This window comes from Micromonospora sp. DT53 (genome assembly GCF_049841535.1).
GTDB lineage: Bacteria > Actinomycetota > Actinomycetes > Mycobacteriales > Micromonosporaceae > Micromonospora.
The window spans coordinates 249,521-303,922 of sequence record NZ_JBNCKM010000001.1 but is presented as its reverse complement, the minus strand read 5'-3'; the positions used below and the strand labels follow the sequence as shown (position 1 = coordinate 303,922).

The 54,402-nt window shown below is 70.5% G+C and carries 57 protein-coding genes, 1 tRNA gene and 1 other RNA gene (2 of these 59 only partly in view); 21 read left to right on the top strand and 38 right to left on the bottom strand.

What is annotated here, in order from left to right; all coding sequences use genetic code 11:
- The 3 genes in view from ACLQ3B_RS01575 to ACLQ3B_RS01565 are tightly spaced (at most 59 nt apart) and all read left to right on the top strand, a layout consistent with a single transcriptional unit that may run on beyond the window.
- On the top strand, nucleotides 1-783 hold the 3' portion of the coding sequence (locus ACLQ3B_RS01575) for an expansin EXLX1 family cellulose-binding protein (protein WP_425776677.1). 147 nt of this gene lie to the left of the window's left edge; only the last 783 of its 930 coding nucleotides appear in the window; its start codon lies off the left edge, out of view; it ends in the stop codon at nucleotides 781-783.
- A 59-nt stretch (nucleotides 784-842) separates the two neighbouring features.
- Entirely contained in the window at nucleotides 843-1,361 is a 519-nt protein-coding gene (locus tag ACLQ3B_RS01570; protein ID WP_425776675.1) for a hypothetical protein, read from the top strand.
- A gap of 10 nt (nucleotides 1,362-1,371) precedes the next feature.
- Nucleotides 1,372-1,563: a hypothetical protein gene (locus tag ACLQ3B_RS01565; RefSeq protein ID WP_425776673.1), complete on the top strand. Its 192-nt coding sequence runs from the start codon at nucleotides 1,372-1,374 to the stop codon at nucleotides 1,561-1,563.
- Between the two features lie 25 nt (nucleotides 1,564-1,588).
- On the opposite strand, the gene ACLQ3B_RS01560 is transcribed toward ACLQ3B_RS01565, so the two are convergent.
- Nucleotides 1,589-1,960 carry a hypothetical protein gene (locus ACLQ3B_RS01560; protein ID WP_425776671.1) on the bottom strand — a complete coding sequence of 124 codons (372 nt, stop codon included), beginning with the start codon at nucleotides 1,958-1,960 and terminating at the stop codon, nucleotides 1,589-1,591.
- Nucleotides 1,961-2,140: 180 nt separating this feature from the next.
- Here ACLQ3B_RS01560 and ACLQ3B_RS01555 point away from each other — a divergent pair, with 180 nt between their 5' ends.
- From ACLQ3B_RS01555 to ACLQ3B_RS01545, 3 genes are all read left to right on the top strand, one after another.
- Nucleotides 2,141-2,524 carry a hypothetical protein gene (locus ACLQ3B_RS01555; RefSeq protein WP_425776669.1) on the top strand — a complete coding sequence of 128 codons (384 nt, stop codon included), beginning with the start codon at nucleotides 2,141-2,143 and terminating at the stop codon, nucleotides 2,522-2,524.
- A gap of 295 nt (nucleotides 2,525-2,819) precedes the next feature.
- Nucleotides 2,820-3,473 carry a hypothetical protein gene (locus ACLQ3B_RS01550; RefSeq protein ID WP_425776667.1) on the top strand — a complete coding sequence of 218 codons (654 nt, stop codon included), beginning with the start codon at nucleotides 2,820-2,822 and terminating at the stop codon, nucleotides 3,471-3,473.
- Between the two features lie 164 nt (nucleotides 3,474-3,637).
- The gene (locus tag ACLQ3B_RS01545; protein WP_425776665.1) at nucleotides 3,638-6,433 is read left to right on the top strand and encodes a TIM-barrel domain-containing protein; all 2,796 of its coding nucleotides are present in this window, start codon (nucleotides 3,638-3,640) and stop codon (nucleotides 6,431-6,433) included.
- A 61-nt stretch (nucleotides 6,434-6,494) separates the two neighbouring features.
- Here ACLQ3B_RS01545 and ACLQ3B_RS01540 read toward each other — a convergent pair whose 3' ends face one another.
- Together ACLQ3B_RS01540 and ACLQ3B_RS01535 are read right to left on the bottom strand one after the other, a co-directional pair.
- Nucleotides 6,495-6,758, bottom strand: a complete 264-nt coding sequence (locus ACLQ3B_RS01540; protein ID WP_425776663.1) for a hypothetical protein — start codon at nucleotides 6,756-6,758, stop codon at nucleotides 6,495-6,497.
- Nucleotides 6,755-7,021 (bottom strand): hypothetical protein, encoded by a 267-nt coding sequence (locus ACLQ3B_RS01535; RefSeq protein ID WP_425777998.1) that lies wholly within the window; start codon nucleotides 7,019-7,021, stop codon nucleotides 6,755-6,757. The genes ACLQ3B_RS01540 and ACLQ3B_RS01535 overlap by 4 nt, the downstream gene beginning before the upstream one ends.
- A 275-nt stretch (nucleotides 7,022-7,296) precedes the next feature.
- On the opposite strand from ACLQ3B_RS01535, the gene ACLQ3B_RS01530 reads away from it, so the two are divergent.
- The 4 genes from ACLQ3B_RS01530 to ACLQ3B_RS01515 all read left to right on the top strand — a co-directional run bounded on the left by ACLQ3B_RS01530 (nucleotide 7,297) and on the right by ACLQ3B_RS01515 (nucleotide 9,288).
- The gene (locus tag ACLQ3B_RS01530; RefSeq protein WP_425776661.1) at nucleotides 7,297-8,103 is read left to right on the top strand and encodes a helix-turn-helix domain-containing protein; all 807 of its coding nucleotides are present in this window, start codon (nucleotides 7,297-7,299) and stop codon (nucleotides 8,101-8,103) included.
- The gene (locus ACLQ3B_RS01525) at nucleotides 8,090-8,281 is read left to right on the top strand and encodes a DUF397 domain-containing protein (RefSeq protein WP_425776659.1); all 192 of its coding nucleotides are present in this window, start codon (nucleotides 8,090-8,092) and stop codon (nucleotides 8,279-8,281) included. The genes ACLQ3B_RS01530 and ACLQ3B_RS01525 overlap by 14 nt, the downstream gene beginning before the upstream one ends.
- 118 nt (nucleotides 8,282-8,399) lie before the next feature.
- Nucleotides 8,400-8,591, top strand: a complete 192-nt coding sequence (locus tag ACLQ3B_RS01520; RefSeq protein ID WP_425776657.1) for a DUF397 domain-containing protein — start codon at nucleotides 8,400-8,402, stop codon at nucleotides 8,589-8,591.
- A 475-nt stretch (nucleotides 8,592-9,066) separates the two neighbouring features.
- A complete protein-coding gene (locus ACLQ3B_RS01515) occupies nucleotides 9,067-9,288 on the top strand; it encodes a hypothetical protein (RefSeq protein WP_425776655.1) in 222 nt (73 codons plus the stop codon).
- A gap of 136 nt (nucleotides 9,289-9,424) precedes the next feature.
- On the opposite strand, the gene ACLQ3B_RS01510 is transcribed toward ACLQ3B_RS01515, so the two are convergent.
- The 4 genes from ACLQ3B_RS01510 to rnpB all read right to left on the bottom strand — a co-directional run bounded on the left by ACLQ3B_RS01510 (nucleotide 9,425) and on the right by rnpB (nucleotide 11,729).
- Complete coding sequence (locus ACLQ3B_RS01510; RefSeq protein ID WP_425776653.1) at nucleotides 9,425-10,006, bottom strand: AAA family ATPase; 582 nt, start codon at nucleotides 10,004-10,006, stop codon at nucleotides 9,425-9,427.
- Between the two features lie 264 nt (nucleotides 10,007-10,270).
- Nucleotides 10,271-10,687 (bottom strand): hypothetical protein, encoded by a 417-nt coding sequence (locus ACLQ3B_RS01505; protein WP_425776651.1) that lies wholly within the window; start codon nucleotides 10,685-10,687, stop codon nucleotides 10,271-10,273.
- A gap of 77 nt (nucleotides 10,688-10,764) precedes the next feature.
- Nucleotides 10,765-10,974: a hypothetical protein gene (locus tag ACLQ3B_RS01500; protein ID WP_425776649.1), complete on the bottom strand. Its 210-nt coding sequence runs from the start codon at nucleotides 10,972-10,974 to the stop codon at nucleotides 10,765-10,767.
- 339 nt (nucleotides 10,975-11,313) lie between these two features.
- An RNA gene (rnpB, locus tag ACLQ3B_RS01495) (RNase P RNA component class A) lies at nucleotides 11,314-11,729 on the bottom strand.
- A gap of 127 nt (nucleotides 11,730-11,856) precedes the next feature.
- On the opposite strand from rnpB, the gene ACLQ3B_RS01490 reads away from it, so the two are divergent.
- A complete protein-coding gene (locus ACLQ3B_RS01490) occupies nucleotides 11,857-12,618 on the top strand; it encodes a sulfite exporter TauE/SafE family protein (RefSeq protein ID WP_425776648.1) in 762 nt (253 codons plus the stop codon).
- A 111-nt stretch (nucleotides 12,619-12,729) separates the two neighbouring features.
- On the opposite strand, the gene ACLQ3B_RS01485 is transcribed toward ACLQ3B_RS01490, so the two are convergent.
- Entirely contained in the window at nucleotides 12,730-13,962 is a 1,233-nt protein-coding gene (locus ACLQ3B_RS01485) for an MFS transporter (RefSeq protein WP_425776647.1), read from the bottom strand.
- A gap of 54 nt (nucleotides 13,963-14,016) precedes the next feature.
- Here ACLQ3B_RS01485 and ACLQ3B_RS01480 point away from each other — a divergent pair, with 54 nt between their 5' ends.
- Entirely contained in the window at nucleotides 14,017-14,478 is a 462-nt protein-coding gene (locus ACLQ3B_RS01480; protein ID WP_425776645.1) for a MarR family winged helix-turn-helix transcriptional regulator, read from the top strand.
- Between the two features lie 312 nt (nucleotides 14,479-14,790).
- Here the strand turns inward: ACLQ3B_RS01480 and mctP are convergent, their stop codons facing one another.
- The 7 genes from mctP to ACLQ3B_RS01445 form a co-directional block, all read right to left on the bottom strand.
- Nucleotides 14,791-16,443 (bottom strand): monocarboxylate uptake permease MctP, encoded by a 1,653-nt coding sequence (mctP, locus tag ACLQ3B_RS01475; protein ID WP_425776643.1) that lies wholly within the window; start codon nucleotides 16,441-16,443, stop codon nucleotides 14,791-14,793.
- Nucleotides 16,443-16,685: a DUF3311 domain-containing protein gene (locus ACLQ3B_RS01470; protein WP_124822819.1), complete on the bottom strand. Its 243-nt coding sequence runs from the start codon at nucleotides 16,683-16,685 to the stop codon at nucleotides 16,443-16,445. The genes mctP and ACLQ3B_RS01470 overlap by 1 nt, the downstream gene beginning before the upstream one ends.
- Nucleotides 16,686-16,847: 162 nt before the next feature.
- A complete protein-coding gene (locus tag ACLQ3B_RS01465) occupies nucleotides 16,848-18,053 on the bottom strand; it encodes a bifunctional RNase H/acid phosphatase (protein WP_425776641.1) in 1,206 nt (401 codons plus the stop codon).
- 3 nt (nucleotides 18,054-18,056) lie between these two features.
- Nucleotides 18,057-18,794, bottom strand: a complete 738-nt coding sequence (locus ACLQ3B_RS01460) for a zinc ribbon domain-containing protein (protein ID WP_425776639.1) — start codon at nucleotides 18,792-18,794, stop codon at nucleotides 18,057-18,059.
- Nucleotides 18,784-19,620: a Nif3-like dinuclear metal center hexameric protein gene (locus ACLQ3B_RS01455; RefSeq protein WP_425777996.1), complete on the bottom strand. Its 837-nt coding sequence runs from the start codon at nucleotides 19,618-19,620 to the stop codon at nucleotides 18,784-18,786. The genes ACLQ3B_RS01460 and ACLQ3B_RS01455 overlap by 11 nt, the downstream gene beginning before the upstream one ends.
- A gap of 118 nt (nucleotides 19,621-19,738) precedes the next feature.
- On the bottom strand, nucleotides 19,739-20,311 hold the full coding sequence (locus tag ACLQ3B_RS01450; protein WP_425776637.1) for a flavoprotein: 573 nt from the start codon (nucleotides 20,309-20,311) through the stop codon (nucleotides 19,739-19,741).
- Between the two features lie 16 nt (nucleotides 20,312-20,327).
- Nucleotides 20,328-21,557 carry a helix-turn-helix domain-containing protein gene (locus tag ACLQ3B_RS01445; protein ID WP_196925247.1) on the bottom strand — a complete coding sequence of 410 codons (1,230 nt, stop codon included), beginning with the start codon at nucleotides 21,555-21,557 and terminating at the stop codon, nucleotides 20,328-20,330.
- 248 nt (nucleotides 21,558-21,805) lie between these two features.
- On the opposite strand from ACLQ3B_RS01445, the gene ACLQ3B_RS01440 reads away from it, so the two are divergent.
- Nucleotides 21,806-22,477, top strand: a complete 672-nt coding sequence (locus tag ACLQ3B_RS01440; protein ID WP_425776635.1) for a bifunctional DNA primase/polymerase — start codon at nucleotides 21,806-21,808, stop codon at nucleotides 22,475-22,477.
- Between the two features lie 251 nt (nucleotides 22,478-22,728).
- Here the strand turns inward: ACLQ3B_RS01440 and ACLQ3B_RS01435 are convergent, their stop codons facing one another.
- The 5 genes from ACLQ3B_RS01435 to ACLQ3B_RS01415 are packed head-to-tail and all read right to left on the bottom strand — an operon-like array spanning nucleotide 22,729 to nucleotide 28,998.
- Nucleotides 22,729-23,451 (bottom strand): FAD:protein FMN transferase, encoded by a 723-nt coding sequence (locus ACLQ3B_RS01435; RefSeq protein ID WP_425777995.1) that lies wholly within the window; start codon nucleotides 23,449-23,451, stop codon nucleotides 22,729-22,731.
- A 49-nt stretch (nucleotides 23,452-23,500) separates the two neighbouring features.
- A complete protein-coding gene (locus ACLQ3B_RS01430) occupies nucleotides 23,501-24,079 on the bottom strand; it encodes an FMN-binding protein (RefSeq protein WP_425776633.1) in 579 nt (192 codons plus the stop codon).
- A gap of 13 nt (nucleotides 24,080-24,092) precedes the next feature.
- Entirely contained in the window at nucleotides 24,093-25,511 is a 1,419-nt protein-coding gene (locus tag ACLQ3B_RS01425) for a ferredoxin reductase family protein (protein ID WP_425776631.1), read from the bottom strand.
- Nucleotides 25,508-26,890: a DUF1501 domain-containing protein gene (locus ACLQ3B_RS01420; RefSeq protein ID WP_425776629.1), complete on the bottom strand. Its 1,383-nt coding sequence runs from the start codon at nucleotides 26,888-26,890 to the stop codon at nucleotides 25,508-25,510. The genes ACLQ3B_RS01425 and ACLQ3B_RS01420 overlap by 4 nt, the downstream gene beginning before the upstream one ends.
- 8 nt (nucleotides 26,891-26,898) lie before the next feature.
- On the bottom strand, nucleotides 26,899-28,998 hold the full coding sequence (locus ACLQ3B_RS01415) for a DUF1800 domain-containing protein (protein ID WP_425776628.1): 2,100 nt from the start codon (nucleotides 28,996-28,998) through the stop codon (nucleotides 26,899-26,901).
- Between the two features lie 431 nt (nucleotides 28,999-29,429).
- Between ACLQ3B_RS01415 and ACLQ3B_RS01410 the strand changes: the two genes are divergently transcribed.
- Nucleotides 29,430-29,687, top strand: a complete 258-nt coding sequence (locus tag ACLQ3B_RS01410) for a DUF3040 domain-containing protein (RefSeq protein ID WP_091409372.1) — start codon at nucleotides 29,430-29,432, stop codon at nucleotides 29,685-29,687.
- A gap of 4 nt (nucleotides 29,688-29,691) precedes the next feature.
- Here the strand turns inward: ACLQ3B_RS01410 and ACLQ3B_RS01405 are convergent, their stop codons facing one another.
- The 3 genes from ACLQ3B_RS01405 to ACLQ3B_RS01395 form a co-directional block, all read right to left on the bottom strand.
- Entirely contained in the window at nucleotides 29,692-30,594 is a 903-nt protein-coding gene (locus ACLQ3B_RS01405; RefSeq protein ID WP_425776626.1) for an SWIM zinc finger family protein, read from the bottom strand.
- Nucleotides 30,591-33,767, bottom strand: coding sequence for an SNF2-related protein (locus tag ACLQ3B_RS01400; protein WP_425776624.1), 3,177 nt, complete (start codon nucleotides 33,765-33,767; stop codon nucleotides 30,591-30,593). Before ACLQ3B_RS01400 ends, ACLQ3B_RS01405 begins: the two co-directional genes overlap by 4 nt.
- Nucleotides 33,768-33,929: 162 nt before the next feature.
- Entirely contained in the window at nucleotides 33,930-34,448 is a 519-nt protein-coding gene (locus tag ACLQ3B_RS01395) for a DinB family protein (protein WP_425776622.1), read from the bottom strand.
- An 82-nt stretch (nucleotides 34,449-34,530) separates the two neighbouring features.
- Here ACLQ3B_RS01395 and ACLQ3B_RS01390 point away from each other — a divergent pair, with 82 nt between their 5' ends.
- Nucleotides 34,531-34,737, top strand: a complete 207-nt coding sequence (locus ACLQ3B_RS01390) for a hypothetical protein (RefSeq protein WP_425776620.1) — start codon at nucleotides 34,531-34,533, stop codon at nucleotides 34,735-34,737.
- 8 nt (nucleotides 34,738-34,745) lie between these two features.
- Here ACLQ3B_RS01390 and ACLQ3B_RS01385 read toward each other — a convergent pair whose 3' ends face one another.
- The 3 genes from ACLQ3B_RS01385 to ACLQ3B_RS01375 all read right to left on the bottom strand — a co-directional run bounded on the left by ACLQ3B_RS01385 (nucleotide 34,746) and on the right by ACLQ3B_RS01375 (nucleotide 37,186).
- Nucleotides 34,746-35,888: a polysaccharide pyruvyl transferase family protein gene (locus tag ACLQ3B_RS01385; protein WP_238671475.1), complete on the bottom strand. Its 1,143-nt coding sequence runs from the start codon at nucleotides 35,886-35,888 to the stop codon at nucleotides 34,746-34,748.
- A 92-nt stretch (nucleotides 35,889-35,980) separates the two neighbouring features.
- Complete coding sequence (locus tag ACLQ3B_RS01380; RefSeq protein ID WP_425776618.1) at nucleotides 35,981-36,460, bottom strand: GNAT family N-acetyltransferase; 480 nt, start codon at nucleotides 36,458-36,460, stop codon at nucleotides 35,981-35,983.
- 96 nt (nucleotides 36,461-36,556) lie between these two features.
- A complete protein-coding gene (locus tag ACLQ3B_RS01375) occupies nucleotides 36,557-37,186 on the bottom strand; it encodes an HAD-IA family hydrolase (RefSeq protein WP_425776616.1) in 630 nt (209 codons plus the stop codon).
- Nucleotides 37,187-37,473: 287 nt separating this feature from the next.
- On the opposite strand from ACLQ3B_RS01375, the gene ACLQ3B_RS01370 reads away from it, so the two are divergent.
- Nucleotides 37,474-38,217, top strand: coding sequence for an SDR family NAD(P)-dependent oxidoreductase (locus ACLQ3B_RS01370; protein ID WP_425776615.1), 744 nt, complete (start codon nucleotides 37,474-37,476; stop codon nucleotides 38,215-38,217).
- Nucleotides 38,218-38,273: 56 nt separating this feature from the next.
- Here ACLQ3B_RS01370 and ACLQ3B_RS01365 read toward each other — a convergent pair whose 3' ends face one another.
- Together ACLQ3B_RS01365 and ACLQ3B_RS01360 are read right to left on the bottom strand one after the other, a co-directional pair.
- Nucleotides 38,274-38,477 carry a heavy-metal-associated domain-containing protein gene (locus ACLQ3B_RS01365; RefSeq protein WP_124822868.1) on the bottom strand — a complete coding sequence of 68 codons (204 nt, stop codon included), beginning with the start codon at nucleotides 38,475-38,477 and terminating at the stop codon, nucleotides 38,274-38,276.
- Entirely contained in the window at nucleotides 38,474-38,941 is a 468-nt protein-coding gene (locus tag ACLQ3B_RS01360) for a nuclear transport factor 2 family protein (RefSeq protein ID WP_425777994.1), read from the bottom strand. Before ACLQ3B_RS01360 ends, ACLQ3B_RS01365 begins: the two co-directional genes overlap by 4 nt.
- A gap of 84 nt (nucleotides 38,942-39,025) precedes the next feature.
- Here ACLQ3B_RS01360 and ACLQ3B_RS01355 point away from each other — a divergent pair, with 84 nt between their 5' ends.
- Entirely contained in the window at nucleotides 39,026-39,610 is a 585-nt protein-coding gene (locus tag ACLQ3B_RS01355; protein ID WP_425776612.1) for a TetR/AcrR family transcriptional regulator, read from the top strand.
- Nucleotides 39,611-39,714: 104 nt separating this feature from the next.
- Here ACLQ3B_RS01355 and ACLQ3B_RS01350 read toward each other — a convergent pair whose 3' ends face one another.
- The 7 genes from ACLQ3B_RS01350 to ACLQ3B_RS01320 all read right to left on the bottom strand — a co-directional run bounded on the left by ACLQ3B_RS01350 (nucleotide 39,715) and on the right by ACLQ3B_RS01320 (nucleotide 45,874).
- The gene (locus tag ACLQ3B_RS01350) at nucleotides 39,715-40,860 is read right to left on the bottom strand and encodes a hypothetical protein (RefSeq protein WP_425776611.1); all 1,146 of its coding nucleotides are present in this window, start codon (nucleotides 40,858-40,860) and stop codon (nucleotides 39,715-39,717) included.
- A complete protein-coding gene (locus tag ACLQ3B_RS01345; protein WP_425776609.1) occupies nucleotides 40,857-41,429 on the bottom strand; it encodes an RNA polymerase sigma factor in 573 nt (190 codons plus the stop codon). The genes ACLQ3B_RS01350 and ACLQ3B_RS01345 overlap by 4 nt, the downstream gene beginning before the upstream one ends.
- Nucleotides 41,430-41,607: 178 nt before the next feature.
- Nucleotides 41,608-41,679: transfer RNA gene (locus ACLQ3B_RS01340), tRNA-Val, on the bottom strand.
- A 76-nt stretch (nucleotides 41,680-41,755) separates the two neighbouring features.
- Entirely contained in the window at nucleotides 41,756-42,220 is a 465-nt protein-coding gene (locus ACLQ3B_RS01335) for a peroxiredoxin (RefSeq protein ID WP_425776607.1), read from the bottom strand.
- An 89-nt stretch (nucleotides 42,221-42,309) separates the two neighbouring features.
- Nucleotides 42,310-42,747 (bottom strand): DUF3052 domain-containing protein, encoded by a 438-nt coding sequence (locus ACLQ3B_RS01330; RefSeq protein ID WP_030330240.1) that lies wholly within the window; start codon nucleotides 42,745-42,747, stop codon nucleotides 42,310-42,312.
- Nucleotides 42,748-42,859: 112 nt separating this feature from the next.
- On the bottom strand, nucleotides 42,860-45,343 hold the full coding sequence (locus tag ACLQ3B_RS01325; protein WP_425776605.1) for a thiamine pyrophosphate-dependent enzyme: 2,484 nt from the start codon (nucleotides 45,341-45,343) through the stop codon (nucleotides 42,860-42,862).
- Nucleotides 45,344-45,394: 51 nt separating this feature from the next.
- Nucleotides 45,395-45,874 carry a MarR family winged helix-turn-helix transcriptional regulator gene (locus tag ACLQ3B_RS01320; protein WP_425776603.1) on the bottom strand — a complete coding sequence of 160 codons (480 nt, stop codon included), beginning with the start codon at nucleotides 45,872-45,874 and terminating at the stop codon, nucleotides 45,395-45,397.
- 204 nt (nucleotides 45,875-46,078) lie between these two features.
- Here ACLQ3B_RS01320 and ACLQ3B_RS01315 point away from each other — a divergent pair, with 204 nt between their 5' ends.
- Nucleotides 46,079-47,728, top strand: a complete 1,650-nt coding sequence (locus ACLQ3B_RS01315; RefSeq protein ID WP_425776601.1) for an alkaline phosphatase D family protein — start codon at nucleotides 46,079-46,081, stop codon at nucleotides 47,726-47,728.
- 122 nt (nucleotides 47,729-47,850) lie between these two features.
- Here the strand turns inward: ACLQ3B_RS01315 and ACLQ3B_RS01310 are convergent, their stop codons facing one another.
- Both ACLQ3B_RS01310 and ACLQ3B_RS01305 read right to left on the bottom strand, forming a co-directional pair.
- Entirely contained in the window at nucleotides 47,851-48,255 is a 405-nt protein-coding gene (locus tag ACLQ3B_RS01310) for a YjbQ family protein (RefSeq protein WP_425776599.1), read from the bottom strand.
- Between the two features lie 26 nt (nucleotides 48,256-48,281).
- The gene (locus ACLQ3B_RS01305) at nucleotides 48,282-48,755 is read right to left on the bottom strand and encodes a hypothetical protein (RefSeq protein ID WP_425776598.1); all 474 of its coding nucleotides are present in this window, start codon (nucleotides 48,753-48,755) and stop codon (nucleotides 48,282-48,284) included.
- Nucleotides 48,756-48,933: 178 nt separating this feature from the next.
- Between ACLQ3B_RS01305 and aceE the strand changes: the two genes are divergently transcribed.
- Entirely contained in the window at nucleotides 48,934-51,672 is a 2,739-nt protein-coding gene (aceE, locus tag ACLQ3B_RS01300; protein WP_425776596.1) for a pyruvate dehydrogenase (acetyl-transferring), homodimeric type, read from the top strand.
- 263 nt (nucleotides 51,673-51,935) lie between these two features.
- Here aceE and ACLQ3B_RS01295 read toward each other — a convergent pair whose 3' ends face one another.
- Nucleotides 51,936-52,382 carry an SRPBCC family protein gene (locus ACLQ3B_RS01295; protein ID WP_363616103.1) on the bottom strand — a complete coding sequence of 149 codons (447 nt, stop codon included), beginning with the start codon at nucleotides 52,380-52,382 and terminating at the stop codon, nucleotides 51,936-51,938.
- Nucleotides 52,383-52,570: 188 nt separating this feature from the next.
- On the opposite strand from ACLQ3B_RS01295, the gene ACLQ3B_RS01290 reads away from it, so the two are divergent.
- Together ACLQ3B_RS01290 and ACLQ3B_RS01285 are read left to right on the top strand one after the other, a co-directional pair.
- Nucleotides 52,571-53,920, top strand: coding sequence for a GH1 family beta-glucosidase (locus ACLQ3B_RS01290; RefSeq protein ID WP_425776594.1), 1,350 nt, complete (start codon nucleotides 52,571-52,573; stop codon nucleotides 53,918-53,920).
- Nucleotides 53,917-54,402: the 5' end (the start) of an MFS transporter gene (locus tag ACLQ3B_RS01285; RefSeq protein WP_425776592.1), read on the top strand. 792 nt of this gene lie beyond the right edge of the window; the window shows 486 of its 1,278 coding nt (coding positions 1-486); the start codon lies at nucleotides 53,917-53,919; its stop codon lies beyond the right edge, outside the window. Before ACLQ3B_RS01290 ends, ACLQ3B_RS01285 begins: the two co-directional genes overlap by 4 nt.

Sequence of the window (54,402 nt, the reverse complement as noted above, 5' to 3'; positions counted from 1 at the left end):
GGCGGCGCCACCCCCGCCTGCGCCGCGCCGCCCGCGGGCAACGCCGTCCACAAGGGAAAGGCCAGCTTCTACGACGCGGGCCGCTCCGGCGGCAACTGCTCCTTCCCGGGCCCTCCGGCGGATCGGCTCTACGTGGCCCTCGGCTCCTCCCAGTACGCCGGATCGGCGGCCTGCGGCAGCTACCTGGAGGTGAGCGGCCCGAAGGGCAAGGTCCGGGTCATGGTGATGGACCAGTGCGGCGGCTGCGGAACCAGCAAGATCGACCTTTCCACCGAGGCGTTCACCAAGATCGCCGACCGGTCGCAGGGCATCGCCCCCGTGACGTACCGGGCGGTGGTGAACCCGCCGCTCGACGGAGGGCTCACCTTCCGGATGAAGGGCGGCGCCTCGAAGTACTGGTTCGCGGTGCAGGTCGGCAACCACGGCAACCCGCTCCGCTCGGTCGAGGCGAAGGGCCCGGGCGGCGGCTTCCGCAAGGCCGCCCGGCAGAGCGACAACCACTGGACCATCGAGGGCGGGATCGGCCCCGGGCCATACAGCATCAGGGTCACCGACGTGTACGGACGCCAGGCGACCGCCACTGGCATTCGCATGGTCACCAAGCAGGTGCAACGCAGCACGGCCACCCTCGCCAGCGCCTCCCCCACGCCCAGCAGTTCACCCGCGGCCCCGCCGAGCCCCACTGTCGCGCCTTCACCGACCCCTGCGGAGTCGGTCGCACCGACGGCGACTGTCGAAGCGCTGGCCGGGGCGGCCGCTCCCCTGGACCGCCCCCGCTGCTGACCGAGCCGCAGCGACGGCAGGCGGTGACCGGAGGCGGCGACCCTGGGCACAATGCCCGAGTGGAGGGCTGGATCGAAGAGCTGTGGCTGGTCGCGATCGTCGAGGAGGTGCCCGACGACGAGGTAAGACGATGGTGGAACGGCAAGGAGACGGAGTTCTTGGACCGCCTTGCGGAGTCGGCGCCCGGATTTCGTCTGGGGACGATCCTGACCACGGTCGACGAACCGCAACTCGGCAGCCCCACCCGCCGGGTCTTCGACCTGATGTTCCTGCGCGGCACCTGCCCGGAGGACTTTCATGCCGACCCCTCAGCGCCCTACGTCTTGCCGCTGCTCGACGCCGACCTTCACTCGGCGCTGCCTGCGGCGTTCTTACCGCAGCCTGGTGACCATCCGCTGACGGAGGCCGCCCCGATCGGCGGGCTGATCGAATTTCTCGACCGGCACAAGGGCGCGCGGTTGACGACGCATTCGCCGACGGAAGCAGCACGCGTGTCAGTCAGTGCCAAACTGCTGGCCGCCTGCGACTCCTCAGGGTGCGCCAACGACGGCCGTAGCGGCACCGCCTCCGTTAACTAGGGTCATGGGCATGAGCGACCCGATCGAGCTGCTACTCGACCCCGCAACGGCCGAGGATCTTCGCGATGCGCTGTACAACTTGGGCGAGCACCAAGCCGCAGGCAGGCCGATCCCGTACATGGGCACAGAGACCAGCGAACGGCTCGGCGCGCTCCTGCGGGACCTGGATATCCGATTGGGCGGCACAGGCAGGTTCGCTTAGCCCGAGTACCCGCAACATGGTGCGGTCAGTGCCCGTCACGCTGGGCTGCCAGGGCGACGGCCAACGTGGCGTCCACGACGGTGAGTGACGCCATCGCAATCGCTCCCGCTCGTGCGCGACGGTTGCCGTCCGCGCGGCTGGCCTCCGCTGCGTAGCAGCCGGTCAGCACGAGATTCAACGCCGCCCGCGCCGCCACCCATGGCCAACGGGGACGCCCGACCAGGACGCCAGAACCGACGACGAGATCCGTCATCCCGACCGCTCGGGCCAGCGCGGGCCGGTCACCCAGCCCGAGAGCTACCGCGCTGCGTCGCGGCATGACCGTCAACACCACGCCGAAGCCGAGCGTCACAAGACCGACCGCGTCCGCCAACCTGTCCGTGCGCCGTCGAGTCATGCGGCAGATCATCGCAGGCGGATCGACCGAGGAGGATGGCGTGGAGAGCGAATCTGGGTTGCGGCAGGACAGGTAGCGGCCGAGCATCCTCGTGTGGATGCTGTGGTGCAGTGGGTTCGCACGTCATGGACCAAGCGTTCGCGCGGTGGAGCCGAGGCAAGCCGGCGTAACGCCGTACCGGTGTCCTTCGTCCTGCCGGCGCGGGCCGCGCCGCTCACCCACGAGGTGGACATGGCGGAGGCCGATGGGTTCGAGCCTCGCGAGGGCCTGCAACGCGTGTCGTACCGGAGCGAGGTGCGTCTCCGGCCGGTGGACGGCCAACTCCGGGTTGAGCTGGTCGCGTCGGCCCGGGGTAGGCCACGCCGTCACCGCCGGCCGCCCGCAGTGCGGCTCGCCTACGGCGAATGGCTGCGCTGGCAGATCAACTACCGCTTCACCCGGACGACCGATGGGGCCTGGCTGTACCGCTTGGACACCCTCAACCTGGCACACGGCACAGTTCCGGCCGACACCTTCCTCGGCGAACCGCCTCGATTCATCGACGAGCGCGCGCTTATCTGGTAACCCATCAGTGGCACCACCACATCCGCAGGAGTACGGTCCGGTGACGGCGCCAGCGTCTCAATGTTGCCAGTTCGCGCACCTACTACTAGTCGCAGGCGGCACGCCGTTCCTGGTGCACAACTGCCCCGGAGGTCAACGACTTGAGTGGCTACTTCCGGCCCACCGGCGGACTTTCAGAGCTCGGCATGGGGGCGTTCCGTGAAGCAGGCACTGACGCGTTCCTGAGCTCTTGGCGGGACGGCGACTGGCTGAGGCAGTTGGGTCCCGACCAATGACCGTGCCAACATTCGGCGAGGTGCACCGGATCGACTCGGCCGCGGAGATGCGGGATCTGATCCGGCGGGGCGACCTTCCCGACGACCCGCATTGGTGGTCAACGGTAATCTCGGTCGGTCAGTCCGCGCTGGTGGGCGCGGAATCGGGGCGGGTGGACGCAGACGAGTGGGCGTCTGTGCTGGTGGAGTCCCTGGACGTCGCCGCTGTGCGGGCGCTCGGAGTGGGCGAGACCGTCTTTCGGCGGATGATTGCCTGCATCGCGGCAATGCACTACTTCGGCGAGTGCGCCGGGGACCCGGTGCGCGACCCGGAGCTGGTGTTCCGCCACTTCACCGCATCTCTCGGCGGCTCGCCGGAGGTTTATTTCCAGCGTTACCGCGATACCTTCGCCAGCGCACTGAGGGAGAACAAGCGGGTGCGGGCCGGCGAGGGCGGCGACCTGCGGGCGGTATCCGCCGCGCGGAGCTGGCTGGACGGCACCCGGGGGGCGCTGACTCAGATGTGCCGGGAACTGGCGTCGCGCCTCGCCGAGGAGCCGCGAGCGGGAGGGCTGGAGCGGACCGGGGAGGAGCGAGGCGTCAGCCTCCGGGACGAAGCCGCCCTGTGGTGTGCGCTGCTGCCGCAGATCGAGGGCGTTCGCAGCGCCGCAAGAGTTCCGCAGGGAACCGAGTAGGGCGTTCCCGCTTCATGCTCCCGTGAGGTTCTGCCTTCGGGACCTGGGTGATAACCGCGGCGAAAGAGAGAAGGGACACCCTCCGAGGCCCGTTGACATGCGTTTCCGGTGAGTGACAGCGTTGTCATCGACTCATTTCCTCCATATGAGACGAGGAGCGCATCTTGCTCTATCGGAACTCACAGCGCCGCCGCGCGACAGCGGCCGCCGCGACCGGCATCCTCATCACGGGGCTGGCACTCGCCCCGTCCGCGCCGGCCCAGGCCAGCCACCACCGGGCGCAAGACGGAGCCGTACGGTCGGGCGACGCACGGTTCGAGGTGCTGTCCCCGACCCTGATCCGCACCGAGTACCAGAAGGACGGCAGGTTCACCGACGCCGCCACGTTCAACGCCATCGGGCGCGATGATTTCCCCCGTACGCGTTTCACCAAGCACGTCGAGCACGGCTGGCTCACCATCGACACCGGCGAGATGACGTTGCGTTATCGGGTCGGCTCGGGCGCGTTCACCGCCGACAACCTCACCGTGCAGCTCAAGGCCGGCAAGCAGACCGTGCAGGGCCAACCGTGGGCCGGTCACACCGCCCCGGCCTGCGCGTTCGGCGCGCTCTGCGAGGCCGAGTCGCTGCAGCTGAACGGTCCCGGCGTGGCCACCGACCACCAGGGATTCACCGGACGCGGGTTCGCGGCCGGTTTCTCCGCGTCCGGCGACTCGGTCAGGTTCGCGCTCGACGCGCCAAACGGCGGAACGAAACAGCTCACCGTCCGCTACGCCAACAGCACCGGCGGCGACGGTCAGAACGTGGACCGCACTCTGACCGTTCAGGTCGACGGGGATGCCGGCCACACGCTGACGCTGCCGCCGACCGCGAACTGGGACACCTGGAGGCTGGCCAACGTGCCGGTCGACCTCGCCGCCGGCCGACACGAGATCAGCGTCGTACGGGGTCCCAACGACTCCGGCAACGTGAACGTCGACAGTCTCGCGGTGGTCAACCCGGGTGCCGAGTTCCCGGCCCCGGCCACACCCCAGCCGCAGCCGATACGGTTCGGCACGCTGGGAGAGGCCGAGACCGGCGCGCTGACCGGCGGCGCGAGGCCCGCGAACGACCACAACGGCGCTTCCGGTACGGGATTCCTGGCCGGCCTGGAGAGCACCACCTCGGCCGACGCGCTCACCGTGACCGATGTTCCGTCGGCAGGTGACTACCGGGTGCAGATCCGCTACGCCAACGGTCAGGCCGGTGCCCAGCCGAGCCAGACGCGCACCATGTCGGTCACGGCCGGAACCGCGCCACCTGTCACGGCGACCCTCCCGCCGACCAGCGGGTGGGACTACTGGAACACCGTCTCCGTCCCGGTCCACCTCAACCGCGGCACCAACACCGTGACGCTGGGCTGCCCCACGGACGCCAGCTGCAACGTCAACGTCGACACGGTCGCCGTCACGAGCAAGGGCTCCCCGCTGCTCGCCCCGCACGCGCCGCTCGGCGGCTACCGCCGGGGCCTGGACGGCGTGACAGGTTCCGCGCTCACCGCCCCGGGCCTGCTCTACCAGGACGGTTGGTACCTGCTCGACGACTCGGCCTCGGCCCTGAGCACCACCAAGCCCCGGCCCGCCGCCGAGCAGGACGGCTACGTCTTCGCGTACGGGCAGGACTTCACCCGTGCCCTGAAGGACCTGTCGACCCTGACCGGGCCCACGAAGCTGCTGCCCAAGTGGGCGTACGGGGTGTGGTACTCCGAGTACTACGACCGCACCGCCACCGAGTTCCAGAACCTGGTGACCCGGGCCAAGACCGAGGGTGTGCCACTGGACGTGCTCGTCCTCGACACCGACGTCAAGGCGCCGGACAAGTGGAACGGCTGGAGCATCGACCCCACCCGGATCCCCGACCCGAAGGCGTTCTTCGACTGGGCCAAGAAGCAGGGCCTGCACACCGGCCTCAACATCCACCCGAGCATCCTCGGCTCGGACCCGAAGTTCGCGCAGGCGCAGGCCACCGCGAAGGGCAAGCTCCAGCGCGTCGGCTGCAACGGCGGCGCCGACTGCTACGCGTTCGACTTCGGCGACCCGGACCAGCTCAAGGCGTACATGCAGCTCCACGACGGGATGATCCCGAAGGGCAGCAAGGGCCCGGACCTCTGGTGGCTGGACTGGTGCTGCGACAACACCAAGTCCTCCCTCGCCGGGGTGACCGCTGACGCGTGGATCAACAAGCAGTACGCCGACAAGACCGGCTTCGCCTTCTCCCGGGCGTACGGCTCGTTGCAGGCCGGCGGCTACAGCAGCCCGACCCCGGTGTCGACCGGCCCGTGGGCCGACAAGCGCACCACCCTGCACTTCACCGGCGACACCACCTCCGACTGGTCGACTCTGCAGATGGAGGTCGGCTACACGCCCGGCGAGTCGGCCGCGACCGGGCTGGCCGCGGTCAGCCACGACATCGGCGGGCACACCGGCGGCCTCCAAGAGCCGGGCACCGAACCAGGCAGCACCAAGCTGCCCGACGACCTCTACGCCCGGTGGGTGCAGTTCGGCACGTTCCAACCGATCGACCGGCTGCACTCCAACCACAGCGACCGGCTGCCCTGGCAGTACGGCCCGGCGGCGAACGCGTCGGCCAAGAAGTTCCTGAACCTGCGGGAGAAGCTGCTGCCGTACACCTACGCCGCCGCCAAGGAGGCCACCCGCACGGGTACGCCGATCGTCCGCTCGATGTACCTGGCGTACCCAAATGAGCAGGCCGCCTACGCCACCGCCGGTTCCCAGTACCTCTACGGCCCGGACTACCTGGTGGCACCCGTGACGACGCCAGGCAACACCGCCACCGCCTCGGTGTGGTTCCCGCCGGGCAACAGCTGGACCGACATCTTCACCGGGAAGACGTACCGGGGCGGCACCACGCAGAACATCACCACCACGCTGGACACCATGCCGGTGTTCAAGAAGCACTGACGGTCCAGGGTTCTGGACACCGGCCGGGTGGGGCAACCCACCCGGCCGGTTCGTCTACCGGCTATCGGTTTGACCGGCGGGCCAGGGACAACCAGCCGAGGAACCTGGCGTGCATGGCGGCCAGGTCTGGGCGCAGCCCCAGGCCGTACACGTCGTCGATCGCCTCCTGCATCGACGCGGCCAGGTAGAACGCCAGCGCGATCGAATGACCGTAGAACTCGGTTATGAGGGCGAGCTGCGCCGGGCCGCACGGCCAGGGCGCGGCACAGTTTCGGCACAGCCACGCCGGGCGCATCGGCAGGTGCGGGCGAGGGCGGGCGATCATCCGACCCGCACCGGACGCCGCCGGCGTTTGGCTTTGCTGGTCGGTTTGACGGGCAGGGCTTCCAACCGCACGCCCGCACGCATCACGAACAACTCGCGCCGCGCCACCGCGTCGCCCGCCGCGTTCAGCTGGTAACCCTCAATCCAGACCCACCCGTCGTACGTGTGCCGCTCGGGCAACTCGCGGATGACGCGCACGAAGATCGGGCGCAGGAACTGCACGCTCGCCGCGGTGGTCAAGAGGATCACGTCACCGGCCTTCATCTTCCCGATCGTCTCGGGCTTGTCGTCGGGCACGGTCTCCCCCTTGGGGCCGTTGGGAAGGGGCCACTCCCGTGAGTGCTCGCCCGCCGGGAGCGGCCCCGCTACGAACGCGACCGTCGGATCTCGTGGGCCTGCCAGCCGCGCCGCCTGGTGACACTCTGCTGTGGAGACCATTACGCTCGGAAGGTGTTCCAGGTGTCGGGGCCGGAGCTGGCAGAACAGGCTCCAGACGTGGGACACCTCGGGTAGTCGATCTCCGATTTGAGGAGCCTTGAATGGCTGACGTGCCGAGCCCTCTCGCGGACTTCATCGTGAGCGAGATCCGCCGCGCTCGTGGAGCGTCCGGGATGACGCAAGAGTCGTTCGGTCGGGCAGCCGGCTTCAGCGCCTCACACGTCAGCGCCGTAGAGAGTGGCACCCGAGCGCTGACTATGGACTTCATCCGGGGAGCGGACCGCGCCTTCAACAACGACGGGTTGTTCGGACGCCTGGTGGTGAAACTCGGCGCACCGTCGTGGTTCCTGCCGTGGCTGGATGCCGAGCGCGGCGCCCGGCAGCTTCGTCTCTTCGAGCCACTACTGATCCCGGGCCTACTCCAGACCGAGAACTACGCCCGCGTCGTGATGCGCTTGAACGACCTCATGTCCGCCACCGAGGTCGACCAGCAGGTTAGCGCCCGCATGAGCCGACACAAGATCCTCACCGGTGACAGTCCGCCGCAGGTGGTGGCCGTGCTGGATGAATCCACGCTCCGCCGCGCGGGCGACGAATACGCCGGCATCATGGCCGAGCAGGTCGCCCACCTCATCACCGTCGCCGAGTTGCCCCACGTGCACGTCCACGTGATCCCGGCGGGTGCCGGCCTCCACATCGGGTTGTCCGGGCCGTTCGCGCTGGCGCGGGCCGGTGACGGGGCCTGGGTCGGGCACCTCGAAAATCAGCTGGGCGGGATCGTGGTCGACAACGAAGATGGGCTACATACTCTTCAAACGAGGTGGGAGAACGTGAGGAACGAAGCACTCCCGCGCCGACAGTCCAACGAGCTGATGAAGGAAGTGCACAGCCATCATGGACCTCACTAACGCCACCTGGCGCAAGTCCCGGCGCAGCGGATCGTCCGGAGGCAACTGCGTCGAGGTAGCTGACAACCTGCCCGGCGTCGTCGGCGTCCGGGACAGCAAGGACCCTGCCGGCCCGGCCCTGACCTTCGGTCCCGCAGCTTGGCGGTCGTTCGTCGCTCAGGTCGCCGCGCGGCGGTGACCGACGCCAGTCGGGCGGAAGCCATGGGGCGGCCCGAAGCGCCGAATTCGCCAGCCTCCGGAACGAGGCTCTACCTCGCCGGCAGTCCATCGACCTGCCAAGGAAGTTGAGAGCCATCATGGACCTCAGTAACGCCCGGTGGCGCAAGTCCACCCGCAGCGGCGCGAGCGGCGGCAACTGCGTCGAGGTGGCGAGCAACATGCCCAATATCGTGGCCGTGCGTGATTCGAAGAATGCTGACGGACCTACATTGACCTTCACCCCAGCAGCCTGGGCGGTGTTCCTTGCCCGGGTTTCCGAGCGGCTGTAACCCGACGCCCAGCCACCTGAAAGCGCCCGTCCCCGACGCCGGGGCCTGTCCAGCCTGATGTTGTGGCACCCCGGATCACCTTGCCCCTGTCCGGGAAGCCTGGAAGGTCTACGGCTGCCCGACGAGGAGATCCGCCCCAACTCCCGCCACCAACCGACCTCGTCTCCCCGTTGGGGTTAGCGGACACGATGCACGTCGAGGGGCAGCACTCCTGGCCAACGCGATTTACCTCCGCAGGATGAACTCGTCAGCACCTTGGTGGGGCATTCCTCTCGTCTCTGGCTTTTTCGCTTTCTTCGGAGTGCTGCTAGCGCAAACCGTGACACTTTACATAGAGCGAAAGAAGAGATCGAGAGAGAATGAGCGCCGGTGGGATGCTGAGCGACGGACCACATATGCCGCGTTCCTCCGTGCAGTCTGGGCCGAACAGATGCGGCACGGAGGTCGGCCAGGGTCGACCATCGATCCGGTACTAATGCACGCCTACTATGAACTCGTTATTTTGGCCAGCCAGAAAGTTGGGATTGCCGCTATGGAAATCCTCAATGCGATAGTTCCTGACAGGGATCCGGAAACGCCTTCCAACAAGACCCGCCAAGACCTCGCAGTTGCTACGACATCGTTCCTCTTCGCAGTCCGCAAGGAACTGGACATGCCATCGAGCGAGGCCCAGGCACGCATGTTCCCCAAGGGCTAGCGACTAGCTCTGCTTCTGTCTGCCTGCAAGGGAATGGTTCGCTCGTCAGGATTTCGAATGCCGGTCGGAGAATTCAATACTCTGTAGGCCATGAGTGCGCTTGGAGGCGCGCAGCTCCGTCGATGTCGGGGTTCTGTCAGGCCCAATCTCGCCCGGCTTGCGCCCACGCGTTCCGATCTACTGGCTGAGGGCCCTGCTGCAGCCAAGTGAGGATGCGCCCAGCCTGTTCCTGCGGTGTTCCGAAGGACGACTCCACGCGGAGAGCTTGGTCGGAGTAGGGGAAGGCGTCGGCGCGTTCGCGGACGAGATCCTCGTCGAGATCCGTGGCCTGACGCCGCGCTCGGAACCTGGTCACTGCGTCGTCAGAAGCCACGAAGAACTCAACGATCCATAGCGGCGCAGGGGAGCCGGCTAACGCTTTCAGCAAGCTGCCACGCTGATCACGACGCGCATAGGTGCATTCAAGGAACACAGTCTGTCCCCGATCGACGAGCATCCGAGCCAGAAGATGCGCGCCGTCGTAGGCCCCCATGCGGTCGTCGCGGTTCCTGTCGGACGCAGGGAAGAGAAGGTCGAACAGAGCGTCGACCTCCAAGTGCCTCCGTCCGGGCTGAGAGACCATCGCCTTGACGACCGTGCTTTTACCCGAGCACGGAGGGCCTGAGAAAACGACGATCCCATTGCTGGTCATATCTGCTGGCAGGTGGTCGTCGGCCACAACTGGAACCTCCGAACGGACCATGGGGTCGAAGTGTCGAGAGCCTACCCGGTGACGACCGCCCGGCGGCCGCCCCGCCGAGGCGTCGCAGATCACCTGGCGGACGCGTGTCGCACATCAGCCGACGGAGGACGCAGTCGGCTGCCGGCGATGTCGGGTCTCAGTACCTGCGTGACAGATCGGTCTCGGGACGTGGGTGACACGTCCGGCTAGACGGTCATCAGTTGGGCAGTGGACAGGGGTCGGCCGTAGCGGCCGGTCGATTCAGGCTCTGCCTCGTATGGGCATCAGCAGGTCGATCCGGTCGTGGCGGCGGTAGTACTCGATGCTGGGGCGAGTGTCGTCTCGGTCTGCCGAGCGACGCAACTGTTCGAAGGTCGGGGTGAGCAGGGCGTAGGCGGCGGGTTGGGGACCTCGCACGGTCGCGCTCAGGTATTGGCCTCCTGGAACGACGCCTGATTGGAGGCCGAGTTGGTGAGGGTCGTCGCCAGATCGGACCTGGACGCAGCAGCGGTAGATGCCCGAGTCGTCGAACACGCCGAGGAATTTGCGTCCGCGTAGTGACCCGAGCAGGGTCTCCAGGTGGTCCCAGGCTGGCCCGATCTCGTCGGACCCGTCCTTGGCGGCCACGAACATGACCGGCGCCTCGGTGCGCTCGACTCGCCTGAGCGGTAGTTCCATCTGCGGCTTCTCTCTGGCATGGAGGTGCGGGTTGCATAGACGCTACTCAGGCCCTCTGAGACGGGGTGTCCCGCGAATCAAATCTCTGTGCTCCGGCCGGCGCTTCCACGCCGTGGAGGTTCCGATTTGCGGACCTTGAACCTGGCGATGGCCTTGGTGGTGGTGCGAGGGACTTCGAGGAGGAGTTGGTCGCCGTCGTGGACGCGGAAGGTGGTGTCGGCGGCTTCGACGGTGAGGGTTGCTCCGGCGTGGGCGTTGCCGACGTGGATGCGTTGACCGGCGATCACGAGGGCTCCGCGGCAGCTGACCCGCCGTTCCACCCGCACGGCTTGCCGCTGGCTCATCCCGTCGCGGCACCCAGCTCCACGGCCAGGACGTACCCGACCCTCCCCCGCAGCCGCCGGCTCCTGCCCGGAGCCCTCACGCGCCGACCCCGTAAAGGCCCACGATGGAGCAGCATGGGCAACCCGAAGCGAGGCCAACTGAGCCAGCGCTCAGGGCGTCTCCAGGGCGTCAGGGCGTCGTCAGGGCGTCAAACGCCGCCCAATGTTGACCATGAAAGACCATCGACACCCGAACATAGAACCAGCTCAGAGCCTTGATCACGGCTCTGAGCTGGTGGGCGACGGACGAGTCGACCTGTACGCCGGATTCTGTGCGCGGCGCGTACCCCGAGGGGTTTGCGCCGGCGGCGGCCATCCATCTCGGCCTGCCGTTGCCGGCAGGCTCCAGCGGCCTACCCGCAGACATCGGGCGGGCAGCCCTCAAGCGTCTGCGCCGGGTCGTCATCTTGCGGTGACGGCCCTTGCTTGGCCTTGCTCCGGGTGGGGTTTACCGAGCCACCCCGGTCACCCGGGGTGCTGGTGGGCTCTTACCCCACCGTTTCACCCTTACCGTCCCCGTTGGGGTCGGCGGTCTGTTTTCTGTGGCACTTTCCCGCGGGTCGCCCCGGGTTGCCGTTAACAACCACCCTGCCCTGTGGAGTCCGGACGTTCCTCGGCGGCGGGCCGAAGCCCGCCGACGCGGCCGCCCGGTCGACTCGTCCGTCGCGCTCTCATCCTAACGACGAGCGTGCTGCCGGTATTGCCGCCCCGCCCGCGCAAGATCGCGCAGCTCAAGAACGATCCGGCGAATGCGTGCCGTAGGGCAACGGCTAGCCTCGTGGGGCTATGGATCTCTCCCACGCCGCGCTGCTGCTCGCCGCCGGTCTCGCCGCTGGCACTGTCAACGCGGTGGCCGGTGGTGGTTCGCTGATCACCTTCCCGGCGATGATCGCGATCGGGTTGCCCCCGGTGCCGGCGAACGTCAGCAACTCCGTCGCCGTCTTCCCCGGGTACCTGGCCAGCGTGGCGGGCAGCCGGCAGGACCTGCCGCGTCCCCGCGCGCTGGCCACGCTGGTGCCCACCACCATCGCGGGCACGATTCTCGGTGCGTTGCTGCTGCTCGCCACTCCGGCCCGCGCGTTCGAGCTGGTCGTACCGTTTCTGGTCCTCGGCGCGACAGCGGTCCTGGCGTTCCAGGATCCGCTGCGCCGGCTGGTCGGTCACCCCCAGGACCTGTCGCCACGCAGGCGGACGGTGGCGGTGCAGACGATGGTCGCCCTCGGTGCGGTGTACGGCGGTTACTTCGGTGCGGCGCTCGGGGTGATGCTGGTGGCCGGGCTGGCCCTGGTGCTGGACGCGACCCTGGCCCGGGTGAGCGCGATCAAGAATCTGCTGTCGGCGGTGGTGGGGTTCACGACGCTCGTGGTGTTCGCCCTGTTCGGCCCCTTGAACTGGGCGGCGGTCGCGGTGGTCGCGCCCGCCACCCTGATTGGGGGGTACGCGGGCGCCCGGCTCGTCCGCCGGCTGCCGCCGGTGGTGCTCAAGACGGTGATCGTGGTGTTCGGTACGACGATCGGCCTCTACCTGCTCTGGCGCGCCCTGAACTGACGGGCGCCCGAGGCCAAGATCCGCGCAACTTCAGGGAAAGTGCTGCCTCAACCAACGGCGAGGCAGCAGTTTCCCCGAAACTGCGCGGATCTTGGGAGCAGGGGGCCGTGGTCAGTAGGCCTCGCCTACCGGTTCCTCGGCGGTGTGTTCGGTCTCCGCGGCGGCACGGTTCCAGCGGGACCAGAGCACCCGCTCGCCGTAACCGGCGGCCATCAGGTGCGCGAAGGCCAAGTAGACGAGCACACCGACGGCGAGCACCCCGAAGCCGACCCAGAACGGCAGCGCCAACGACTGCTCGGCGAGCTTGCCGGAGATGATCGGTGCCGGCGCGGCGGCGCCCCAGCGGACCAGGTTGAATGCGCCGGTGGCGACGCGCCGATCGCTGGAGCCGAGGCCGAGCGCCAGGTCGGTGAGGTTGGCGTTGGCCAGGCCCATGCAGAGTCCGGCGAGCACCAGCACCACGAGCGCCTCGGCGGTGCTGGTGGAGGTGGCGAAGAGGACCATGCAGATCAGCAGCCCGGCGATGGCCACGCCGACGGTCTGTACCGCGCCGATGCGGTGGGCCAGCCGGTGACCGATCACCATGATGCCGGCGGCCAGGCCGAGCCCCCAGCCGGTGAAGGCGAGCCCCAGCGGGATGACGTCCAGGCCGAGGAAGAGCGGCGTGTAGCCGAGCACCACGAAGAACACGAAGTTGTACGCGGCGGTGACCGCGCAGAGGGCGATGAACGCCGGCCGGCGGTAGGTGGCGAGGATCTGGCCGACGCGTACCGGTGCCTGGCGGTTGGTGGGCTCGCGGAGTTTGCGGGACGCCACGCCCAGGGCGAGGACCATGAAGACGCCGCAGACGAAGAACGGCAGCCGCCAGCTCACCTCGCCGAGCAGGCCACCGATCAGTGGTCCGACGGCGAAGCCGAGCCCCAGGGCGGTCTCGAAGAGACCCACCACCCATTCTCGGTCGACGGCCAGGTTGACGAGCACCACCATGGCGGTGGCGAAGAACATCGCGTTGCCCAACCCCCAGACGCCGCGCAGCACGGACAGCTGCACGATGTTGTCGCTGAACGAGGCGAGGATCGCGGCGAGGCCGACCACGGAGACGCCGGTGATGAGCACCGGCTTGAAGCCGAACCGGCCGCTGGCCAGCGTCGCCGGGATCATCCCCAGGGCCATGACCGCGATGTACGCGGTGAACAGCAGCTCGACCTGCCAGGCGGTGACGCCGATCGCCTCGCCGATGGCGGGCAGGATCGGGTCGACGACGGCGATGCCGGCGATGGCGAGGAAGGCCACCAGCGTGGTGGCGTAGATGGCACTGCGGTTCGGTTCGGAACGCCGATCCACTCCGACTCCTCAGATAGCTGTATCGTACAGGTACTTATTCTGTATCATACAGCTATGAGCGACGACCATGACGAGAGCACCCTCGGCCGGATCGAGACCGAGGTGGCCCTGCTGATGCGCTTCGGCGAGGCCACCCGGCGGGCCACCGGCACCGCCGAGCACCGGGTGCTGGACCGCGCGGCGTACGTCATCCTGCGGCACCTGGCCGACGCCGGCCCGCAGAACGTCTCGGCACTCGCCGCCCGACTCAACCTGGACGGCTCGACAGTCACCCGGCAGGTGTCCGCGCTTCAACGGGACGGCCTGATCACCCGCACCCCGGACCCGTCCGACGGCCGCGGCACCGTCATCTCCCCCACCCCGGCCGGCCTCCAGCGGATGGCTGCCGTCCAGGCCGCTCGCACCCGGCTCTACGGCGACATGCTTGCCGACTGGAGCACCGAGGACCGTTCCACCCTGGCAGCCCTCCTAGGCCGCCTCAACCAGGCCCTGATAAACCGCAACCGCCCCCGCTAACCCGCCACCCTTACGCCCTCCCGCCCTCCGAGCCCCCAGCCTCACCCCGGCCCCACCCGCCCCGCCCTCAGCCCCAACCCCAGCCTCTCTCGTCGATCATGGACTTATGGTGGGGGACAATCGACGTGAATGAGAACGAACCGGGCACCACAACTCCATGATCGACGTGGAAGACGTGGAAGACGTGGAAGACGTGGAAGACGTGGAAGACGTGGAAGACGTGGGCGCGGGAGGGCACGGGCGCGAGACAACGGCGCAGAGCACAGATACGCCCGGGCACCGACTTACGTCGGCGCCCGGGCGTACCCGGGGTCAGGCGACCGGTTCGCGGGCCGAGTCGGCGTCGCGATCGGTGCCCGGGGTGACCCGGGGGTCGCCCTCGTCGGCGAAGTAGTCGTCCGGCTCGGTGCCGTCGACTCCTTCCTCGACCTTCGCGGCTCGCACCGCCAGCGTCACCAGCGCCGCGACGGCCAGGTTGACGGCCACCGCCACGATGCCGACGTAGATCGTCCGGGTGGTGTCGAAGCCGAACTCCGACAGCGGGAACGCCGAGCCACCGAAATGCTTCTTCGTCGGGCTGGCCACCTGGTAGAGCATCCACATGCCCAACCCCATGCCGACCGCCCAGCCGACGATGAGGCCGGTGCGGTGGAACCAGCGGGTGTAGAGGCCCAGCGCCACCGCCGGCAACGTCTGCAGGATGATCACGCCACCGATCAGCTGGAGGTCGATGGAGAACTGCGGGTCGAGGAACACGATGCAGGCCACCGCGCCGACCTTGACCACCAGCGAGGTGATCTTCGAGACGTTCGCCTCCTGGGCCGGGGAGGCGTCCCGCTTCAGGTACTCCTTGTAGATGTTGCGGGTGAACAGGTTCGCCGCCGCGATCGACATGATCGCTGCGGGCACCAGTGCGCCGATGCCGATCGCCGCGTACGCGACACCGGCGAACCAGTCCGGGAACTGCTGGTCGAACAGCACAGGCACGACCGTGTTCACGTCCGCGCTGCCGGGCTTCGACCCCGGCAGCGGCTTCACTCCGGACGCGATGGCCATGTAGCCGAGCAGCGCGATCAATCCGAGGATCAGACTGTACGCCGGCAGCGCCGACATGTTCCGCTTGATCACGTCCCGGTTCTTGCTGGCCAGCACGCCGGTGATGCTGTGCGGGTAGAGGAACAGCGCCAGGGCCGAGCCGAGCGCCAGGGTGACGTACTGGAGCTGGTTGTTGGCGTTGAGCAGGATGCCGTCGTTCGGATTCTGCGCCGTGGCCTGGAACTTCGCCTCGGCGGCGTCGAAGATGCTGCCCCAGCCGCCCAGCTTCTGCGGTAGCCAGATCACCGCGACCAGGATCACCACGTAGATCAGGGCGTCCTTGACGAACGCGATAAGCGCGGGCGCGCGCAGCCCCGACTGGTACGTGTACGCCGCCAGGATCGCGAACGCGATGATGATCGGCAGGTGTCGGGCCAGCGTGCTCTCGCCGGTCACCCCCATCGTCTTGAGCACCGCCTCGATGCCGACCAGCTGCAAGGCGATGTACGGCATGGTGGCGACGATGCCGGTGATCGCGACGAGCAGCGCCAGCACCGGCGAGTCGAACCGGCTGCGGACGAAGTCCGCCGGGGTGACGAAGCCGTGCCGGTGCGACACCGACCAGAGCCGCACCAGCACCAGGAAGACCAGCGGGTAGATGACGATGGTGTACGGCACCGCGAAGAAGCCCATCGCGCCCGCGCCGAACACCAATGCCGGCACCGCCACGAAGGTGTACGCGGTGTAGAGGTCACCGCCGATCAGGAACCAGGTGATCCAGCCGCCGAAGCTGCGCCCGCCCAGCCCCCACTCGTCCAGGTGCGCCATGTCCTTCGGTGCACGCCAGCGGGCGGCCACGAAGCCCATCGCGCTGACCAGCAGGAACAACAGGGAGAAGACGATGATCTCGGTGAGATGGTCACGCCACATCAGGAATCACCCCGCTTCTTCGTCATCTGGTAGACCAACGTGGTGGTGCCGACGCCGAGCAGGATGAAGGCCAGTTGCAGCCAGTAGAAGCGCGGGAAGCCGAAGACCCGGGGCGAGTCGCCATTGAAGAAGACCGGGATCAGCGGCACCACGATGGGGATGAAGAGCAACCAGTTCCAGGGGCTGTGGTCCTTCGCCCTGGTCGGCGCCGTCGTGGGCGCCTCCGGTTCGGGTGCAGCCATCTGACACACCTCCGGGGAGTCGTGGCTCTCGATGTAACGGCCGGAGGCTACGACTCTGTGCTGGCGAACACCTTGCCCGCCCGGAGGGAGCTGCGCCGAACGGCCGGCCGGCTGCGCCGAACGGCGCAACCGACCAGGCTGACGGACGGAGGGTGGGGCGGCTCAGCCGATCGTGGAGAGGTGGGCGGTGTCGTTGACCGTGCGCACGGCCACCCCACCGTCGGGCCACATGTCGAGCACCGAGATGCCGGCCGCGTCCAGGAAGAGCCGGTGCAGGAAGCCGTCGCCGGCCGCGAGGGCGTCGCGCAGCATCAGCTTGATCGGCGAGACGTGCGAGACGACCACCACGGTCTCACCGGGGTACGCGGTGAGCAGCCCGCTGATGACGCGGTGCGCGCGTTCGGCGACGTGGGTGAACGACTCCCCGCCCGGTGGCGCGATCCGGGGTGAGGCGAGCCAGGCGTCCATCTCCCCCGGCCACTGCTGGCGCACCTCGGCGAAGGTGCGCCCCTCCCACTGGCCGAAGTCGCACTCGATCAGGTCGTCCTCGGTGCGGACCGGCACGTCACCGAGCGCCCCGGCGATCGACGCCGCGGTGGCCGTACACCTGGACAAGGGTGAGCTGAGCACGGCCGCGACGGACGGGGCCAGCTCGGCCACCCGGGCGCCGGTGGCGCGGGCCTGGGCCCGGCCACGCTCGGAGAGCGGCACGTCGCCGCGCCCGGAGTAGCGGCGCTGCTCGGTGTACGGGGTCTCGCCATGGCGGACCAGGATCAGCCGGGTGGCGGTGAAGGTCGGCCGCGGCTCCCAGGAGGCCGGCGCGGTCGCCGGGTCGCTGCCGATGATCGGGGCGGCGGGCGTCGTCGCGGGCTGGCCGGGGGCCGCAGCCGTCGCAGGACGGCCGGGGGCCGCAGCCGTCGCAGGACGGCCGGGGGCCGCAGCCGTCGCAGGACGGCCGGCGGCGGCGTCCATGGCGGCGTTGGCAAGGGCGTCGGCGTGCCGGTTCTGCTCGCGCGGGATCCAGCTGAACCGGACCGCGCTGAACCGGCCCACCAGCGCGGCGGCCTGGGCGGCGAGGGGGCGCAGACCGGGGTGCTTGATCTGCCACCGGCCGCACATCTGCTCGACCACCAGCTTGGAGTCCATCCGAACGTCCACCTCGGCGGCGCCCAACTCGGCGGCGGCGGTCAACCCGGCGATCAGGCCCTGGTACTCGGCGACGTTGTTGGTGGCCGTACCGAGCGACTCGGAGCGCTCGGCGAGCACCTCGCCGGTGTCCGGGTCGCGGACCACCGCGCCGTAGCCGGCGGGGCCGGGGTTGCCCCGGGACCCACCGTCGGCCTCCATGGAGACCACGCGCGGCGCCACGACCTACAGGCCCGACTCGTTGGTGCGGACCATGATCCGTCGGCAGTCCTCGCAGCGGACCACGTCGTCGGGGGCGGCCTTGCGGATCCGGGCCAGGTCGGCACCGGACAGGTCCAGGCGGCACCCGCCGCAGCGGCCGGCGGTGAGCAGCGCGGCGCCCAACCCGGTGTCCGCGCGGATCTTGTCGTAGAGGTTGACCAGCTCGCTCGGGAGGTCGGCGGCGAGCGGTTGCCGGGCGCCCCGCTTGAACTCCTCCTCCTTGGTGATCTCGGCCAGCGCGTCGTCGCGGCGCTGCTCGGTCGCGGCCCGCTTGTCCCGGGTCTCGGCCAGCCGCTGCTCCACGCCGTCCAGTACGCCCTGCGCGGTCTCCCGCTGCTCCATCAGCTCCAGCTCGGCGTCCTCCAGGTCGCCCTGGCGGCGCTTCAGCGAGACCAGCTCGTGCTGGAGCGCCTCCAGCTCGCGGGCGGGACCGGTGCCGGCGGCCAGCCGGTTCTCGTCCTTCTCCTTGCGGGCCCGGACCTGCTCGACGTCCTTCTCCAACCGGGCGATGTCCCGGTCCAGGTCGTCGACGGCCACCTGGGCGCGCACCCGCTCGTCCTCCATCGACGACAGCTCCCGGGCCAGCGACTCCAGCTCGGCCCGCTCGGCAAGCGTCCGCCTGCGGTGGGCGAGCTGGGCGAGGTTGGTGTCGATCGCCTGGAGGTCGAGCAGGCGGCGCTGCACCTGAGGGTCAGCCTTCACGGTCGGGCTCCTTGTCGTCCACAACGGGTGCGGCGGCGTGCACGGTCCACGGGTCGGTGTCCAGGTCGGACACCAGCGTCTCGACGTCCAGCGCCTCCCGGAGGAAGGCGGCCAGGTCGTCCAGCCACGGTCGTTCGGTCGCCCAGTGGGCGGCGTCGATCAGGGCGGGACCATCGGCGGCGAGGTGCTCGCCGGCCGGGTGGTGCCGCAGGTCGGCGGTGAGGAACGCGTCCACCCCGGCGGCGGTCGCGGCGCCGAGGAAGCTGTCCCCCGACCCGCCGCTGACGGCGAGGGTACGAACCATACGCCCGGGATCCCCCGCCGCGCGAACTCCCCAGGACGTGACGGGAAGCACCGCGGCGGCGTGCCGGGTCAGTTCGGCGAGGGTCATCGGCTGGGGCAGCTCGCCGATTCGGCCGAAACCCCTGTCGTCGCCGTGGGCGGGCGAGCCGGGCGCGGGCCGCTGGAGCGGGCGCAGACCGGTGAGCCCGAAGCGGGCGGCGAGGGCGTCGGAGACGCCCGGGGAGGCCACGTCGGCGTTGGTGTGCGCCGCGTAGAGCGCCACCCCGGCCCGGATCATCCGGTGGATGATCCGCCCCTTGAAGGTCGTCGCGGCGACCGACGACACCCCGCGCAGCAGCAGCGGGTGATGCGCGACGATCATGTCCGCCTCGGCGGCGAGGGCTTCGTCGACCGTCTCGGGCACCACGTCGACCACGCAGAGCACCCGGCGGACCGGGGCGGCCGGCTCGCCGAGCACCAGGCCCACCCGGTCCCACTCTTCCGCCCAGACCGGCGGAAAGCGCCGTTCCAGCGCGGCAACCACGTCGCCGACTGTGGGGGCGGATCCGCTTGTGCTCACGGCGGGCCAGCTTACCGGCGTGGAGGCCACCGGGCGGTGACACCCGGCCCGGCCGCGTCGGGCGGAAGATCTGCCGGATGCGTTAGGCCGCGCTCCAGGAGACGGTCTGCAACGCGGCCAGCGGCATCGCCCAGGGGAAGGCGTGGGTGTGCTGTTCCCCCGTGCCGGGCGGATGCAGAGCGATCACGTCCTCACCGAAGAGCACCGTGACGCCCCACTCGGCCAACCGGGCCACCCCGGCGCGGAACGCCGGGTGGCAGGCCATCGCCGCGTTTGTGTACGGCACCGCCACGATGGGGACACCCTTGCCCTGGGCCTCGACCAGCAGCCCGAGCGCCAGGGTGTCGGTGATCCCGGCCGCCCACTTGTTGACCGTGTTGACTGTGGCCGGGCAGACGATCATGGCGTCGGCGGGCGGCAGGACGTCCGGGTCACCAGGATTCTTGTAGTGCGTCCGCACCGGGTGGCCGGTCTGCCGGATCAGGGCCGACTGGTCGACGAACTTCGCGCCGTCCGGCGTGGTGACCACGCAGACGTCCCAACCGTCCTGTTGGGCGAGGTCGACCAGACGACCGACGTGCCGTGCCAGCGGCGAACCGCAGGCGATGACGTAGAGCACCTCGCGGTGCCCGCTGTTGCGCGCTGCACCGGCCATCAGACCGGCTCCGCGCTCATACCCCTACTCCCATGTGCTCAGCCAACTCCGCTACCGGAGAAGGCGGCGCACCACGTGTGCGACGGAGGATGTCGGACATCACCTCGTGCGCGATCGGCCGGCACCGGATCTCCGACGGGGCGAGCCGATCACCGAGCAGCAGCATCTCGCCGGCGTTCGCCACGTCACCTATCTGGGCGTACCCGCGAGCGATGTCGAGCAGGTGGTGGGCGCGGCGCTCGGGCAGCAGCGCGTTGAAGGCGGGCTCCGCGATGCGCAACTGGTGCACCTCCACGGCCCGCCCCCCGTCGCCCAGCTCCACCGCGGCGGCGGCCCGGTGCAGTTCGACGTTCGTCGGCCCGAACGACGTCCAGTAGTGGTTGTGGTCGCCGCCGAGCAGGGTGGCGGCCTCCTGCGCGCAGTTGATCAGATCGTCGACGCTTGCCGAGTCGCCGATGCGGGACGCGGCCATCGCGCCCTGGAGCAGCAGCATCCCGTAGACGGAGAGGCGGGCCGGGGAGACCTCGTTGCTCCCACCCGGTGCCAGCCGGTTGGCGATCTGGACGTTCAGCTCCAGCGCGGGACGGGCCCGCCCCATCGCGACCAGGGCGTTGCACACCCGGGTGGTGGCGATCCCGGCCAGCAGCGGGTCGTCGGCCCGCTGGGCCACCGCCATCGACCGGTCGGCGGCCAGCCAGGCGAGCTCGCACTCGCCGAGCTTGCGCAGCACCGACGAGGCGATCTGGTAGACCTGGCCGAGCAGGTGGGCCGCCTCGGCGGCCCGCTCACCGCCGTAGGCGGCGTCGGCCGCCTGGGCGTCGCGCAGCAGCTTCGGTAGCGCCCGGGTGAGCATTCCGTAGCGGCCGTACTGGTAGGTGAGCCAGGCGTGGTTGACGGCCTTGCGCATGTCGTCCATCGGCGGCGGGTACGGCACCGCGTCGAAGTAGGCGCTCATCGAGTCGTAGCGTTCCAGCGCCGCCCGGATCTCCTGCACCTCGACCTGGTCGATGCAGTTGAGGGCGTCGGCGCGCCGCTCCGGGTCTTTGCCCATCAGCAGCTGCACGTCCATCTGGAGGATGTCGGCGATCTCGTAGAGGACGGAGAACTTGTCCAATCGACGGACGCCGCGTTCGACCTTGTCCACCCAACTCTTGGACTTGCCCAGCCGGTCCGCGAAGACCTGCTGGGACATCTTGCGTCGCCCCCGCCAGTAGGCCACTCGCCGTCCTATGGGTAGCTCGTCCATCTCCCCATCCTCCCCTGCCACCGACGACCAATCGAGCCGGGGCGATGTCTTCGGGTGCGGCGACTGCCGTTCATTTTCAGGTTTTCGCTGGTCGCACAGGATGTACGTCAGCCGTACAGCTAGTCCTCGTACTTTTCGTGCAAGTTGCACGGGCCGTTCGTCAACCTCAACGATCGTGGGTTACGGCAGTGACGGTGCTCGACATGCGACCTGGCGAACGCCGGGCCCGACGAGAGGAGTTGGCACATATGTGGGGGAACGTCGGACCGCGCGTTGCCGAACTGTCGCCGCTGGAACGGGTACGGCTGCGCCGGGTCGCCATCCGGTACGCCATCCACGGCTGGGAGGTCACGCCGGGCGCCTGTCTGGCCCGCAGCCGCTTCGTGTGCGGCCGGGCCGGCTGTCCCACGGTGGGCTGCCACCCGGCCCTGGAGAACTGGGAACTGGCCGCCAGCGCCGACCCGGCCCGGGTCGCGACCTGGTGGCGGAGCCGACCGCACGGGGTGCTACTGCCCACCGGCCGGGCCTTCGACGTGCTGGAGGTGCCCGCCCACCTCGGCCGGCACGTGCTCGACGCGGTCCAGATCCACCCGGCCGGCACCGGCGTACGCGGACCGGTGCTGGTCACGCCCACCGGGCGGTGGATGTTCCTGGTCCGCCCCGGCGATCCGCTCCGGCCGGAGTTGGAGCACTGCTTCCACGTGGTCCGACACGGACCAGGCTCGTGGATCCCCGCGCCGCCCACCCGACTGCCGGAGGGCACCGTCCGGTGGGCAGTCGCCCCGGAGCAGGCCCGCTGGCAACTACCGGATTCGTACCTCGTGCAGAACACCTTGATCGGGGCGCTGCGCGCGACAGGTGTGACGCTCGCCCCCGACCTGCTCCCCGGTCACCTGCCGCTGCCACGACGCGGCATGTGACGACGATTCGATCCGGTGCCCGACAGCGTCGCCGCGACGCCGGTCCTCGTTGACAGGGGAAGAGCGCGAACGCGCGCCACGAACGGGGGAACGATGTCCACAAACGACAGAGCGCCTCACCCCGGCGGCACCGAGCCGCCCCGGCGCAGCCATCCACGGCACCGCTGGGCCGGCACCCGACCGTCCGGCTCCCGACCCGGCCGCCCACGCCCCACCGGCTCCCGCCCAGCCGGCACCCACCGCCCCATCCGTTAGGGGGTCAGGGGGAGGTCGGCGGAGTGGTACTGGCGGGCGTTGTCGGTGATCGCCGCGTGGGTGTGGTCGTCCAGGCGGGCCAGCCAGTTGAGGCCCGGGGTGCCCATGGCGAGGGCGGCGGTGGCGTACGCGTCGGCCACCCCCAGGTCGGTGCCGACCACTGTCACCGAGCGCAGCCCACTGGCCGACGCGCCCCGGCGCGGGTCCAGCACGTGCCGACCCCGCTCGTACACGCCGGACGTGGCCACGGCCAGGTCGGTTCCGGTGAGCACCAGGCACGCCGCCATCGCGTCCCACGGGTGCCGGATGCCGATGCGCCATGGCTCCCCCGACGGCGAGAGGCCCCGCACCCGTACGTCACCGCCGGCGTTCACGCAGTGGTTGACGGCACCGGCGGCGACGAGGCGGTCCGAGGCGACCTGGGCCGCCCAGCCCTTGACGAAGCCGGACGGGTCGAGCCGACCGGTGGCGTACGCGTCGAAGAACCCGTCGGTGGCGCCCCACAGGTCGGCGCAGGTCTCCAGCACGTACCGCAGGTCCGCGGACGCCTCGGAGAGCAGCACCTCACCCCTGTCGAAGCGGCGCACCTCGCTGTCCGGCTGGTAGGTGCTGAACCGCGCGTCCACCTCGTGCATCCAGGCGAAGACGTCATCCGCCAGCTCGCGCAGGGTCGACGGTGGCAGATCGTCGGCGAGGTCCAGGGTGATGGCCGTACCCATGATCTGTTCGACCCGGCACAGCCCGGGGCGGGTCAGCGTGGCCCGCACGTCAGAAGGCCTGCTCGATGGCGGACCGCAGCGACTGCTTGTAGGAGTTGCTGGTCTCGGTGGCCCCGGAGACGGTGTTGAGGTTCGCGTTCTGCTTCTGCACCACCTCGCCGCCGCCGCCGTCGTAGCGGTTGCGGACGTCGCCGCTGTGGATGTCGGATTCACCCCCGCTGGGCAGCGACAGCGCGACGGCCTCGACGATCCGGTTACCGGAGACGACGATCTGCACCTGCACGTACCCGTACTCGTTCTCGAAGCCGTTGCCGGTGACCCGGCGGGTGGTCGACTGGGGCGCCTTGGTGGTGGTGCGGGGTGCGGCCTTCGTGGTGGTGCGGGTGCCGGACGGGCGGGCGGTGCTCTTTGTCGGTTTGGGCGACGTCGGCGCCTTGGGCGCGACCGACGGCGTGGGCGCCACGCCCGCCGGGTCGGCGCTCGGCACGACATCCTGCGGGGTGGGGTTGACCGGCTGGGCGGTCGGCAGGTTCTGGGCGACCTGGGTGGCGGCCGGCGAGCCCTTGAACACCACAAGCGCGGTGGTGCTGGCGGCCAGGCCGGTGATCGCGAGGAACGCGCGACGCATGGGGATGCCCTTCCTACAGCTCGAACGTGGCCAGGTGGATCTGCCGTCGGGGCACTCCGGCCCGCCGCAGCGCACGCACCGACTGTTCCACCAATCCGGGCGGCCCGCACAGGTAGACGTCGCGTCGGGCCACGTCGGGCACCAGTTGACGCAGCCCGTCCGGGCTCATCAGCTGGCGGGGGCCGGGGTCGTCGCGGGAGCCGATGACGTACCAGACGGAGGTGTGGCGTTCCTGCGCCAGCCAGTCCAACTCGCGGCTGAGCAGCACGTCGGCGGGTGTGCGGGCCCGGTAGATCAGCGCGGCGCCGGGCGGCAGCTCTTCCAGCATCGCCCGGATCGGCGTGATGCCGCTGCCGCCGGCGATCAGCAGTGCCCGCTCGCGCAGCCGGTGCGCGGCGGTGAAGGTGCCCGACGGGCCTTCGGCCCAGACCCGGGTGCCCGGGTCCAGGTCGCGCAGGTCGGCCGTGTGGGTGCCGACCACCTTGACGGTGACCCGCAGCCAGCGGCCGTTGGCGGCGGCGGAGACGGAGAACGGGTGCGACTGCCACCAGCAGCCCCGGGTGAGGAACCGCCAGCGGAAGTGTTGGCCGCCGAGCATCGCCAGCCGGCCGAGCCGCTCCCCGGTGAGGTAGATGGAGATGGTGTCGGTGCTCTCGGCGACCACGTCGGCGACCCGCAGCTTGTAGCGCAGGTTGAACGCCAGCGGCGCGAGCACGCGGCCCCAGAGCAGGGCGGCGACCACCAGCAGGTAGAGCGCGATCCAGCCGGTGCGCACCGGGCCGGGCTTGTACAGCTGCGCGCCGTGGGTGAACTGGTGGCCGAAGCCGAGCAGCAGGATCAGGTAGCTGGACAGGTGCAGCAGGTGCCACAGCTCGTAGGGCAACGCCCGCCGGATCGCCCGGATGCTGCTGAACCCGACGAGCATCATGATGCCCGCGGCGACGAACGCCGAGACCATGTCCTCGTAGTCGCCGAGCAACGTGCCGACCTCGGCCAGGATCGACTGGTTCCGCAGGTCGGCGTAGCCGACGAGGATCAACGACACGTGCGCCAGCACGGTGACCAGCAGGGTGGCGCCGATGTCCCGGTGCCAGCGGGCCATGTGCTCGCCGCCGATCCACCGTTCCAGCACCGGCAGGCGGCTCATCATCAGCACCTGCACCAACAGCAGGTAGCCGGCGACCAGGCCGGTGATCCGACCGGCCGCGGTGACGGTCATCGCGGTGGTCCGCAGCGAACCGGCGGGGGTGCCCAACCACCACGGCAGCACGCTGGCGAGCAGGCCGACCAGGAGCAGCACGCCCAGCAGCCGTCGACCGCCGGGTCCGCGCCGGTCCGGGATCTGCGGGGGTACGGGTACCGCCGACCGGCCGCCGTGCCGGGACGAGGTCCCGGTACGACGGCCGGTGGCGTGGGTGTGCGAATGCGTCACGCGTACAGCTTCATCGGGGCGTACTTCTGGCGGGGGAAGACCTTGTCGACCTCCGCGTTGGTGAGCCCGAACCGGCCCTGCGCCACCGCGCCGTAGACGTTGAACATGTTGTTGTTCTCCGGCACGTCGCCGGAGTCCAGCTTGTCCAGACCGTTCCAGGTGCCGAGCAGCGAACCGGCCAGCTTCTTGCCGGAGAGCAGGGTGACCACGCCGCCGTGCCCGTGGTCGGTGCCGTTGTTGTTGGAGCCGACCCGACGGCCGAACTCGCTGGACACCATGATCGTCACGTCGGCGGCCTTCGGGCCGAGGTCGGTGAAGAAGGCGGCCATGGCGCTGGCCAGCTCGTTCAGCCGGCGGTACAGCTGGCCGCCCTCGCGGGTGCCCTGGTTCTCGTGGGTGTCGTAGCCACCCATGCCGACGGTGGCGACCCGGACGTTGGCACCGCCCTTGATGAGCTGGGCGAGTTGCTGGAACGCGCTGCCGACGCCCTCGTACTTGACGCCCTCGGCGGGCTGGTACGGCTTGGCGGCGAGCTTCTGCGCGGTGGCCAGCGCGCCCATGCCCTCCTGCACGGCCTCCTCGACCGGGTGGTTGATCCCGGTGAAGAGCCCCTTGATGGCCTTCTCGGTGGCGGCGCGGAACCGCTCGTCACCGTTGAGCCGCAGCGACCCGACGTTGTTCAGCGACAGCGCGCCGTTGTTGCCGACCAGCGACCGGGGCAGCGTGCTGCCGATGCCGACGCTGCGGAACGCGGTGCCCTTGCCCAGGTTGTCGACCAGCCCGTCGAGCCAGCCCCGGCCGCCGGTCTCGTTCGGCAGCCCGCCCAGGTTGCAGGCGTCCGCGGCCTGGAAGTGGCTGCGGGACAGCCGCTCGTCGGAGACCCCCGGGATGAAGCCCAGCTGACCGGCGGTGAGCCACTTCTCCAGCGGCTTGAACGCGCTGGTCAGCTTGAAGCCGCGGCCCAGGGCCAGCGAGTCGTTGCCGAGCAGCAGGTCGGGCCGGGCCTTGTTGAGCACCGCGTCGTTGTCCGGCGCGATCAGGCTCAGCCCGTCCAGCCCGCCGTAGAGGAAGACGTGGATCAGCGTGCCGGTCTTGGTCGCCGCGAACGACGCCGAGGTGGTGACGAACTGGGCGGTGGCCAGCGCGGTGGCGGTGGCCGCGGCACCGGCGACGAAGGTCCGCCGGGTCACGCCGCGACCGTCCTGCTGGGCCTCCTCCAGGTCCTCCAGGGTGCGGTACCTGTCGAACTCGGCAGCGTTCTCGGCGGCGACGATGTCCGCCTCGGCGCGCAGCAACGCCTCGGCCGGGTTGTCGGCCAGCCGGCGCACGTCGGGGCATTCGGGGTGCAGGGGGAAAGAGTTGTACACAGTCTTCTCCATCGGGTGCCTCACCGGAGGTGGTGCTGGGGGGAAGCGAGGATCGCCCGCGCGACGGCGGTGATGGCCCCGTTGAACGTGGCGTCGACCTTTGTGGTCGCCACCACACCGGCCACGCCGAGGATGAGGTTCTTCTCCCGCGTGCTCAACTTCTGGCCCACCAGCCGCAGGGAGAGCGCGTCCACGTACGCCCCGGCCGTCGCCGGGGGCTTGGCGATCAGCTTCTCCGGCGCCGTGTACGTGAAGGTGGTGCGGTAGCCGGCGAGGATCTCGCCCGCCTCGTTCCAGCCGTTGACCATCGTGCCGGCCGACGTCCAGGCGACGTAGACGTCCGGGTAGCCGTCCGGGGTCGGGTGACCCATCGGAGACTGGCCCAACTCGCGCATCTTGTCGTGGATCTGCCGCAGCCCCCGCGCGTACGCGGTGCGCTTGCTGTCGCCGTTGTCGTGCTTCGGCGACGCCTCCGGTGAGACGCCCAGGGTGCGGTACGTGGCGACCAGGTACTCCATCGGCCGGCGCACCTTCTGGCCCACGCCGGCCCAGAACTCCGAGGAGCAGAACAGCGTCATCAGGACCGGCTTGATCATGCCCTTGTTGGTGGTGTACGTCTTGGCCAGCCGGTCCACCAGGGACTTCGGCGGGGTGTCCGAGACGAACCGGGTGGCCAGGCTCTGCGCCACGTACTTCGCGGTCGACGGGTGCGTCGCGATGTAGGTGATGTACGCGTCGATCGCCGCTTCGGCCTTCTTCGGGTCGGCCGAGTTGTTCAGGTGGCTGAAGCCGAGGATCTTCACCTTGCCGACGTAGTGCTGCTCGGGCCGGAAGACGTACTTGCCCTTGTCGTCGACGCCGCGTCCGGTCTGCAACATGGCGGCCTGCCGGACGTCCGGCTCCTTGTAGCCGCCGTCGACACCGACCGAGTAGAGCTCGAGGTTCTCCCGGGCGAGGTTCTCGTTGATCGCGTCCTTGCGGGAGTCCTTCTGGTTCAGGTAGATCAGCAGCGCCGGGTGCTTGTTCGCGGCGACCAGCATCTCCGGGTAGCTGCCCAGCGCGTGCTTGCGCACGACGTCCTGGTCGAACGAGTTGCGGTACACCTCGCCGCCGTCGAAGTCCGCGGCGACGTGCAGGAAGTCGTTCCAGAAGTCGACCATCACCTCGAACAGTTGGCGCTTGGACCAGATCTGCCGGGCGATGGTGGCGTCGACCATCTCCCGTTCCGGCTGGGCGTCCTGCTCGTTGAGCTTGTCCCGCTGGTCGCGCAGCTGCTGCACGGAGAGCTTCTGGGTCGGCAGCTCGGAGAGCTTCAGCTCGCCCTTGCTCGGCTCCAACTTCTCCGGGTCCAACTGGGCGCGGATCCAGGCGTCGATGCCCTCGCGCTTGATGTCGGCGACCACCGCGGGCGTCGCGCCGAAGGTGGTGCGCCGGGCCAGGTGCAGGATCGGGTCCTTGGCCAGCACCGTCTTCACTGTCACCTTGGTCGCCGCCGCGGCCGCGGCCGGGCCGGAGAAGGTCCGTCCACCGGCCGGCGCGTTCTTCTTCAGCGCCTCACCGGCCCGGGAGCCCATGTAGCTCTCGTTCTGTTCCGTGTAGGTACGCACCGTGCTGGGCTGCTGGCCGCTGGGCCGCGCCGCGGTGCCGTCGGTCACCGTGCTGCCGGTCGCGTCGCCGGCCGCCGCCTCGTCGCCGAAGAGGCCACGGAACTGCGGGGTCATGGCGAGCGCCGCGCCACCGGCGACGACGGCGGCGGTGCCGCCGAGGGCCACCATCGCCTTACGTCGGCCGACCTTGCGACCCGGCTCGTCGTCATCGTCGATGGTGGGCAGTCCGGTGCCGGCCGGACGCGCCGGGGCCGGGCGACCCAGGCCCTCCGGGCCGACCCACTGCGGACCGCGCGGGGCGGGTGCGGGCTGTCCGGGGTGCACGTACCCGTCGGCGTACTGCTCACGCGGGTCGGCCTGCGCGGCGTAGCCGCCCTGGTGGGGGTGGGGCGAGTCGTAGCCGTAGGGCGCGGGCGTGTTGGGGTCGCCGTAGCCGTCAGCGCTGTGGTGCTGGCGTCCGTCCCAACCGCGGTCGTCCCGCGGTCGACGTGGTGGCACATTCTGGTCGGCCATGTACCAATCCCGATTTCTGATGAGCGCCGGAAGCTGCTACCGGGCAGGTGCGGCAGGTGCGGCGACTGTTGCCTGAGGGGGTTGCTACGGCAAGGTAACCAAGGCCCCAGGGCCCTTCAAGGTGGCCGGAACACACTCGTCAGGGCACTTAAGACAGCGTTCAGTGCGACCTCGGCGAGGGGCGGTGTGGTGGAGCCGCCCGCAGACCTTCCCAGCAGGGCGTACGCGCGGCAGCCGAGCACGGATCGGACCACGCCGCCGTACCCGACACTTTCGGCGTCGTTTAACACCAAAGGCAAACTTAAGGTTGCGGTAAGCCGGACATGAAGCGCCTTCGCGTGGAGGAAAAGTAGCAGCAGCGGGCGAGCGTGAGCCGCCACCGCAGCGGGTATGCCGCCGAACCGCTGAACGCGTGAGGGGAAGGCAGCGCCATGCTCAGCAAAGAGGATCAGCGCAGATTCGACCAGATCACCCGTCAGCTCCGGGAAAGTGACCCGGCCTTCTTCAACCGGTTGGACCACCGGGCTCGGGCCCGCAGGGGCCGCTACCTGATGTTGTTGACCATCGTGCTGTGGGCGTCGCTGCCGGCGATAGCCGTGTTCGCCGGTCGACTGACCGGCGCGATCTGCGCGGTGGTGCTGGTGGCCAACGCCGCGATCATGTGGCGGTTCCGCCGCCGCTGGACGTGACGGCTCACTGGTCGGCCGGGCCGAACGCCCGGTACGCGCGGCGCAGCCGTTCGAGCAGTCCCGGCCCACCGATGGCCGGGGCCGGCGCTCCGAGCTGGCGCAGCAGCAGGTCGGTGCCGGTCACCAGTCGGGGCGGCCGATCCGGCAGCGGCACCGGCGCCGACCAGAACCGGTCCGCCGTCTCCGCCAGCGGCGTCGCCGACAACCCGGCGAGCGCACGGGCGGCACCGACCGGGGCCGCGACGTCCACCGCCGACGCCGCACCGTCCGGTTCGGACGGTTGGTCGACCGGCGGGGGCGGCGGAGTGGCACCGGTGGCCGCGGCGCGCCGGGCGCGGAGTTCGTCGAGCAACTCCGCGCGGGATCGACCGCGCCAGTGCAGCAACTCGAACGGGTCCGCGTCGAACGCCTCGGCCAGCAGGTAGAACGTCGCCGCGAGGTGCTTGCACGGCACCGCGAAGTCGGGGCAGTTGCAGCGCTGGGTCAGCTCGTCCACGCCGGCCGGGAAGAGCGGCGCGCCGGCCGCGGCGAACAGCTCCTCCAACTCGTCGGGCAGGTCCCCGGCGAGCAACCGGGCACTGAAGAACGCCTGCCCGGCCAGCTCGTTCTCGATTCGGGACCAGAGCGCGGCCGGGAACGGCTTCAACGCGATCGACACCTGGTACGGCTTCGGCCGGGAGCCCTGCACCACCGCGCCGACCCGCCCGGGTGTGATGTCGAGCGTGAGCACCTGACCGGCCCGCGCGTACGACCGGCCCCGGGTCAACCGGGTGCCGAGCGCGAACGACTCCAGCACCTCCAGGAAACGCCGCGACCACCAGGAGCGGCCTATCGCACCTCGGGCGCTACGCGCCCGCAGACCCCCGTCGACCTTGCGGGGGCGCCCGTAGTCGGCGAAGTCGGTCACTCCACCACCGCCCCGGCCTCCAGGGCGAACAGGTCCCGCAACTGGCCGGTGGACAACTCGGTGATCCACTGCTCACCGGTGCCGACCACCCGCTCGGCGAGGCTGCGCTTGTCGGCGATCATCGCGGCGACCTTCTCCTCGACCGTGCCGGCGCAGACGAACTTGCGAACCTGCACCCGCCGGCTCTGCCCGATCCGGAACGCCCGGTCGGTGGCCTGGTCCTCGACCGCCGGGTTCCACCACCGGTCCACATGCACCACGTGGTTCGCGGCGGTCAGGGTCAGCCCGGTGCCGCCGGCCTTGAGGGACAGGACGAACAGCGGTGGACCCTCCGCCGACTGGAAGCGCTGCACCAGGGCGTCCCGTTCGGCCTTGCCGAGGCCACCGTGCAGGAACAGCACCTCCCGGCCGAACCGCGCCGACAGGTGACCGCGCAACATCGCACCGAACTCGGCGTACTGGGTGAAGAGCAGCGCCCGCTCCCCCGCCGCCAGCACCTCCTCCAGGATCTCGGTGAGCCGGGCCAGCTTGCCGGAGCGGCCCTCCAGCGGCGAGCCGTCACGCAGCAGTTGGGCGGGGTGGTTGCAGACCTGCTTGAGTCGGGTCATGGTGGCCAGCACCAGGCCGCGTCGCTCGATGCCATCACTGGTCTCGATCCGGGCGAGCATGTCGTCGACCACCACCCGGTACAACGCGGCCTGCTCGGAGGTGAGGTTGCAGAGCACCTCCATCTCCAGCTTCTCCGGCAGATCCGAGATGATCGACGAGTCGGTCTTGAGTCGGCGCAACACGAACGGGCCGGTGATCCGGCGGAGCCGCTCGGCGGCCTCGGCGTCGCCGTGCCGCTCGATCGGCTCGGCGAACCGCTTGCGGAACGTCGCGGCCGGCCCGAGCAGACCCGGGTTGGCGAACTGCATGATCGACCAGAGGTCGGCGAGGCGGTTCTCCACAGGCGTACCGGTCACCGCCACCCGCTGCCGGGCGGGCAGCGCGCGAACCGCCTCGGCCTGCCGGGTCGACGCGTTCTTGATCGCCTGGGCCTCGTCCACCACCACCCGGTGCCAGTCGATGCCAGCCAGGTCGGCGGCGTCGCGGGCGGCCACCGAGTAGGTGGTCAGGACGAGGTCCGCGCCGTGCGCGGCCGCGGTGAACTCCGCCCCCCGCGCCCGCTCCGCACCATGGTGTACGTGCACCCGCAGCCCCGGGGTGAACCGCGCCGCCTCCCGCTGCCAGTTGCCGACCAGCGACATCGGACAGACCAGCAGGGTCGGCCCGGTCTCCGGTGGGTCCCCGGCGAGCAACGCGAGCAGTTGGACGGTCTTGCCCAGCCCCATGTCGTCGGCGAGCACACCGCCCAGGCCGAGTGAGCGCAGGAAGGCCAGCCAGGCCAGCCCTCGCTGCTGGTACGGCCGCAGCGTCCCCTGGAAGCTCGGCGGCGGTTCCAGCGGCGTGAGCCGCCGCTCGACCGCGCCGGCGAGCAGGTCGCCCAGCGCTCCGTCGGCGGTCACCTCCAGCACCGGCAGCGCGCCGGTGGCCTCGCCGTCGGCCAGGCCGAGGCGGAGCAGGTCGGCGACCGTCAACTCGCCTGCGGAACGGAGCAGACGCAGACCGGCCGCGAGCCGCCCCGGGTCCAACTCCACCCACCGGCCGCGCAGCCGTACCAACGGGGTCTTCGTCTCGGCCAGCGCCGCCAACTCCTCGGCGGACAGCGGCTGGTCACCGAGCGCGATCTCCCAGCGGTAGTCGACCAGGGCGTCCAGACCGACACCGGAATCGGTGCCACCCACCGTGCCCGGCGCGGTGCGGCTGCGCGCCCGCAACCGGGCACCCAGGCGCGCCGACGGACGCTGCCACCAGGACGGCAGCAGCACCCCGAAACCGGCCGCGTGCAGCACCGGCGCGCCCGCACTGAGGAACCGGTGGGCCCCCTCGACGTCGAGTTCCATCGCCTCCGGGGCGGCGGTCCGCAGCGCGGCGTCCAGGTCCGGCCAGAGCCGGCTGGCCCGCCCCAGCTCGGCGAGCAGCGTCTCCTGTGGGCTGGTGGTACGGCCGGCCAGGCCGCCGAGCGTCTGCGGCGCCCGCCAGACCTCCCCGGCGTCGACGTGCAGCCCAGGCTCATCCGCGGCCTGCAACCCGAACTCCAGCCGCCAGCGCCCGCCACCTGTCGACTCGACCGGCACGGACGCAGTGTCGCCGGGGACCGGCCGGGTGGCCAGGACCGGTTCGGTGATCTCGTCGGGGGCCGGTTCCACCAGGCGGAAACTGGCCCGCACCGGGCCACCGGCGGCGTCACGCTGCCACGCTTCCAGTTCGGAGGAGAGAGTGGCCAGCCCGGCCGGGTCGATGGTGAAGTCCCGCTGCGGGCCGGCGAGGGCGGCCAACCAGGCCGGCGCCGGACCACCCGGGCGCAGCCCTCGGGCCAGCGTGGTGGTTGACAGAGCGGCCCGCGCGGCGGCGTCGGTCAACGCGTCGAGCGCGTCCGCGACCAGCGCGGCGGCGGTCAACTCGGTGGTGGGCGGCAGGGCTGCCGCTCGGGCGGCGGGTGGCTCGACGACCGCTCGGGCGGCGGGTGGCAGGGCGAGCGCCAGCGATCGCGCCCAGGCGGCGTCGGTGCCGGTCAGCAGTGGACGCCAGATCGCCTGCGCGGCAGCGCCAGGCGGCCCCGCCATAGCAGCGCTGGGCGGCTGGTCGCCCGTCGTGGTGCGTACGCCGGGGAGGACCCGGCCACGGGTCACCAGGTCGGCGGCGAAGTCGGCCAGCTCGGCGAGGTGCCGCAGGGTGGCCCCGGGTACCGCCGGGATGTCGTCCAGGGCGTTCAGCAGCGACAGGGCGTCGTCCGGGGCGTACACCAGGATGGGGACCCGCCAACCGGCAAGGGTGAGCCGGCCGCGGGCCGCGGGTGCGACGGTGGTCCGGATCAGCTCGGGTGAGTCGGTCGGCGCGCCCGCCAGGGTGGGCAGGGTGAGCAGCGCGGTGTCCGGCCGGGTCGGCTCGGCGGCTTCGGCGAGGACGGCGGCCAGATCGGTGTGCCCGGCGGCGAAGGGGTGCGGGCGTTCCCGGGCCGGTCGGCCCGAACGCGGAGCGGGAAGCGGTGCGGCGCTGTCCTCGGCCCAGACGGCGAGGCCGCCGGTCGAGCTGTCGCCGGGCAACCACAGCCCGTGGATGACCAGCACCTGCTCCCCCTAGTCGCCGCCCGCCCCCAGAATAGGCGGCCCGCTCGGCGACCCACCGCCGCCACCTGCGCGATCTTGCGGTTGGTGTTGGCGCTTTGCGACGGATGCACCTTTTGTCACCGAAGAAGGCGCAAGATCGCGGGGTTCTGGGGTGGGACGGGGTCAGAATGCGCCGGAGTCGCCGTCGGTCAGCTCACGCAGGATGTCGGCGTGGCCCGCGTGCCGGGCCGTCTCCTCGATCATGTGCACCAGAACCCAGCGCACCGACACCTCGCCGAGCTGCGGATGCGGCACCACGTGATCGAGGTCGACGGTCGCGACGACCGCCCGGGAACGGGCGCAGGCCCGCTCGTACGCCTCGATGAGCCCTGCGACGGTCTCCTGGTCGCCGAGGGTGAAGCTGGCGACGGCGTCCTCCTCGGAGGTCAGGTAGACGTCGCCCGGCTCGGGGGCCAGCAGGGTCGGGAACCAGTTCCGCTCGACCAGGGTCAGGTGCTTGACCAACCCGACGAGCGTGGTCGCCGAGGGCACCAGCCGGCGGCGGGCGTCGGCGTCGGAGAGACCGCGCAGTTTGCGCAGCAGCACGGCCCGGTGGAAATCGAGGAACGAGGTCAGGACGGCGCGCTCGTCGCCGGTGCGGGCGAGCACCGGACCGAGCGTGGGATCGATCGTCTGCTCCATCCGCCGACCCTAGCCACGGGCCCGGTCCAGCGCTGCCCCGCTATCCGCTGCGGGCGGGCGCTACGACGGGCAGGATGGGCGCATGGCTTCATCCGTGCAGATCCTTCTCGTCGGCGGCACGGCGGACGGGCAGACCATCACCGTCGAACTGGACACCAACGGCCGCCCGCCGCTGACCCACCATCACATCGGCTCCGGTGGGCTGGCCGACGCGCAGATCTACGAGTTGGAAACCGCCCGCGAGGAGGCCCGCGAGTGGCGCTACCGGTGGACCGGCCCAGCGGTGTGACCGCCCGCTCAGACCCGGGTGAGGGTTTGGCTGCGCAGGCTCTCCAACACGCCGCGGGTGACCTCCGAGGTGCCCCGCGCCTGATCGCACACCTCCGCCACCCGTCGGGCGGTGGCCTCGGCGCGCTGCTCCCGCTCGTCCCAGAGCCGGTCGACCTCGGCCAGCAGCGGCCCCTCGACCTCCCGCTCCACACCGCGTAGCGCCGGCACACCGAGCCGTTGGGCCAGGTCGAAGACCTTGCCGGCGTACGGCAGGGGCAGGAACGGCGTACCGACCATCGCCGCGAAGATCAGGAAGTGCAGGCGCATGCCGACGGCCAGGTCGAAGTGGCGCATCAACCCCAGCACCTGCTGCGGAGAGTAGGTGCCGTGCAGGATCCGACCCCGCTCGGCGGCGACCATGTGGGACAGCACTCCGTGGGAGTGCCGGATGTCGTCGCGTTCCATCGGCACGAACAGCACGTACGCGTCGATCCGGTGCACCAGGAAGTCACCGATCTGGGCCAACAGCCGGTGGTAACCATCCACGTCGAGGCGTTCGGCGGCCCGGCCCGGCTCCCGCACGCTGATCCCGACCAGCCTCTTGCCGACCGGCACACCCTCCTCGGCCAGCAGGTGGGCGGGGAACTCCTCCGGTTGCAGCAGGAACGCGGGGTCCGCGGTGACCGTGATCGGGTTCAGCAGGCCGGCCTCCTCCAACACCATCCGGGACTCCTGGTCCCGGACGGTCACCTGGGTCGCGCTGGAGAGCGTTTCCCGGACCATGCCGGTGTCCACCGCGTCGCTGAGCGGCCCGACCCCCACCGCGTACGTGATCAGCGGCAGGCCCCGTTCCTGGGCGACCCGGACGACCCGCAGGTAACGGCGGGCCTCCCGGTCGTAGAGGATGCCGCCTCCACCCAGGATGAGCAGGTCGAGCTGGGCCAGGACGAGAGCCGAGTCGGTACGGCTCACGCCCTCCCACGGCACCGCCTCGACGTCCGGGTGTGCGGCCCGGGTGTGCTCCGGGTTCCGGGAGAAGACGATGATCCGGGCGTTCGGTTCCTGCGTACGCAGATCGGTGAGCAGGCCGGTGAGGATGGCCTCGTCGCCGAGGTTTCGCCCACCGTACGAGCCCAGCACACCGATGGTCAGTCCGGCGCCATGCGTCATCCGTCGCTCCTCCCCAGGTGCGGTCCGCGCCGGTTTCCCGCTGGGCAGGTGAACAGTCCTGCCCAGGGGACCCACCTGGGGTCGTCCCCGACTCAGCTCGCCGGGGTGATGCGCTTCGCCATCTGCTGCGAGGTGACCTCGAAACCCAGACTGTCGTAGAGGCCGATAGCCACGGTGTTCGTACCGAAGACGTTCAGACCCAGCTCGGGCACGCCCAGCTGGGCGAGTTCGGCCTCGATGAGCTGGATCATCCGCCGCGCGTACCCGCGTCCCCGGTGCTCCTCGTCCACCTCGATGTTGTGGATCCACGCCTGGTCCGGGGCGGCGGCCGTCGGCAGGGTCACCCAGATCCAGCCGACCTCGGTGTCACCGACCCGGCCCACCCGCAGCAGCGCCCCCTCGGTGGCCGCGCCGTCCGGCAGCGACTCGCGGATCTGACTGACCGATCGCTCAAGGGCCGCCTCCGGGGTCATCCCCCGGTGCGCCACCAGGTCCTCGGCGTACCCCTGCTCCAGTGACCCCAGCAGCCGGGCCAGCTCCGGTGCGGTCATCGGTGTCAGCGTCAACTCCACCGCGTCTCCCCTTCGTCGTCGCCAGCGGGTAGTGCAGCAGAACCGGCCCGGACACGCCAACGGATTCCCCGCCGGGGCGTACGGACGGCCGGGCGGTCAGGGCGCCGTCGGCGTCGACTCCAGTTGGTGGGCCAGGTGGGCCAGGTCGTGCAGACGCAGGTCGCCGTCGAGGCCCTTCAGCGCGGCGGTCATCGCCCCGGCCGCCCGACCGGCTCGCAGGCCGACCTCGGCGTCCTCGACGACCAGGCACCGCGCCACGGGTACGCCCAGCAGCGCCGCGCCCCGCAGATAGCCCTCCGGGTCCGGCTTACCGACGCTGACGTCCTCCACGGTGACGAGCACCGGCGCCTTGATGCCTGCGGCACCGAGCCGGGCCTCGGCAAGCCGCGCGTCGGCGCTGGTCACCACCGCCCAGGGCAGCCCCAGCCGGGCCAGCGCGGTCAGCAGGTCGTGCGCGCCGGGGGTGGCCGTCACGTCGGACAGGTCGTCGTACTGCAACGCCAACTGTCGTGCCGCGGCGGCGGCGACCGCACTGTCGTCGAGCGCGGGCAGCAGCCGGCGGATGGTCCGGTCGGCCGGGCTGCCGTGCGCGATCACCAGCGCCGCAGCCGGGTCGACGGCGTACTCGGCGGCCCACCGCTCCCAGGCCCGCTCCACGGCGGCGTCGGAGTCGACGAGGGTGCCGTCCATGTCGAACAGCACCGCGCCAATGCCCGCCAGTTCCACGCTCACGCTCCCCGGGTCGCCCGGCCCCACCCTCCCCCACCTCGCAAGATCCGCGCAACTTCGGTGATCCTGCTGTCTCGTCGTCTGGTGAGGCAGCAGGACCCGTGAAGTTGCCCGGATCATGGCGGCCCGCCGGGTCGGCGGCCCGCCGGGTCGGCGGCCCGCCGGGTCGGCGGCCCGCCGGGGATTGCGGGAAGTCGAGGATCGCGGCAATCGGACCTGGCGGTCGGAGCGAGACGTCCGATGGCCGCCAGACGGGAGGCCTGCGCGGCCAGATGATCGTTTGCATGACGACGACACTCAACGACAAGGTCGCCTTGGTGACCGGCGGTTCCCGGGGCATCGGAGCCGGCATCGCCCTGCGCCTGGCACAGGACGGGGCCGACGTGGCGCTGACCTACCGGCAGGACGCCGAGCGGGCCGCGACCGTGGTGAAGCAGATCGAGGCGCTGGGCCGCAGAGCGCTGGCGATCCAGGCGGACGGCGCCGACCCGGCCGCCGTGCGGGGCGCCGTCGACCGGGCGGCCGCCGAACTGGGTCGGTTGGACATCCTGGTCAACAATGCCGCGGTGTTCCTCGTCGGCGCCCTCGACGAGCTTGGCTCGGCAGAGGTGGAGCAGACGATCGCGGTCAACATCAGGGCACCGTACGTCGCCGCGCGGGCGGCGCTGCGGCACCTGGGCGACGGTGGACGGATCATCAGCATCGGCAGCAACGTCGGTGAACGGGCGGTCTTTCCCGGCCTGACGCTCTACGCGATGAGCAAGACCGCTCTGGTCGGGCTGACCCGGGGCCTGGCCCGTGAACTGGGCCCACGGGCCATCACCGTCAACCTGGTCAACCCCGGGCCGACAGACACCGACGCCAACCCGGCGGACGGGCCGAACGCGGCGGCGATCAGCGGATTCACCGCAGTCGGCCGCTACGCCCGCCCCGCCGATATCGCGGCCACCGTCGCGCACCTGGCCAGCCCCGAGGCCAGCTACGTGACCGGAGCGGTGGTCAACGTGGACGGCGGCTTCACCAGCTGACCCTTCGACCCGCCAGGTGGCCGCCGGGCTGGCTGGAGTTGCCGTACCGCTGGACGTCAGGGCAGTTCGTAGCCGGCTTCCTCGACTGCGGCACGCACCTCGGCGATGTCGAGAGGTCCATCGCTCGTCACCGTGGCGGTGTCGCGTTCGACGTCCACCGCCACGGCGGTGACTCCGGAAAGCCGTTCGATCTCCTCGGTGACGAAGCCTGCGCAGTGCCCGCAGGCCATCCCGATCACCCGATAGCTGCTGACCGTCATGCCGGCAACTGCCTTCGGTCGGGCGCCTCTGGTGGCGGAAGCTGTGAGCTGACCTCGGCCGGGGCGGCATCGCTGGCTTTCAGGGGGACCGCTCGGGTGAGCATGTGTGCCCGGCGCATCCGCCCATCGGCAGCGAACTGCCCGAAGAAGTGGACGTCGACGCTGCCCGCGCGCTTGGCGGTCTGGAAGTGCAGTGTGTAGCGGGCGGCGATCCGGTCCCCGTCTGCTATCGCCTCATGCACCTCCCACCGGGCGCCGGTCTGGTGTTTCCGCGCCGGGCGGGTGTGTGCGATGAGCTTGGCGCGGTCCATCAGGTTGCCGTCGGCGACCTGCAGAATGTCGGGCGTGTGGTACCGGTCGACGACCATCGCAGGATCGTCGTCGCCGCGAACCAAATCGCTCATGAAGGAGGTGAAGAAGTTGGTGATGAACTCCTTCGGGTTGATGCCATCGAGACCGCCCATGTCATCCACCGCCAACTCGTGATTCGGCGAATCTTTACGGCTTGTAAGATATAGACCTCCGAGAACTTTGGCAAGGTGTAAGAAATGAGTGGCTCCGCAGAGCGCAACCGACGCGCAGACGCCCGCCGCAACAGCAGCTCGATCCTCGACGCAGCAGTCCGGCTGCTCGACGCGCAGCCCGACGCGAGCCTTGACGCCATCGCCGGCGCCGCCGGGGTGACCCGGCAGACCGTCTACGCCCATTTCCCGTCCCGCGAGCACCTGATGGCAGCCGTCGTCCGACGGATCACCGACGAGGCTGTCGCCGCGATGGACGCCGCTGAGCCAGACAACGGATCCGCTACGGACGCGCTGATCCGCGTCCTCGAAGCCGGTGCCCGGACCGCCGGGCGCTATCCGGTCCTCCTCCAGCAGATCGCGTCACTACCGGTAAGCCCGCACGTCGACGAAGAACGTCACGCGCCGGTCGCCGCCCGGATCAACCGAGTGATCCAGCGCGGTCAGGCGAGCGGCGAGTTCGACAAAGGACTCCCGGCCGCCTGGCTGGCCGCGATCACTATCAAGATCGGCCACGCCACCGGCGAGGAAGTCGACGCCGGCCGGATGCCCCGGAGCGAGGCCGCCGAGGCGCTGCGTACCGTCCTGGCCAGGCTACTGCGCCCCGAATAGTCCTGCGAACAACCCCAAAAAACGGTGCGGGCCGCCTCCAGGCGGCCCGCACCGTTACCGAACGCCGGGCGCGTTACGCCCGCTGGCGGGTGGGGGTTCCCGGCCTACAGGTCGGCCTTCGTCACGCGGGAGGATTCGTACGTCGTGGAGGCCTGGGGGAGGCCCGACACGGTGGAGACGCCCTTGACCAGCATGCCGGTCTTGGCGTCAATGGTCAGCACCTCGCTGCTCTCGCCGCCGAACACCTCGGGGCCGGCGGTGATCGTCAGCGTGGCCGTGCCGTGGGTGGTCGAGTTCTTGACGCTGACCGCGGAGATGGTGGACAGCAGACGCAGCACACCGGCCCGGATGTGCGTGTTGCCGTCGCCGGCGGACAACGCTTGCGTGCTGTACGTCCACAGAGCGTTGTCGAAGTGCCGCTGAACGGCCTGAGGGCTGTACGGCTTCGGCTCGGCGCTGCCGCCCTTCTGCTTGATGATCACCTGGGCGGCCGCCTGCTGCTTGTCCCACACCGCCTTCTGCGCCGCGGGGTCGAGGCCCACCAGCGGATCCTTGGCCGCCTTGAGCATCTGGGTCCGGCCGTCGGCCGGGCTGCTGTCCGCCGCGGCGGCGGCTGCCTTGAGGAGCGGAGCGTAACCGCCGTCCGTCATCTGGTCCTGGTGACGGGCGATCGCACGCTTGATGTCCTTCACGCTGTTGCCCGTATAGATCGCGTGACCGTCGGTGTACAGCGTGTAGACGACCTGCATGGTCTTGGTGCCGTGGACCTGCGTCGCCTTCACCAGCCACGCGTCGCCCGCCGACGGGGTGACCGTCTTGATGGATCCGGCCAGGGTCATCAGCGGCGCGCTCTCGGCGGACCCGTCGACGGTGGTCGAGCCCGAGGTGGCTGCCGACGAACTCTTGCCGGCCTCGGTGCCCCCGGTCGCCGGCGAGTTGAGCACCACAGCGACGACTGCCGCCGCGGCGGCAACCCCTACCCCGGCGCCGATGCCCAGTCGGCCCGCGATACCGAACCGGCGGCGGCGTTGAATCGCCGGGCCGGCTCCGTGGTCCCGCGTGGTAGTCGTCGTTTCCACTGTTGAAGTCGCCTCCATAGTCGTGTCCTCCGCTGATATCGCGTCCAGCAGCCGCACGGTTCCGGGCTCGGCCATGGCCGCCCGCAGCACCGCCCGCGCCCGCTGATACGCCTCCGGGCGTAGTGGTTCTGCGCTGCCCAACGCACCGACCAGATCGAGCTCGTCGGTCATCGGTGTCTCTCCTTCGCGCTGTTGCGGTCCTCCAGAAGCGCGGGCACCCCCGGCGCGTCGCGCAATGCCGTCCTGGCCTGGCTCAGCAGCCGCCGCGCGGTACCGGCCGGTATGCCGAGTGCCCGCGCGGCGTCGGCTGCGGTCAGGTCCTCCCAGGCGACGAGCCTCAGGACCTCCCGCTCTTCGGGTTTGAGCCGCGTCAGGGCCGACCGGAGCACCGCCCGGGCGTCCACGCCGAGGTCCACCGCCGACCACGGATCCCATCCAGTAGCCACGTCCGGCACGTCCGCGACCAGGTCCTCGGCCGGCCGGGACCGCCAGTAGCGCCGTAAGCGATTCAACGCCACCCCGTACAGCCAGGGCCGCGCATCGTTGTACGACCGGTCGTACGATCGCCGCGACTCGAACGCCGCAACCCACACCTCGCCCAGGAGGTCCTCAGCCGCATCCCGCCCCGCCCGGCGAACGAGGTACGAACCGACGGCGGCCTCATGACGCTCGACCACCTCCACGAAGGCGTCGACATCGCCATCCAGCGACCGGCCTATCAGATCCGCATCCGAAGCCATGGCCCTCCTCGGCAAAGTCCGCGCTTCAACCTGTCATTGCCGATCAGGCGGGGAAGTGTTCAGGCGCCGAGCTGCTGGACAGGTCGCCGGACTGCTCTGGAAGGCCGACTGAGACGACAACTGAGACGAAGAGGGCCACCGGTGATCCGGTGGCCCTCTTCGCTTACTGGTCGGAGTGTGGGCGCGGCAGGTTTCGAACCTGCGACCCCCCGCTTGTAAGGCGGGTGCTCTCCCACTGAGCTACGCGCCCGGATCGCCCGTGTGGCGGGCCGGTGGCTGGCAAGCTTACCTGCCCGCCACCGACCCGGGCGCACGGCGTACCCCGGTCAGGTGGTCGCTTCGGCGATGGCCTTGCGCCAGGCCTGCTGGTCGCGGGCCTGGCCCGGGCCGTTCATCTCGGCGAAGCGGACCACGCCGGTCCGGTCGATGACGAAGGTGCCCCGGTTGGCGAAGCCGGCGACGTCGTTGAAGACCCCGTACGCCTGGGCGACGGCACCGTGCGGCCAGAAGTCGGCAAGCATCGGGAACTGGTAACCCTCACGGTCGGCCCAGATCTTGTGGCTGTAGGCCGAGTCGACGCTGACGGCCAACACCTGGACGTCGTCGTTCACGTACTCGCCGAGGTTGTCTCGCACCTCGCTCAGCTCACCCTGGCAGGTGCCGGTGAAGGCGAGGGGGTAGAAGACCAGCAGCACGGTGCGTCTGCCCCGGAAGTCCGAGAGTCGGACCTCCTGGTTGTTCTGGTCCTTGAGCACGAAGTCGGGTGCTTCGGCACCAACCTCGATCAGCATGCGAACTCTCCTCGCGTCGAGTCGGGTGGACGGCGTCAGCCTGCTACCCGGCGGTGGGCGGACCGTCGGGCGCGGAAGGCAGGCGCTCGCTACTTCTTGGCCTTGGCCCCTCGACGCAGCACCAGACGTGCGCCGCTCCAGTCCCGGCCGGCGTTCACGGTCGAGGTCTGCTGGAGGCCGGCGGTGGGCGCGGACTCCGCGACCTCGCTCGGCTCGACGTGCCCCTCACGCCCCGCCTTCGGGGTGAGCAGCCACACGACGCCGTTGTCGGCCAGCGGGCCGAGGGCATCGACGAGCAGCTCGAAAAGGTCACCGTCGCCGTCCCGATACCAGACCAGCACCGCGTCGACCACCTCGTCGGTGTCCTCGTCGACCAGATCTCCACAGCGGTCGGTCAGGGCGTCTCGGAGATCCTGGTCGACGTCGTCGTCGTACCCCATCTCCATGACGACCATCCCCGGTTCGATTCCGAACCGGTCCGCCAGGCTGCGTACCCCGTCGGCGGCCTGACCAGCGGTCGCGCTCACTGTCGCGTGCCTCCTCATCTCGTCCCTGCTCGCGACGTCGCTGCGACGCCGTCAGGCAAAGTCCACACAGTTGTTGGTCTGCGCGCAAGTGGCGCACCGGGTGGAACGGAATTTACCGTGCCAGCAGCGTACGGGCACCGTCGGTAATGGCTTCCGCGGAGACCAGTACGTGACGTGCTGCCGGACCTAATGGTACAAACGAGTCAACTCCCGCCACTCGACGCGCGGCACCGACATATCCGCCGTCGACAAGCGCGGCGATCACGCCCTCGCCGACCCCGCCGGAACGGCGCGTCTCGTCCACGACCAGCACCCGGCCGGTCGCCGAGGACTCCCGGATGATGTCCGCCACCGGCAGCGGGGCCAGCCAACGCAGATCCACCACGCGGGTGCCCACCCCCTCCTCGGCGAGGACGGCCGCGGCCCGCAGCGACATCCGTACCCCGTTACCGAAGGTGATGATGGTGAGATCATCCGCCGAGCCGACCCGGTAGACCCGGGCCCGCCCGATCGGCACGTGCCCGGCCACCCACCCACCCGGTTCCGGATAGCCGGCCAACCACTCCCCGTCACCATCCGCGTACAGGTCGCGGGTGTGGTAGAGCGCGATCGGTTCCAGGAACACGCAGACACTGCCGTCCACCGCAGCGCTCGCCAGGCAGGTCCGCAGCATGGGCGCGGCATCGTCCGGCCGCGCCGGCACCGCGACCACAAGACCGGGCACATCCCGGAGTACGGCCACCGAGTTGTCGTTGTGGAAGTGCCCGCCGAACCCCTCCTGGTACGCCAGGCCCGCCACCCGCACCACCATCGGGTTGCGGAACGCGCCCTGCGAGAAGAACCGCATGGTGGCCGCCTCACCGCGCAGCTGGTCCTCGGCGTTGTGCAGGTACGCCAGGTACTGGATCTCCGGCACCGGCAACATCCCGGCCAACCCGGCGCCGAGGCCGAGCCCGAGCACCGACGTCTCGTCGAGCAGGGTGTCGAAGACCCGGGCCGCCCCGAACCGGTCGCGCAGCCCCTTCGTCACCCCGTACACGCCACCCTTGGCGGCCACGTCCTCCCCGAAGAGCGCCATCTGCGGGTGGTCGAGCATCCCGTCGGCGAGTGCGGCGTTGATGCTCTGCGCCAGGGTCATCGGCCCCGCCAGCTCCGGTGGCTTCCCGCCGAACGCCTCCGCCCGGGCGCCCGCGCCCGGCCCGCTGGCCCGCGCCGCGGCGTCGGCCACCGCCCGCGCCACCCGCACCGGACGGCGCGGCGCCAGCGCCGACACCACGTCGGCCGCGGACGCCAGCTTCGGCTCGCCCAGCACCTCCTCGGCCAGCCGGCGTACCTGCCAGCCGGTCTCGTCGTACCGGGCCAGCAGCTCCTCACCTGTCGCCACGCCGGCGTCCACCAGCAGCCGCGCGGTGGCGGCCACCGGGTCCCGGTCCAGGTCCTCGGCCAGCTCGGTCGGGCTCCGGTACGCCGACTCCGCGTCCGCCCCGGCGTGCCCCATCAGCCGCACGGTGCGCAGGTGCAGCACGGCCGGCCGGCGGTTCCGGCGTACCCAGGCCGCCGCCTCCGCCGCCACCGCGTACGTCTGCACCGGGTCGGCCCCGTCCGCGCTGAAGTAGCGGATGCCCGGCTTCGCCCGCAGTGTCACCTCGACCCAGCCCTCCGGCGAGCGGACGCTGATGCCCAGCCCGTTGTCCTCGCAGACGAAGAGCACCGGGATCCGCAGCCCGGCGTGGTCGTACCAGCCGGCGGTGTTGAAGGCGGCGGTGGCGCTGGCGTGGTTGACCGAGGCGTCCCCGAAGGAGCAGACCACTATCGCGTCCGGTGGCCAGGGAGCGTGCGCGGCGCCCGCGCCGCTGCCGACCCGTACCCCGGCCCCGGTCCGCCGTCCGGCGCTGTCCAGCCGGCGCAGCCGCTCCACGGCCAGTCCCATCCCGACCGCGCGGGGCAGGTGCGAGGCGATGGTGGAGGTGGTCGGCACGATCGCCAGGTCGGCTCGGCCGAACACCTTGTGCCGGCCCCCGGCGATCGGGTCGAGGCTGGACGCCACCATCCCGCGCAGCACGTCCCGGGCCGCGTCGGCGTACGCCGCGAACCCGGCGGCGGTCGCCGAGGTCGGGTCGGGCCCGGACGGCTCCGATTCGGACACCTCGGCATCGACGGTCGACCCGGGGTCGGCAGACGGCGCGCCGTCGGCGGACCGCTCCGAGCCGGCGGTCGGCGCGGGATCGGCGGCGGCCTGGGCGGGATCGGCGGCGGCCTGGGCGGCGCGGAGGCAGTAGAAGGCGCCCGAGCGGTAGTGCAGCAACGCCGGATCGGTGGGACGCAGCGCGGCGGCGACCGCCGCGTTGCCCTCGTGCCCGGCCGAGCCGATGGTGTAGAAACCCTCCCCGAAGCTGCGCAGCCAACGGCCGGCCAGGTCGAGCTGTCGGCTGGTCACCTGCGCGTCGAACAGGTCCAGCACCTGCGCGCCGGTCAGTGGGGCGTCGTCGGTGACCGGGTCGGCGGGGTCACGCCGCCGCTCGGCGGCGGGCAGAGCCGCCAGCGTCTCCCGGAACCGGTCGTCGAGATCTTGCGGGGTGGTCACGTCGGACAGCATTACCGACGGAAGCCCTGCTCGCCCAGTGGGACACGGCCGGCGGAGGTGGGCTCACTCCGGCCCGAAGGACTCCGGACAGCCGCCGTCGGACACCTTCCAGACCAGGTCACGAAGGGTGCTCAGCTCCTCATCGCTCAGCCCGGACAGGAGTCGGGAGTCGGACATCACCTCGATCACCCGGGCCCGGACGACGCGACCCTCCTCGGTCACCAGCAGTGTCTTCTGCCGTCGGTCCGTCGGGTCGGTGCGGCGCTCGACCAGCCCGGCCTGCTCCAACTTGTCGACCAGCACCGTCACGTTCGACCGGTCGCACCCCAGCTGACCGGCGAGATCCCGGGCCGGCAGCGGGTGGTCCGGGTCCAACTCCCGTAGCCCCCGGGCCGCCGCCGGTGTGAGCCCCAACTCGGCGAACGCGGAGCCCTGCCGGTGTCGCAGAGCGGCGCTGACGTGCGCCAGCCGTCGCACCACATCGACGGCGAGACCGACCCGATCCACCGGCCCATCCACTACGGAAGCCACCTGCCGTGCCACGACCACATCGTACGCACGCCATCTCGCCGCCCGGGTCGGCGATCAAACTCCTCGGCGAGGACTGAAGCCCGGCAGGGACGGATCGACCGCGATCGTCGGTGTTCGACTGCTGGCGACGGACCGGGGCCCTCGTCGTCACCTCCCGGCCACCAACGCTCGCGAGGCTCGCCCAGTCACGAGAGATCGGATTCTGGGGAGGATTTCGTGTCACTGTCCCGACGTACCATCCTGCTGTCCGGCGCCGCACTCGGCGCCGCGGGCGCGGTCACCGGGCTGCCGGTGGCGGCCGGCGCGGCGGCGGCCCACCGGCCGCTGGCCTATCCGTTCACCCTCGGTGTGGCCTCCGGCGATCCCGACCACGACGGGTTTGTGCTGTGGACCCGCCTGGCCCCGCAACCACTGGCCGAGGACGGCCTCGGCGGCATGCCGGACCGCGACGTGCCGGTGCACTGGGAGTTGGCCGCCGACGAGCGGTTCCGGCATGTGGTGCGCCGTGGGGTCGCGGTCGCCCGCACCCGCTCGGCGCACAGCGTGCACGTGGAGTTGGCCGGCCTGCTGCCCGGGCGCGAGTACTTCTACCGGTTCCGCGCCGAACGCCACGTCTCGCCGACCGGCCGCACCCGCACCGCCCCGGCACCGTGGACCATGCCGACCGCCCTGGCGATGGGCTTCGCGTCCTGCTCCCAGTACGAGCACGGCTACTTCACCGCCTACCGCCGCCTCGCCGAGACCGAGCCGGAGCTGATCCTGCACCTGGGCGACTACCAGTACGAATACGCCCCGGACACGTACACCGTCCCCGCCGGCAACCCGCGTGACCACGAGGGACCGGAGACCCGGACGCTGGCCAACTACCGGCAGCGGCACGCCCAGTACAAGACCGACGCCGACCTGCAGGCCGCGCACGCGGTGGCGCCGTGGGCGGTGGTGTTCGACGACCACGAGGTGGAGAACAACTGGGCCGACGAGGTGCCCGAGGCGCCGGACCCGGAGTTCCCCGCGCGGCGGGCGGCGGCGTTCCAGGCGTACTACGAGAACATGCCGCTGCGACGCACCTCGATCCCCCGCGGCATCGACATGCAGCTCTACCGGCGGGTGCGCTGGGGGCGGCTGGCCACGTTCCACATGCTCGACACCCGGCAGTACCGCGACGACCAGGCCTGCGGCGACGGTTACCGGGACTGCGCGGCGGCATCCGACCCGGCCCGGTCGATCACCGGGGCCGAGCAGGAGGCGTGGCTGCTGGACGGTTTCCGTCGCTCGGACGCCCAGTGGGACATCCTGGGCCAGCAGGTCTTCTTCGCTCAGCGGGACAACAACTCCGGCCCGCTCACCGTCACCAGCATGGACTCGTGGGACGGCTACGTCGCCTCCCGGGACCGCATCACCCGGGGTTGGTTGGCCGCCGGGGTACGCAACCCGGTGGTGCTGACCGGCGACGTGCACGCGCACTGGGCCAGCGATCTCAAGCTGGACTATGCCGACCCGACCTCGCGCACCGTCGGCACCGAATTGGTCTGCTCCTCGATCACCTCGACGGGTGACGGCGCGGACTCGGCGTCCGGCTCGCACCCGTGGTTCGCGTTCAACCCGCACCTCCGCTTCCAGAACAACCTGCGGGGGTACGTCCGCACCACGATCACCCCGGGACAGCTCACCGCCGACTTCGACGTGCTGCCTTACGTCAGTCGGCCGGGCGCGCCCGCGTACACCCGGGCGTCGTTCGTCATCGAGGACCGCGTGCCCGGCCTGCACCAGACGGCGGACAACCCGGTCCCGTCAGCGGTCCGCAGCGCCACGCCATCCGCGGACCCTGGCCAGCAGACCGTCCAGCAGGAGACAGTCCGCCCGTAACCCGCCCTACGCCTCAAGATCCGCGCAACATCAGGGAACATGTGGCCTCGCCACGCGCTGAGGCAGCAGTTTCGGGGAAGTTGTGCGGGTCTTGAGGCGGGACGACGGACCAGGACGGGCCGTCAGCCCGGGAGGAAGGAGAAGCGGACCTGGCGGGTCGGGTTGTCGCCGTTGGTGTCGACGAGGCAGATCGACTGCCAGGTGCCGAGAGCCAGCCGCCCGCCGAGCACGGGCAGCGTGGCGTACGGCGGGACGAACGCCGGCAGCACGTGGTCGCGGCCATGGCCGGGCGAGCCGTGGCGGTGCCGCCAGCGGTCGTCGGTGGGGAGCAGGTCGTCCAGGGCCCGGAGCAGGTCGTCGTCGGAGCCCGACCCGGTCTCGATGATCGCCAGGCCGGCGGTGGCGTGCGGCACGAAGACGTGCAGCAGGCCGTCACCCTCGCCAGAGACGAACTGCTGGGCCTCCGCGGTGATGTCCCGGACGGTCGGCCGGGACCCGGTCTGGACGGTGATCACGTCGCTGCGCATACGTCGCATTCTGCCGCAGGGCGTGGTCAGGAGCTGCCGCCACCGCCGCCAGAGTCACCGCCGCCGGACCAGCCTCCGCCGGAGTCACCGCTGGACCAGCCTCCGCCGGAGTCACCGCTGGACCAGCCCCAGCCGGACCAGCCTCCACCGGAGTCGCCGCCACCGACCGGTTCCGTACCGTCGGAGCTGTCGTGGTCGCCGTCGCGCTGGCGGCCGCCGTACCCGCTTCCGGCGTCCCCGGCGGGCATCGGGTAGAGGGGGTACCCGGCGCCGCCGTCCGTGTCCAGACGGCGGCGCCGGCCTTCCGGGCCGTTCAGGCGGGCCGCCCGGCTCGCGTCCCGCAGCAGGATCACACCGAACACGACAAGTAGGGCAGCGAGGGCCATCAGTCCCACGGTCGGCCAGTTGTTGCCGGCGGCGAGGGCGACCGCCCCGATGACCAGGCCGACCACCCCGATAACGATCATGCTCGCGGCGACCGCCACATGGCGTCTGCTCATGGTGCAGACGGTAGGAGTGGCGGTCAAACCGCTCAGGTTCCACTCGGTCGTCGCGCTAAGTTACCGGCGAGTATCTGTGTTCAGCATCGCGTCGGGGGGACCTAGACGTGACGACGGGTGCCACCAGGGGGCAGGATGGCGCTAGAGACCTATCCCACACACAACCGAGGGAACGCCTGTGGCTACGGAACGCAAGCGCCCGGTGATCAGCGACGGCCTACCGAGCCAGCTTCCGGACATCGACCCTGACGAGACAAGCGAATGGGTCGAGTCGCTTGACGGTGTCATCGACGAACGCGGCGCCAAACGCGCCCGCTACGTCATGCTGCGCCTGCTGGAGCGGGCCCGTGAGCGCCAGGTCGGGGTTCCGCCCCTGACCACCACCGACTACATCAACACCATCCCGTCCGAGCGCGAGCCCTGGTTCCCAGGTGACGAGCACGTCGAGCGGCGGATCCGGGCGTACGTCAGGTGGAACGCCGCCATGCTGGTGCACCGGGCGCAGCGCCCGGAGATCGGCGTCGGCGGGCACATCTCCACCTTCGCCAGCTCCGCGTCGCTCTACGAGGTGGGCTTCAACCACTTCTTCCGGGGCAAGAACCACCCGGGCGGCGGGGACCAGATCTTCTACCAGGGCCACGCCTCCCCCGGCATGTACGCGCGGGCGTTCCTGGAGGGGCGGCTCACCGAGCACCAGCTCGACGGGTTCCGCCAGGAGCTGTCGCACCCCGGTGGTGGGCTGCCCTCGTACCCGCACCCTCGGCTGATGCCGGACTTCTGGGAGTTCCCCACCGTTTCGATGGGCCTCGGCGGTCTGAACGCGATCTACCAGGCCCGGTTCAACCGGTACCTACAGCACCGCGGCATCAAGGACACCTCCCAGCAGCACGTCTGGGCGTTCCTCGGCGACGGCGAGATGGACGAGCCGGAGACGCTCGGCGCCATCGGCGTGGCCGCCCGCGAGGAGTTGGACAACCTCACCTTCGTGATCAACTGCAACCTCCAGCGGCTGGACGGCCCGGTCCGGGGCAACGGCAAGGTCATGCAGGAGTTGGAGGCGTTCTTCCGGGGTGCCGGCTGGAACGTGATCAAGGTCGTCTGGGGTCGCGAGTGGGACCCGCTGCTCGCCGCGGACACCGACGGCGCGTTGGTCAACCTGATGAACACCACGACCGACGGCGACTACCAGACCTACAAGGCGGAGTCGGGCGCGTACGTGCGGGAGCACTTCTTCGGCCGTGACGCACGGACCCGCAAGATGGTCGAGCCGCTCAGCGACGACGAGATCTGGAACCTCAAGCGGGGCGGGCACGACTACCGCAAGCTCTACGCGGCCTACAAGGCGGCCACCGAGCACACCGGTCAGCCCACAGTCATCCTGGCGAAGACGATCAAGGGCTGGACGCTCGGCTCGCACTTCGAGGGCCGCAACGCGACCCACCAGATGAAGAAGCTGACGCTGGAGGACTTGAAGACCTTCCGCGACCGGCTCTACCTGGACATCCCGGACAAGGCGCTGGAGGACAACCCCTACCTGCCGCCGTACTTCCACCCGGGTGAGAAGTCCGAGGAGCTGGCGTACCTCAAGGAGCGGCGCGAGCAGCTCGGCGGATACCTGCCGTCCCGGCGGACCAGCACGAAGCGGCTGGCCATCCCCGGCCCGGAGCGGTTCGCCGACATCAAGCGCGGCTCGGGCAAGCAGAAGGTGGCCACCACGCAGGCCTTCGTCCGTCTGCTCAAGGACGTGATGAAGGACAAGGAGTTCGGCAAGCGTTGGGTGCCGATCATCCCGGACGAGGCCCGCACCTTCGGTCTCGACTCGATCTTCCCGACCGCGAAGATCTACTCGCCGCACGGCCAGCGCTACACCTCGGTCGACCGCGAGCTGTTCCTGTCGTACAAGGAGTCGACCTCCGGGCAGATCCTGCACGAGGGGATCAACGAGGCCGGTTCGGTGGCGTCGTTCACCGCGGCCGGCTCGGCGTACGCCACGCACGACGAGCCGATGATCCCGATGTACATCTTCTACTCGATGTTCGGGTTCCAGCGGACCGCCGACGGGCTGTGGGCCGCGGCCGACCAGATGGCCCGGGGCTTCCTGCTCGGCGCCACCGCGGGTCGGACCACGCTCAACGGTGAGGGCCTCCAGCACGAGGACGGGCACTCGCTGCTGATCGCCGCCACCAACCCGGCCGTGGTCGCGTATGACCCGGCGTTCTCGTACGAGATCGCGCACATCATGGAGCAGGGTCTGCACCGGATGTACGGGGACGCGCAGGAGAACGTCTTCTACTACCTGACGGTCTACAACGAGCCGACGCTGCAGCCGGCCGAGCCGGCCGACGTGGACGTGGAGGGCCTGCTCAAGGGCATCTACCGTTACTCGCCGGCGCCGCAGGTCGACGGGCCGAAGGCCAACCTGCTCGCCTCGGGCACCGGCATGCAGTGGGCGCTCAAGGCTCAGCAGTTGCTCGCCCAGGACTGGGGGGTGGCCGCCAGCGTCTGGTCGGTGACCTCCTGGACCGAGCTGCGCCGCGACGCGGTGGAGACCGAGGAGTACAACCTCCTCAATCCGGGCGCGGAGGCGAAGCTTCCGTACATCCAGCAGAAGCTGGCCGACGCGGACGGGCCGAAGGTCGCGGTCAGCGACTTCATGCGTGCGGTACCGGATCTGATCGCCCGCTGGGTACCCGGCGACTACACGTCGCTCGGCACCGACGGTTTCGGCATGTCGGACACCCGGCACGCGCTGCGCCGGCACTTCCACGTCGACGCGGAGTCGATCGTGGTGGCCACGCTGCGGCAGCTCGCCCGCAGCGGCGCGGTGGCGACCACGGTGCCGGCCGAGGCCGCCAAGAAGTACGCGATCGACGACGTCAACGCCGCCCCGGTCGGCGAGACCGGCGGCGACAGCTGATCCAGCACGACCAAGGAAGGGCCCGGCGCACGCGCGCCGGGCCCTTCCTCGGTCGGCCCCACCCCACTCGGGTCGATCATGGAGTTGTGGTGGGGGACGAAGCGGTCAAGTCACCTCGCACCAGGCACCACAACTCCATGATCGACCGCAGCGGACGGCCCAGCGGGTTCGGGGTCCGGAGCCGGAAGCGGCGGTGGTCCGGGGGCCCTGGCGGGGATCCGGACCACCGCCGTCGCGGGTGACGCCGGGAGGATGGGCGCTCGTCAGCCGACGGCGGCCAGGTCGGTGAGCCGGGCCAGCGAGTCCTCCAGGTCGGCGCCGACCCGACGCAGTCCGAGGCGCAGCAGAGCCGCCTTGACCGGGCCGGCCGGCCAACGGACCACGATGAGGCGCACGATGGTTCCGCCCTCCTCCTCGTCTCCGGTGAGCTGGACGTAGATTTCGGTGCGCGCCTCCGCACGAGCACCGGCACCCCTCGCCCGTTCCCGCCAGCCGATCAGCGTCGGCTCCTGATAGGCGATCACCTCGGCCTCATGCGCCGAGCCGCGCCCCGCCTGGACAAGTTGTCGCCGCCCGAAGCCCTCTCCCGAGAGCACTTCGGCCGCGCGGACCCCGGCCAGCCAGGCCGGCAACTGCTCGGCCCGCTGGACGACATCCCAGACCACTTCAATTGGCGCCGCCACGTGCGCACTGCGTTCCACGAGGATCATTTCCGTCTTTCCTCCGGTGAGGACATCACACGATATCGGCACTCTATGCGCTAAATCGGACTTACCTGGACGGGTTCGGAAAAAGACACGCCGATCAACCATTGCGTATTGCGCCAGGCCGGCCTATGGCGCATTCATCGACAGCGCCCTAAAGTCCCGAACACGTTTCACGTTGACCGGGAGGGCGCATGTCGACCGCACCAATGCCCGAGTTCCCCACCGGCTTCCGCTGGGGCGTCTCCACATCGGCCCACCAGATCGAGGGCGCCACCACCGCCGACGGCCGAGGTCCGTCCATCTGGGACACCTTCGCGCACTCCCCCGGCCGGATCAGCGACGGCAGCAGCGGCGAGGTGGCCTGCGACCACTACCACCGGCACAGCGAGGACGTGGCGCTGCTGGCCGGCCTGGGCGTCTCCGCGTACCGGTTCTCCATCGCCTGGCCCCGGGTGCAGCCCACCGGCACGGGCCCGGCCAACCCGGCCGGCCTGGACTTCTACGACCGGCTGGTCGACGAGCTGCTGGCCGCCGGCGTCGACCCGGTGGCCACCCTCTACCACTGGGACCTGCCGCAACCCCTCGAAGACGCCGGCGGCTGGCTGCACCGCGACACCGCCGCCCGCTTCGCCGAGTACGCCGAGAGGACCGCCACCCGGCTCGGCGACCGGGTCCGGCTCTGGATCACCCTGAACGAGCCGTTCATCCACATGAGCCTCGGCTACGGCATGGGCGAGCACGCCCCGGGCCGGACGCTGCTGTTCGACGCCTTCCCGGTCGCCCACCACCAACTGCTCGGGCACGGGCTCGCGGTCGCCGCGCTGCGATCCCACACCACCAGCCCGGTGGCGATCGCCAACAACTACTCGCCGGTGCGGGTGCTCGGCGACCGTGACGCCGACCGTGACGCCGGGGTCGCGTACGAGACGCTGCACAACAGGCTCTTCACCGACCCGCTGCTCGGCCGCGGCTACCCGGAGCTGCCCGGCTTCGACCCCAGCGTCGTCCGCCCCGGCGACCTCGACACGATCGCCGCGCCGATCGACGTGCTCGGGGTCAACTACTACAACCCCACAGGTGTACGGGCGGCCGAGGAGGGTTCACCGCTGCCGTTCGACCTCGTGCCGCTGGACGGTTACCCGCGTACCGCCTTCGACTGGCCGGTGGCCCCCGACGGGCTGCGCGAGCTGCTCGACTGGCTGCGCGACACGTACGGGGACGCGCTGCCGCCCATCGAGATCACCGAGAGCGGCTGCGCGTACGACGACGCACCCGACGCCGACGGGCAGGTGGCGGACCCGGAGCGGATCGCGTACCTCGACGGGCACCTGCGCGCCGTCCGCGCCGCCATCGACGACGGGGTGGACGTCCGCGGGTACTTCGTCTGGTCGCTGCTGGACAACTGGGAGTGGGCCGAGGGGTTCACCAAGCGCTTCGGCCTGGTGCACGTCGACTACGCCACCCAGACCCGTACGCCGAAGTCGTCGTACACCTGGTTTCGCGACGTGATCGCGGCCAACCGGCCGGGGTCGGCGCGGTGACCACCCTCGACCCGACGTCGGCGGCGCTGCCGGCGGCGCTCGCCGAGCCGACGGCGCCGGTGCGGCGCAGCTGGATCGGCCTGATCTTCGCGGCCAACCTCGGTGTGTGGATGGCGTTCTTCACGCCGATCCAGGTGCTGCTGCCGCAGCAGATCGAGCAGATCGCGCCGGGCGACAAGGAGAACATGCTGGCCGTGGTCACCGGCCTCGGTGCGCTGGCCGCGGTGCTGGCCAACCCCCTCGCGGGCGCGTTCTCCGACCGGACCTGCCTGCGGATCGCCGGCCGCGAGTTCGGTCGACGCCACGTCTGGACGGCGGGCGGGGCGGTGCTCGGCGCGGCGGCCCTGGTGCTGCTGGCCCAGCAGCGGACCATCCTCGGCGTCGCCCTCGGCTGGGTCGCCGCGCAGATCTGCTTCAACGCGATGCTGGCCAGCCTCAGTGCGGCCATTCCGGACCGGGTTCCGGTGACGCAGCGCGGCGGG

Coding starts and splice junctions, on each gene's coding strand:
- ACLQ3B_RS01525 (WP_425776659.1), top strand. CDS start 8,090: ATGGACCTCACTAACGCCACCTGGCGCAAGTCCCGGCGCAGCGGATCG.
- ACLQ3B_RS01360 (WP_425777994.1), bottom strand. CDS start 38,941: ATGGGCGGTCTCGATGGCATCAACCCGAAGGAGTTCATCACCAACTTC.
- ACLQ3B_RS01540 (WP_425776663.1), bottom strand. CDS start 6,758: ATGATCGCCCGCCCTCGCCCGCACCTGCCGATGCGCCCGGCGTGGCTG.
- ACLQ3B_RS01505 (WP_425776651.1), bottom strand. CDS start 10,687: ATGGAACTACCGCTCAGGCGAGTCGAGCGCACCGAGGCGCCGGTCATG.
- ACLQ3B_RS01520 (WP_425776657.1), top strand. CDS start 8,400: ATGGACCTCAGTAACGCCCGGTGGCGCAAGTCCACCCGCAGCGGCGCG.
- ACLQ3B_RS01395 (WP_425776622.1), bottom strand. CDS start 34,448: ATGGAGCAGACGATCGATCCCACGCTCGGTCCGGTGCTCGCCCGCACC.
- ACLQ3B_RS01335 (WP_425776607.1), bottom strand. CDS start 42,220: ATGCTGATCGAGGTTGGTGCCGAAGCACCCGACTTCGTGCTCAAGGAC.
- ACLQ3B_RS01435 (WP_425777995.1), bottom strand. CDS start 23,451: ATGGGTACGGCCATCACCCTGGACCTCGCCGACGATCTGCCACCGTCG.
- ACLQ3B_RS01370 (WP_425776615.1), top strand. CDS start 37,474: ATGACGACGACACTCAACGACAAGGTCGCCTTGGTGACCGGCGGTTCC.
- ACLQ3B_RS01415 (WP_425776628.1), bottom strand. CDS start 28,998: ATGGCCGACCAGAATGTGCCACCACGTCGACCGCGGGACGACCGCGGT.
- ACLQ3B_RS01410 (WP_091409372.1), top strand. CDS start 29,430: ATGCTCAGCAAAGAGGATCAGCGCAGATTCGACCAGATCACCCGTCAG.
- ACLQ3B_RS01390 (WP_425776620.1), top strand. CDS start 34,531: ATGGCTTCATCCGTGCAGATCCTTCTCGTCGGCGGCACGGCGGACGGG.
- ACLQ3B_RS01365 (WP_124822868.1), bottom strand. CDS start 38,477: ATGACGGTCAGCAGCTATCGGGTGATCGGGATGGCCTGCGGGCACTGC.
- ACLQ3B_RS01295 (WP_363616103.1), bottom strand. CDS start 52,382: ATGATCCTCGTGGAACGCAGTGCGCACGTGGCGGCGCCAATTGAAGTG.
- ACLQ3B_RS01325 (WP_425776605.1), bottom strand. CDS start 45,343: ATGCTGTCCGACGTGACCACCCCGCAAGATCTCGACGACCGGTTCCGG.
- ACLQ3B_RS01430 (WP_425776633.1), bottom strand. CDS start 24,079: ATGCGTCGCGCGTTCCTCGCGATCACCGGCCTGGCCGCCAGCACCACC.
- ACLQ3B_RS01305 (WP_425776598.1), bottom strand. CDS start 48,755: ATGAGCAGACGCCATGTGGCGGTCGCCGCGAGCATGATCGTTATCGGG.
- ACLQ3B_RS01470 (WP_124822819.1), bottom strand. CDS start 16,685: ATGGCTGCACCCGAACCGGAGGCGCCCACGACGGCGCCGACCAGGGCG.
- ACLQ3B_RS01560 (WP_425776671.1), bottom strand. CDS start 1,960: ATGACTCGACGGCGCACGGACAGGTTGGCGGACGCGGTCGGTCTTGTG.
- ACLQ3B_RS01355 (WP_425776612.1), top strand. CDS start 39,026: ATGAGTGGCTCCGCAGAGCGCAACCGACGCGCAGACGCCCGCCGCAAC.
- ACLQ3B_RS01345 (WP_425776609.1), bottom strand. CDS start 41,429: ATGGCTTCGGATGCGGATCTGATAGGCCGGTCGCTGGATGGCGATGTC.
- ACLQ3B_RS01350 (WP_425776611.1), bottom strand. CDS start 40,860: ATGACCGACGAGCTCGATCTGGTCGGTGCGTTGGGCAGCGCAGAACCA.
- ACLQ3B_RS01420 (WP_425776629.1), bottom strand. CDS start 26,890: ATGGAGAAGACTGTGTACAACTCTTTCCCCCTGCACCCCGAATGCCCC.
- ACLQ3B_RS01450 (WP_425776637.1), bottom strand. CDS start 20,311: ATGGCCGGTGCAGCGCGCAACAGCGGGCACCGCGAGGTGCTCTACGTC.
- ACLQ3B_RS01290 (WP_425776594.1), top strand. CDS start 52,571: ATGTCGACCGCACCAATGCCCGAGTTCCCCACCGGCTTCCGCTGGGGC.
- ACLQ3B_RS01445 (WP_196925247.1), bottom strand. CDS start 21,557: ATGGACGAGCTACCCATAGGACGGCGAGTGGCCTACTGGCGGGGGCGA.
- ACLQ3B_RS01310 (WP_425776599.1), bottom strand. CDS start 48,255: ATGCGCAGCGACGTGATCACCGTCCAGACCGGGTCCCGGCCGACCGTC.
- mctP (WP_425776643.1), bottom strand. CDS start 16,443: ATGTGGCGTGACCATCTCACCGAGATCATCGTCTTCTCCCTGTTGTTC.
- ACLQ3B_RS01440 (WP_425776635.1), top strand. CDS start 21,806: ATGTGGGGGAACGTCGGACCGCGCGTTGCCGAACTGTCGCCGCTGGAA.
- ACLQ3B_RS01385 (WP_238671475.1), bottom strand. CDS start 35,888: ATGACGCATGGCGCCGGACTGACCATCGGTGTGCTGGGCTCGTACGGT.
- ACLQ3B_RS01535 (WP_425777998.1), bottom strand. CDS start 7,021: ATGAAGGCCGGTGACGTGATCCTCTTGACCACCGCGGCGAGCGTGCAG.
- ACLQ3B_RS01565 (WP_425776673.1), top strand. CDS start 1,372: ATGAGCGACCCGATCGAGCTGCTACTCGACCCCGCAACGGCCGAGGAT.
- ACLQ3B_RS01515 (WP_425776655.1), top strand. CDS start 9,067: ATGCACGCCTACTATGAACTCGTTATTTTGGCCAGCCAGAAAGTTGGG.
- ACLQ3B_RS01530 (WP_425776661.1), top strand. CDS start 7,297: ATGGCTGACGTGCCGAGCCCTCTCGCGGACTTCATCGTGAGCGAGATC.
- ACLQ3B_RS01490 (WP_425776648.1), top strand. CDS start 11,857: ATGGATCTCTCCCACGCCGCGCTGCTGCTCGCCGCCGGTCTCGCCGCT.
- ACLQ3B_RS01480 (WP_425776645.1), top strand. CDS start 14,017: ATGAGCGACGACCATGACGAGAGCACCCTCGGCCGGATCGAGACCGAG.